Genomic DNA, 57,671 nt, shown 5'->3' on the forward strand with positions numbered 1-57,671 from the left:
AGCAATCTTCCGTTTCCAAGACATCTTATTTCATAAGCATAGTAAGGCTCAGCGCCGTATTAATTATTCTTTGCGGGATTGTTTATCCGCTGGCCTCTACTGCGCTTGCCCAGGTATTTATGCCTTCTCAGGCTAACGGCAGCCTGCTGAAGAACAGCAGGGGGGAGGTTGTCGGCTCCGAGCTGATCGGACAAAGCTTCACGGATCCGTCGTTATTCCAAGGCCGGGTATCGAGCATCAACTACAAGGCTGAAGCATCGGGCTCGAACAATTATGGCCCGTCCAATCCGGATATGCTGCAGCGCATTAGTGACAGCATCGCACAGTGGAAGAAGGATAACCCTGAGGTGCCAATTAGTCAATTGCCTGTTGATCTGATTACGAATTCCGGATCGGGTCTTGATCCTCATATCTCGCCTGCAGCTGCTAGGGTACAAATTCCAAGAATCAGTAACCTGACCGGCATTCCAGCGGATCAGCTTGAGGAACTGGTAGTGAAGACTACGGAAGGCCGTGACCTGGGCTTGTTTGGTGAGGAACGTGTAAATGTACTGAAGCTCAATTTGGCTCTATCAGAATTATCTAAGAAATAATCCGGCTCTTGCCCTGCCCGCGCGGTTTGCGGGCAGGGTACTTTCCGGTTATGGATGGAGGGTAGGTATGGCACCTTACAAACGTAAAAGCGCGGAAGAAATCCTGTATTCGATCTACAAGCTGCACCGGGGCAGATTAAAGATTATCATCGGTTCTGTCAGCGGCTCGGGTAAAACTTATCATATGCTGGAGGAAGGCAAGCTGCTGAAACAGCAGGGCATTGATGTGGTCATCAGTGCAGTTTCGACTATGGGGCGGTCTGAAACTGTCCAGCAGCTGGCGGATCTTGAACGGATACCCAGCATTCATTGGTGGCAGGGCAGCAAGGAGCAGAAGGATCTTCCATTAGACACCTTAATTGAACGCAATCCGGAAGTGGTTCTCGTGGATGGTCTGGCTCACCGCAACCGCGAGGGAGCCCGTTATCCGACAAGACTGGAAGATATAAGCTATTTAATGGACAACGGGATCAGCGTCATTACGACGATCAATGTTTATGAGCTGGGTGGAGTAGGCGAAACCATTTTTCAAATGACGGGTATCCGTGCAGAAGAGACGGTTCCGCTGAATACATTGGAGCTTGCGGATGAAGTGCGGCTGATCGATGTATCGCCAGAGACGATACTTAAGCGGATAGAGGAAGGCATACTGGGTGATCAGGCACATCCTGCTATGTCCCGTAGAGGAAATCTCGGCGTTCTCCGTGAATTGTCACTGCGTTTGGTGGCGGAAGGTGTAAATGAATCACTGGAAAAATACCGCGAAGCAGAGGGACTTACCGGCCCCTCCGGTGCTACGGAGCGGATTCTGGTTTCCAGCCAGTATCATTGGAACGGCTCGCTCTACGTGAGGAGAGGCCAGCAGATTGCCAAGCGACTAAACGGTGATCTGCGGGTTGTAACCTTTGTATTGCTGGGCCGCAAACTGACCAAGGAACAGCAGACCTTCAAGCGCTCGATCATGAAGCTGGTTGACCGGGTGGAAGGAAAATTCGAAGAGCTTCAGCTGGACCATATCCGCCAGCTACCCTCTGTCCTTGTACGGTATGCTACGCAAAATAACGTGACCCGGATTGTGATGGGGCATTCGAAAAAAAGCCGCTGGCAGGAAAAGTGGCAGGGCTCCATTGCGAATCAGGTGCTGCGGAAAACGCAGAACATCGACGTGTTTCTGATGGCAGACCGGGTGCAGCAGGACGGGGAACGGATTTTACCGGTCAAATCGCAATCCATTAGTTCAGAAGAGCCTTTTCATCGTCTGACCCGTCAAGAGCTGGAGCAGAAGATTGAAACGATTAGGCGAGGAACCTTTAAGGTCTATATCGGTGCGGCTCCCGGAGTAGGCAAAACCTATAAAATGCTGCAGGAGGGCAATCTTCTGCTAAACCGGGGGATCGACGTGGTGATCGGTCTGCTGGAAACCCACGGAAGAAAAGAAACCCAGGCGCAGATCGGCGGGTTACCAATGATTCCGCGGGCCAGGATTCCCTATCAGTCTACTCTGCTGGAAGAAATGGATACTGAAGCAATCATAATCCGCCACCCGGAGGTTGTACTGGTGGATGAGCTAGCCCATACCAATGTGCCCGGCAGTCAGAGCGGTAAGCGGTATGAGGATGTTATCCGTCTTTTGGAAAACGGTATTTCTGTCATCACTACGGTGAATGTTCAGCATCTCGAAAGCCTGAATGATGCTGTTGCCCAGTTAACGGGTGTGCGGGTTCGCGAGACCGTGCCGGATGCGATACTAAAAATGGCTGGCGAAGTCGAGTTGATCGACGTCACGCCGCAAATGCTGCAGGAGCGGATGCGGGAAGGGAAAATTTACGCCTCCGAGAAGGTGAATCAGGCGCTGGAATCCTTTTTTAAGCTCGGCAATCTAATAGCGCTGCGCGAACTGGCCCTTCGTGAAATCGCGGATGATGTAGATGAACGGCTGGAAGCATGGGATCGAGATACATCCCTGCGCGGTCCCTGGAGCAGACGTGAGGTTATCTTTGTGTGCGTGGATCTGGGGCCGCAGGCAGAGCGGTTGATCCGCCGCGGCTTCCGTATCGCCCACCGCTTAAAAGCAGAATGGTATGTGAATTATGTGCACTGCGGGGCGCCCCTCATGGATGATGGGCAGAAGCGGCTTGAGACACTGCGGCATTTGACGGAAAGGTTAGGCGGGATAATGGAAACTGCCGAGGCGGGCAGCGGCGGTAATTTTCATGAGCACCTGTTAAGCCGGATGAATGATGTGCATACGACCCAGCTGATTATCGGGCAATCTAGAAGAGCGCTATGGCGGTCTTTTTTCAAGGAAAGTCTTGTACATTTCCTGCTTCGGAATGCACGCCATATGGATATGCTGATTGTAGCGGATTTGAGGAAGTGTTGAAATCGAATAGCGGCAATGTTATGATACCAGTACCTAAATGACAGGAGTTGACAAGGATAATGTAGGATTTCTTGCGCTTATATAAAACAATAAAACAGTTCCTGCGAGTTCTATTTCGCATGTTTTATTCTTTATATGCAAGAAAGTTACTGCATCCTTTCACTCAGATATTAGCCTGTTCAGCCCCGACGGCGGGCTGGGTTTGCTGTATTTATTTGAGCTGCGAGAAGCTAACTTTCTTGCAGCTCATTTTTTTATACAGGAGGATTACTTCATGTCATTAATTAATGTGTCGAACTTAACGTTTGCCTATGACGGCAGCTACGATAACATCTTCGAGAATGTAAGCTTTCAGCTGGATACCGATTGGAAATTAGGATTTACCGGGAGAAACGGAAGAGGAAAAACGACCTTTCTGAATTTGCTGCTCGGCAAATATGAATACAGCGGAAGTATATCCGCGAAAGTCAGCTTTGAATATTTTCCTTTCCCGGTAGAGCATAAAGAATATCTGACTATAGACGTGATCGAGGAAATCTGCCCGGATGTCCAGCAGTGGCAATTCATGCGTGAGCTCACCTTGCTTCAGGTTTCTGATGATGTACTCTACCGTCCATTTGAATCGCTGTCGAACGGAGAGCAGACGAAGGTGCTGCTGGCAGCTTTATTCCTGATGGAGGACCGATTTCTGCTGATCGATGAACCGACCAATCATCTCGATATGGAGGGAAGACAACTTGTCAGTGATTATCTTAAAGGGAAAAGCGGCTATATCCTGGTGTCCCATGACAGGGCCTTCCTGGATAATTGTGTAGACCATATTCTCTCCATCAATAAGACTGGGATTGACATTCAAAAAGGCAATTTCTCCGAGTGGTGGGACAATAAAGAGCGGCAGGATGCTTTTGAGCTGGCGGAGAATGACAAGCTGCGTACAGACATCAAACGCCTGTCGGATGCCGCCAAACGCACTAGCAACTGGTCACATGAAGTAGAGAAGACAAAAAACGGCACACGGAATTCAGGCTCAAAGTTAGATAAAGGCTATGTCGGACATAAGGCCGCCAAAATGATGAAGCGCTCGAAATCCATCGAGCAAAGGCAGCAGACGGCCATCGACGAGAAATCCAAGCTGCTTCAGAACATAGAGAGCTCCAGCAGCCTTAAGATTACCCAGCTTGCCTATCATAAGAAACAGCTTGCTGAATTTGACCATGTCTCCATTCATTACGGGGAGCGTACAGTATGCACTGACGTTAGCTTTGTGATTGAACAGGGGGAGCGTATCGCCCTTTCCGGCAAGAATGGCTCCGGGAAATCCAGTCTGCTCAAACTGCTCACCGGTGACAAAATCAGCTATTCCGGGATTGTCCGAACAGGCAGCCAACTGAAAGTCTCCTACGTATCCCAAGATACTTCATTCCTTCAGGGCAGCTTATCGGACTATGCTCGGCAGCATGATCTTGATGAAAGCCTGTTTAAAGCAATCCTCAGAAAACTCGATTTTGCCAGAGTGCAATTTGAAAAGGATATGTCATCGTACAGCGGAGGCCAGAAAAAGAAAGTGCTGATCGCCCGCAGCCTTAGTGAGAAAGTTCATCTGCATATCTGGGATGAGCCGCTTAATTATATTGACATCATCTCCCGGATGCAAATCGAGGAGCTGCTGCTTGAATTCACGCCAACCTTGCTGTTTGTTGAGCATGACCGGGAGTTTTGCAAGAACATTGCCACTAAGGTCATTGAACTTTAATCGGTTATACGCTCCTCGATCTAAAGCACCCGCGCCAGCTGACCGGTTACAAAATCCTATCTTTTCTAAGCTATCCACCGAATATATTACCACCTAAGCCGCGGTCATCGCGGCTTTTTGGTATGACGCTTGTATCCGCGATTCCGCACCTCACTTAAAGCCTTGGCCCACCCGGTTCATGAAAATATTTAATACCTTGTGGCTGGTGTTCTCAGCCTTCCGGACCCCGTACAGATAATGCTTCTTGGCATCCGTGATAATTAGCGGAATCATGGTAATATCGGCCCCGGCTTTTATCCACGGATAGCCCTTAAGAGAGAAGTCGGTAGCTATCGTAACTGCGAGATTCTCTCTTACTGCCCTATGTATCGCTTCCACATGGTTGGTTCGGAATAGAACATCTGCTGAATCCCCGAGCCGGGCGACTATATTAGCAATATATTTGTCGTCATACAATACAAAACTGCAGTTCCGCAGATCATCCGGCGTCACACTCTGTTTGGCTGCGAGCGGTGACTGTTTGCTTACCCCGATAACGAGTCCGCCCTCAATGATCTCTTCAAAATATAAATCGGGATATTTCTCATTTATGCTGGACAGCAATATAAAAGCAAGATCAAGACTGCCATCCGATACTTCCCTTATCAAATCTACTGTTCCGCCCTCAATAATCTCAAGCTGCAGGCTGGGATAGTCCTTCTTGAGCTGTACCAGCACATCCACCAGCAGGCCCATCGGTCCGGGAATGGTGCCTATCCGGATTTTGGCATTATTAATCCCGTTGTAATTTTGCGCTTCAATACGCAGCTCTTGCACTTCCTTGAGAATATTCTTCGCCTTCTGGATAATCAGTTCACCTTCCGGCGTCTGAACAGCACCGCTGCGGGAGCGGATAAAAATCTTCATGTTCAGTTCCTGCTCCAGCAGGGAAATTGACCGGCTGACACCAGCGACAGTCATTAGCCGGTTCTGCGCGGCGCGGGTAAGTGATCCGCATCGGGCAACTTCCACGATACATTCCAGCTGTTCCAGATTCACCAGGTTCACACTCACTTTCCTTAACTAAAAGTTAACAAATATAAATATATTATTAATTTAATTAATTAAAAATATATGTTAGTATGTGCCAGAAGTCAATATAGGAGAACACAGAGAATAAGGAGAAATAATCATGCGTGGATTAAATGTTTTCGTCCAGGATTTGAAAAAGATGCTGCAAAACCGGACCAGCCTGATCACTATGGTCGTCGTCGCCTGTTTGCCGGTTCTGTATAGCGGAGTGATGATAAAAGGCTCATGGGACCCTTATGGACAGCTGGATCAGCTTCCGGTAGCCATTGTCAATCTTGACACAGGGGCTGAATTTGCCGGCAGCGAGCTGCATATCGGTAAAGATGTAGTGGAGGAGCTAAAGACAAACGGCAGCTTCAAATGGTCGTTTGTCAGTGAAGAGCAAGCCCAAGAAGGGATTACCGGCAATGAGTACTATATGACAGTAACGATACCGGCTGATTTCTCGCAAAAAGCAACTACATTGATGGATGATCAGCCTGAGCAGGCAGAAATCACCTATGAACCGAACTGGAATTACAATTATGTCGGCGGACAGATTGGCAGCAATGCTGTAAAAGAAATCAAATCCAGCATTTCAGCTCAAATTACCGAGTCATACGCCCGCAGCCTCTTCGATCATATTAAGGAAATCTCTGCAGGGCTGGGTCAGGCAGGCAGCGGAGCTGAACAGCTTAACAACGGTGCGGATAAGCTGGAGTCCGGTGCCAGGATGCTTAAAACCAATATCGGCAAGCTTGCTGAAGGGACACAGCAGGTGGAGAATGGGGTGAAGCCGCTGGAGCAGGGAGCTGAGAAGCTGCATAGCGGAGCGGCTTCGTTATTTGCCGGTGCAGGCAACTTGACGGATGGATTGAAGCAATTGTCCTCCGCCGAAGGTCAGCTGGAAGCAGGCGCTGAGAGTGCTAACGCTGGCGCAGGCCAGTTGACAGGAGGCCTGCAGACTTCTACGGCTGGCAGCAAAGCATTGGTTACCGGCCTTGAAGCTTCCGTAGAAGGGGCTGTCAGGCTTGTTTCAGGGCTGAATGCTTCCGCGACATCCAGCTCGAAGGTGGCCGACGGTGCCAAGCAGGTCGCCGAAGGGCTGGAACAGCTGGCCGGGGCCAATGCCCAGCTGGCCCAGAATCCGCTTATCCAGCAGCTGCTGGAAGCCAGCCGGAAGGTGGCGGAGGGCAGCCAAGCGCTAAGCGCTGTGCAGGCACAGCTGCTAACCGGCAGTGAGTCGCTGGCGGCAGGCCAGCAGCAGTTGCTGGCGGGCGGCCGCAAACTTGCGCAAGGGCAGCAGGAGCTGCTGCACGGAGCTGAACAGCTGGCCGCCGGGAACAGCCGGCTGGCAGGCGGAGTGAAGCAGTTCGGCAGCAGGCTGGACCTTGCAGCAGCAGGTAGCAAAGAGCTGGCTGCCGGTGCCGGCCGCCTGAGCACCGGAATTACGGAGCTCAGGCATGGATTAGCTCAGCTTAGCGGCGGTGCTGCTAAGCTGGCAAGTGGCTCGCAGCAGCTAAGCAGCGGAGCCGGGCAGCTGCAAAGCGGTGCAGGGCAATTAGCCGGCGGGCTGGATGAGCTTGCCGGGAAGCTGAATGATGCACAGGGGCAGACCTCATCTGTGAAGAATAATGATGTAACAGTCAGCATGTTTGCTGATCCGGTGAAGCTAACAGAGAACACAGACAGAAAGGTAGAGGTATACGGCCTGGGCATTGCTCCATATTTCCTGTCCATGGCTCTCTTTGTCGGAGGTCTTGTATTGACTGTGGTAATCCCGGCGCGCACCTCGACCGTTACAGGTTCACAGCCGTTTGGCCGCTTCCTGAGCCGGACGCTGACATTCATGATGATGAGTGTTGCCCAGTCACTGATTGCTGCCCTGATTCTGCTGTACGGGATTGGTATCAATGTCCAGAGTGTACCGCTATTTCTGCTGTTTACGTTCTTTACGAGTCTCACCTTTCTGATGATTATACAAACTATTGTCACCTGGCTTGATATGCCAGGCCGGTTCGTCGTGATTATTCTGCTGATTCTGCAGCTCACTTCGAGCGCAGGCACATTTCCCCGGGAACTGCTGCCGGAATGGATGCAGCGCTTGAATCCCTATCTGCCGATGACTCATAGTATCCGCGGGCTTAAGGCTGTCATTTCCAGCGGTGATTACAGCTTAATGTGGCATCAGGCCGGTATCCTTTTGTGTTATGCCGCAGGCTTCGTGCTCTTGACGCTGCTTTACTTCTTGCGCCAGAACGGCAACCCTATTGAAAAGGGGAAAGGGGCAGGAGCAGAATTTTGAATTAATCAATGAAAAAGGGTGAATGTATCTGTTCTAACTAAAGAACATGTACATTCACCCTTATTTGTTCAGCAAATAACTCTTTATGAACTCAGGAGGTATAATTTCTTCCAAGACCTAATTCAGTCAGCAGCTGTCTGTACGCGATAGAAGTGCGGTCAGCCGGAATATGGGCTTCGGCGGTCAGATCCAGCGGCAGATCTTCCGGTGTCTGCGCTTCGACCATCGCTCTGTCTTCCGAGAACACCTGGAGATTGAAGTTAATCGTATCTTCGATCGGCACACTCTTGTCAAAGTTACGTGAGATGGGGCAGAACAGCCGGGTATATCTTGCAGATACAGGAGAAGCGCAGTTCAGGATCATCAGCTTTCCATCCTCGGGAAAATGTACGGTAAGGGATGCGGCGAACGGTGCAAACACCCGGAATGCCCGCAGCCACATGAAGCCTTCCGGTGCCGGATTCTCCTGGCCTTTACCGTAGTTGCTGACGGTGCTCCAATAATCGGCAAACAGCTCATTCCCTTCACGTCTTACTTTGTACTGCGGAACCTCAGTGTTATCGGGGTCAGCGAACGAATTTGCATGTACATAAGCGAAATGTGAGACGTCCAGGAAGCCTTCCATCTGTCGGCCGGACGAACCGGCAATGTCGAAGCTTGGCGGCAGAATGTTAATGAAATCCGGATCATCCCAGCCGGAGAATTCCGGGATTTGCTCCTCAGTTCCTGCCAGCGAGGTCCAGATAAGACCGTATTTCTCCACAACAGGATACATGATCAGCTTCAGCTTCGGTGAGATCTTGGCGGTCGGATGCGCCGGAACTGAAGTGCAGGCCCCTTCACAGTTGTAGCGGAAGCCATGATAAGGGCAGACAATCTCTTCATTCTCGACCCAGCCCAGACTTAAGGGAGCACCCCGGTGGAAGCAAAGATCACGGGCAATTACAACCTTGCCATGACTGCGGTAACAGACCAGCTTAACATCCAGTAGTTTAACTGAAACCGGCTTATATTGAATTTCTTCAGCAATAGCCACCGGGTACCAGTACTGGGACAGAACCTGCCAGTCATTCGGGGTAAAGGTACAGTCACGGGGAAGCTGCATTTGGAATTCGGCAAGCGCACTAATCTTAGTCATAGTTGGTTCGCTCCTTTAGAAAATGTTGTAGTAATGCAATAAACCCCAGGCGGAAGAGGCGCCAAGTGAAGCAGTCCTTGTATTCTAGCAGTCAAAATACAAGCCTGATCCACTCATGCATCCTCTTGTAGCCTGGGGCAATTTACGGTTGCCTGGTCGAGACGCCCACTCCGATTAATGGGCTTATACAAGATTTCATATGTTATTTAATGTGACATTTATCATATAATTTATAATAAACACAGCTCATATTTTTGTCAATGTTATTTTTAATGACATATCATTCGTCTATTTCGGTTAGAGATAGTGTAGTGATTCATTTCTTTGTTAGTTTACATATCGGGATATCTCAAGGAGAAAAGTTAGCGAAATCATTCTTACCTTCGCATCTATTGCCTTGCAGTGAAAAGTACTGATGAAGTCGTCTGTTATAGTGTGGGATTTGAACGGAAAAATTCGTCAACAGGAAGTGAATAGATGCCTTGGATGATTGAGATGATTTCACAGTACGGATATTTAGCCATATTTGCTCTTCTGGCGCTCGGTATTATTGGGCTTCCCGTACCGGATGAGCTGTTGACGCTGTTTGTAGGTTACTTGTCCTCTGTAATGGTGCTGAATTTTACGATAACTGTCCTGGTTTGTTTCATAGGTTCAATTACCGGTATGCTGATCAGCTATACCATAGGTTTAAGGCTGGGACAGCCGGTGATCGATAAATTCGGGAAATGGGTAGGGCTTACACCCAAGCGGTTTGCCAGTGTGAAAAGGTGGTTTTCCCGCTTCGGAAACTGGACGATATTCTTTGCCTACTTTATTCCGGGAATTAGACATGTCACAAGCTATATCTCCGGCATCAGTGCCATGTCGTTCAGAAAGTTCCTGCTCGTAACATTAGCTGGCGCTTTCACATGGTCGCTTCTGTTTGTTTCTATCGGCTATTTTGCCGGGGCCAGGCTGCCTATCTTGAAATAGCTTTGGATGAACTTACTAGTATATACTAGAAAAGTAATATACAAGATTATCCATACCTTACCATGAAAAGTAAGGCGTACACAGTAATCAAAGGAGGTACTATATTAATGCTGCAAGCTGGAGAAGCCGTTATCGAAGAATATGAACCCCGCAAACACGCGAAGTCCATTGCGGAGATGTGGAACAGAAGTTTTGAAAGCTGGGGAGGAGATAATGCTTATCAGACGGAACAAAGTGTGATCGATGAGCATCGCAATAGCACTCACCTCAAGCTGTTTCTGGCTGTAGTCGCCGAAGAGGTCATCGGATACTGCAGCTTCTCTCATTACAAAGAAGATACGGGAGCATTATATATACCTTTGCTGAATGTCCGGCCTGATTACCACGGCCGCAAAATCGGCAAAATGCTAGTACGGCGTGCTCTTGAGGAAACTATTAAGCTTGGCTGGCCGCGACTGGACCTGTATACCTGGCCCGGCAACACCAAAGCGGTTCCGACCTATAAGAAAAGCGGATTTTTCTGGGAAAAACGCGATGACTCCACACACCTAATGAACTTTATCCCTTCTGTCCTGCAAACCGGAGCGGTCAAACATTACTTTGAAACGATAGACTGGTATAAAGACAGTACCCGTAAAATCTCGGTTCAGCCGGACGGGCGGAAGGAAAACGGTTTTGATTACTTTACATATACCTGGAGCAAGGATTCGCTTCAGCTGAAGATGGAGTATGAACGGTCCGGGCGGGGCCTGCGGCTGATTGAAACTGAGGATTATCTGATTCAGGCGACCATTCCGCGGCAGCATCAGCTTCCTTTTGGAAACAGTTATCCTATTGTCTATGAAGCGGTGAATAAAAGCGGACAACCCTTAACCCTACAGGTTAGAAGCATCAGCAATAAGCAAATCAATTTTGAGCTGAATGAATCCAGGGTTATTACGGCAACGGAGTCGATTGAAGGCAGCTTTTATATCCATCCGGTGGAAGAAGAACAAAATGCTTATCAGACACATCCGGTCGTGGAAGCCGAACTGCTTATTAACGGCTTACCCGCCGTTTTTAAACTTGGTGTGGAGCCGAAGTTTCCGGTTAAGCTCAAGCTGGAGCTGCCGAATCGGACCATTTTTGCCGGAGAAGAGATTGAGCTTGATTTGACTGTGGAGAATGAATACGACACCGAGACGGTTTTCGCTTTTGATTTGCCTAGTGATTCCATTCTAGCCTTTAATGAACCTTGCGTAAGGATCGCAGTTCCTTCTAAAGGCCGGAGAACGGTTCCGCTTGCGGCTAAAGTTCTGGCATATGGACTGTGGCATCATCGTGTAAATATTACCGCGAGTGAAGATAGCCGTGAGTCTTCGGCCGTTCAACAAGAGCTTAGTGTCGTGTTCTCCGGACTTCATACCGCTTTTGGCGGTCAAACGGATATGGGCTGGATGATCAGTAGCGGACCGTATTCGGCACATCTTGATAAATTCAGCAATGCTCTTACCTTTTATGAGGGCAGAAGTTTGGCGTTCAAGCTGCTCCATCCCAAATTCGGTCTGCCTTATACCAATGAATTCAAGAAAAACCCTGTTTTACAGATGCTCCATTACAGGGAAGAGGAGGCTATGGTGCTGGAAGCCCAGTACGGGCTGGACTCCTCAGCCGGGTTACTGTTTACTGTAGTAGTAAAGCTGTATAGCAACGGAATATTTACCCGTCATTACAAAATTCATAATACATCTTCTACAGACAGGAACGAGGAACTCTACCTGAAGGACAGCTTTAGCTTTGGTCTTGACGGAGGGGTGATTCCTTATCGGGGAGAGTATATAGACTTGCATCAAGGCGTTCATGCTTCCAGTCCGGATTATTGGGAAGTACAGGAGCTTACGGAGAATTGGCTGTTTGCAGATGACGGTACATCAACGCGGGGGATTACCTGGCCGGCAGAGTTGAAGCTAATCCGGGACCATTGGATGTATGCCGTAGAGCATCAGCTTAAGGAGGTACCTGCCGGCAGCGTCATTCAGACCAAGCCGCTCCGTGTTGCTCTGGGAACCTGGAGCAGCTGGCGTGATTTCCGTTCGTTCGCTTTGCTCCAGGGAGATTCGCAGGACAAGAACACTTCACCGCAGCTAAAAATCATCTTTAATGACGAGAATCCTTTTGTAAACGGATCACCGGTAGTGCGGCTTCAGGAGCACAAGAAAATCTTTTTAGACGGCCGGGTAGGCGTTTCTTCTGTATTAAACAGCATCGAGGAACACGGCTTTGAAGTGAATGTGGAGCAGAAACTCACCGAGGTTAACCTTCCGCTGCTCTCAAATAAGGGTGCAGAAGCTGATCTTGTAACCGTGCAGCTTGATTTGGATATTTACGAAATGGATAAGAGTTACCTTGTATTTCCGGGCTCCGGCAACCAAATGATCCAGGAGACCAGATATATAGAACAGGCTGAGGTGCTCATTGCGGATAATGGGGTGCTTAAGATTCAGGCCAGCAGCAGCTTTGCTCCGGCATTGTTTTCGCTACAGTACCACGGCGAGGAGTGGCTTGATTCCTCTTTCCCGCATCCGGCGCCGAAATCCTGGTGGAATCCTTGGATGGGCGGACTTTCAGCCGGCTTCGACGGGATCTCTCCGCTCAGCCTGATCGAAGAGCCGCGGGAAGCCGCTTTTGCTGAAATGCGTGATAATAAGGGGAACCGCTGGTCGGGCATCCGGATGAGTGTAACCATAACGAATAATCCGAAATTCAGGGGGCTTACCCTGCATCATTATTTTCTGCTCCTTCCCGGTGCACCTATTCTTGCTTCTACAGTAAGGATTGAGCAGCATACCGGATCGCCTCTGTATCCGCTTGAGCTTATCTCATCGGGCTACTACAAGACAGGCTGTGAGCTGATGGATAGCAGAGGGCGTGTAAAGAACGCTAGCGGTGAGAACATTATCTATAAAGCGGGCAGAGTACAATGTGAATTGAACAGTCCAAGCGGGATCATTCAATATAGCTCCAGAGAGCGGAAGCAGCAGTTGACCTTAATCGCTAATCCGGAGCTGGATGCTACCGAGCTGATGGTAAACACCCATGTGATAGCATCCTATACAACAGAGAAGCTATATTTGCGGGACGGGATCGGGCAGTTCAGCAAACCTCAGTTTCATCTCATCTCGGACCTGAAGATTCCGGAGCAAGCCTACGAAGATTTGTTAACGGTCAAGTTTATGAAGTAAACTGAAGAGAGGACTTTTCCATGAAAATCATAGATGCACATGTTCATTACTCCAATATTGAGGTCTTTCATGAGACGGCGCAGACATTAGCCAATATCGATTACTCCGAAAAAGGACTGCTTGAAGAGTTCCGGCGTGCCGGTGTGATTGCTGGTGTAGGGATGGGCGTTACTGAAACTATAGCCGGTGCGTTTCCTGATGCCGCGGCATTGAATCCGATGCTGCTGGATTTGGGCGGACAGCTTCCGGGCAATCTGTTTACCTGTGTCGGGATCAATCCGCTGACCCTGCATCTGGAGGGCCAGCTTGAAGCTCTGGAAGAATCGCTGCGCCAGGAGAAGACTGTCGGCATCAAACTGTACGCGGGCTATTATCATTTCAATGTCGGAGATGAGATCTATTCGCCAGTGTACAAGCTGGCTTCCAAATACCAGCTTCCTATTGTCATACATGGCGGGTTAACCTATTCGGACAGAGGGCTACTTAAATATTCGCATCCGCTGTCTATGGAAGAGACATTCTTGAAGCATCGTGACATTACCTTTATGCTCTGCCATCTGGGTGATCCGTGGGTTATGGACACGGCGGCGCTGCTGGAGAAGAATCCGAATCTGTACACAGATCTGTCCGGCTGGATCGTTGGTGATCCTGCAAAAGTTGACCGTCTTCTGACGGAGCAGACCTATACGGACCATTTCCGCCGCGCCATCGTATTTGCCGAGAAATATGACCGGCTTGTCTTTGGCACCGACTGGCCGCTGGTTCCGCTGGAGGCGTATATTAAGTTTGTTAAACATCTCATCCCGGAAGCTTACTGGGACGAAGTCTTCTATAAGAACGCACTGCGTGTGTTCCCTAAGCTGGAACAGCTGATCAGTGAATTATTATCGAAAGAATAGTAGAAGAAAGCATGTTTGTCCAGGAGAGGAATGTCATCATGAAGAAAGTCATCGTCATCGGAGCGGGGATTCTCGGCGCTTCAACCGCATATCAGCTGGCAAAATCGGGAGCAGAAGTGCTGATTATAGACCGTAAGGATCAAGGGCAGGCGACGGATGCCGCTGCCGGTATCATTTGTCCCTGGCTGTCGCAGCGGCGTAATCAGGCGTGGTACAGACTGGCAAAAGCAGGTGCACGGTTTTACCCCGGGTTAATTGCGGAACTCCAAAGCGAAGGTGAGACAGATACAGGGTATGCGAACGTAGGCGCTTTAAGTATTCATCACGATGTAGAGAAAATCAGCAGGATGCATGAGCGGGCACAAACGAGGCAGGCGGATGCGCCTGAGATCGGCGGGATTACGGTACTTAATGAAGAAGAAACTCAGAGCCGGTTTCCGTTATTAGCCGGAGGCTACCATTCCGTGCAGATCAGCGGTGCTTCGCGTATAGACGGGCGTGCGCTGCGTGACGCACTGCTGCGTTCAGCCCAAAGAAACGGGGCCGTCCTGATGTACGGGGACGCAGCACTGCTATTTGACAATAATCGTGTCACCGGAGCAGTTGCCGGAGGCAAAAGCTTCACTGCAGACACCGTTATTGTCTGTGCAGGCGCTTGGGCAAATCCTTTGCTGCTGCCCTTGGGCATCCGCTTCAAGGTTCATTTCCAAAAAGCGCAGATCATGCATGTACAGGTTGCTGACCAACAAGATACCGGTGCCTGGCCGGTAATCATACCACCTACGGATCAATATCTCCTCTCTTTCGAGGACCGGAAAATCGTCATAGGGGCGACTCACGAAAATGATATCGAAGGCTATGATACAAGGGTCACAGCAGGCGGGATGCAGGAGATTCTGGATAAAGGCCTGGAGCTTGCACCCGGTTTAGCTGACAGTACTTTTCAGGAGGTCAGAGTGGGATTCCGCCCGTTTACCCCGGGTTTTCTTCCGGTGATCGGCGCTTTTCCCGGCTGGGAGGGACTTATCACGGCTAACGGACTAGGGGCATCCGGCTTAACGATGGGGCCATTTATTGGCAGTCAGCTGGCGAAACTCGCACTTGGGTTGGAATTAGATATCGAACTTCATGATTACGATGTTCAAAAAGCAGTCGAGTAGGCTATACAAGAGAGGAAGGTGCCTCAAGCAATGACAATCATTGACCTAATCAAAACGCGGAGAACCATTAAACAATTCAAGCCTGATGCCATTAGTGAAGAGGCCGTGCTCTCCTGGCTGGAAGCTGCAAGCTACGCCCCGAATCACCGGATGACCGAGCCTTGGGAGATTCTATTCCTTGGAGCAGAGACTCGAGCCAAGCTGAATCACAAAACAAACTTTGGCGGTGCTCCAGTCGTTCTTGCCTTATTGTCTAAACCCGCGGCTACTCCGTTTGAACGGGACGAGAATGTAATGGCTGCCGCCTGTTTTGCACAAAATTTCTTGTTGGCTGCCCATGAAGCTGGCGTTGGTGCGTACTGGGCATCCTTAGGGGCTTTGCCCCACAATCGTGCCACTCTGGGTGTGCCGGAAGATTACGATGTAATCGGTATATTCGGGATCGGCTATCCGGAGGAAGTTCCGGCGCTCAAGCCGAGAAGTCCGCTAGCCTCCAAAATTACTTATTTAACATAATGGTATGTATGCAAGGGTAGGGGGACAGGCCATGAACAAAGAAGAACAACTCACCACCGGTTTCAGGGACTTATATAACAAGATGGTTTCACTTAATAAAGATAAGATGGAAGATGCGCTTAGAGGTTATAAAGCTTCTGAAGTACACTGCGTAGAATACATTGGGAAAAATGCAGATTCCAACGTGACAAAGCTTGCGGAATCCTTTTATATGACTAGAGGTGCCATAAGTAAAATAACAAAAAAGCTCATCGAAAAAGGCCTAATCGAAAGCTTCCAGAAGCCGGACAATAAGAAAGAAATCTATTTTAGGCTTACTGCGCAAGGTGAAGTAATATATAACATCCACGAGGGACTGCACCAAGAATTTCAAGAGCGGGATAAGGCCGTTTTTGAACAAGTCACTGAGGAGCAAATAAACAGTATGCTTAGCTTTGTAGAGAAGTATAATTCGCATTTGGATGCAGAAATAAAGAAAAAAGGTATGAATATTAAGCCGGAATAAAATAGAATCATGAAATCAAACCTCAGGCAGCCAGGCTCTTAAAAGAGCAGGCTGCTTTTTTTAATTATATTTTTGTTGACTAGGAAACAATAATAAGATACGATGTTTTTGTTTCCCAGGAAATTAAATATAGGTTTTGAAAGGAGAATTCATGTTTAGATCCAGATCAAAACATAAACCAGACGCGGAACAAACCGTAGATAAACACGCTTTAATATTCGGTCTTATCTCTGTGTTTCTGTGCGGATTAGGTTTCAGTATCATAGCACCTGTCGTCCCGTTCATAGTACAGCCCTATATAACTCATCCGGGAGATCAGGCGATTGCAGTTACGCTGTTGACCTCTGTTTATGCAGTCTGTGTGTTTTTTGCGGCTCCCGTCCTTGGGGCTTTAAGCGACAAATATGGCCGTCGTCCACTGCTCCTGATTTGTCTGCTGGGTTCTGCAGCCGGGTACTTCGTTTTTGGCCTGGGTGGAGCGCTATGGGTCCTATTTGCCGGGCGTATTGTTGAAGGTATAACAGGCGGGAGCATAAGCACCATCTTCGCGTATTTTGCAGACATTATTCCTCCGCACCAGAGAACCAAATATTTTGGCTGGGTAAGTGCGGTTGTAGGTGCCGGCACGGTGATTGGCCCGACAATAGGCGGATTCCTAGCCAGGTTTGGTTATTCTGTACCCCTGTATTTTGGAGCTTTAGTCACTTTATTGAATGTGGTGTATGGATTGTTTTTTATGCCTGAGAGCCTTGAAAAGAAGAATAGACTGAAAGAGATTACCTTGATAAGACTGAACCCTTTTACACAGCTTGCAAACCTGCTTTCCATGAAAAATTTAAGAAGACTGCTGATCTCAGCGTTCCTTCTTTGGATACCAAACGGATCTTTACAGGCCGTCTTTTCACAATTTACATTGGATACCTTCAGCTGGAAGCCTGCACTTATCGGACTTATGTTTTCAATTATGGGTTTCCAGGATATCTTTTCCCAGGCTTTCATAATGCCCAAGCTTTTGAAGAAACTTAGTGATCAGCAGATAGCAATTACCGGAATGGTGTCAGAAATTATTGGCTATAGTCTTATTGCGCTATCCGCTTTATTCTCCTTCTATCCGCTTATGATCGCAGGCATGTTTATTTTTGGTTTTGGTGATTCGATCTTTGGGCCTTCATTCAATGGAATGCTCTCCAAGTCTGTAGATTCCAGTGAACAAGGAAGGATTCAAGGAGGCAGCCAGTCTATTCAGGCTTTGGCAAGAGTGATCGGTCCCCTCATCGGAGGTCAGATCTATGTTTCGCTTGGGTCTGCCTCACCCGCTTTTATGGGGATGATCCTTATCGCAGCAGCAATACCTGTTTTGTACAAAAGAACGTATGTAAAGGTGTAGCGATTTAAATGATGGCACGAAACTCTTGGTTGTAGATTCAATGATACGGTTAATAATTGGCAAACAGGACTCTGTAGAGGAGGGACTTGCCAATGGAAGATCAGCGCAAGCATCAAATTCATACGACCCCAAGTGAAGATGGCGGTTGGGATAATCAGGAGGGCGGCGGCAAGAAGCTCAGCCATCACCGCACCAAGGAACAGGCAGAAAAGGCCGGGAAAAGGGAAGCGATAAAAGCCCAAACGGAGCTGAAAATTCATAACAGGGACGGTAAAATATCCGATTCAATCAGCTACGGAAACGATCCATATCCGCCCAAAGGATAGAAACCCCGGTCATTCTTCCGGATACCCGCATTGTGGAGGCTAGTTGTCCATATGCGGGTTTTTGCTGCGGATTGAGAATTAATTTTTTCATGAATTTAGGCTAAAAGGGGATTCTAAATAATGAGAGAACTCTCAAATCCTAAATGTGATGAGGACGGAATTCATGAACCAAGCTTCAGATAAGGCCCAGGAGGGCAAAAAATTAAAATGGTGGCAGCTAAGTTTATTAGGAGTAGCCGGAACCATAGGTACAGGGTACTTTCTTGGCTCGGGCCTCGCGATCACGATTGGCGGACCCGCAGTACTGCTAGTCTACACTTTAGCGGCAATTGGAACCTATATGGTATTTGATGCATTGGCCCGAATGACGGCACAACATCCCGAGCAGGGCTCCTTCCGGTCCTATGCCAAAAAGGCTTTCGGCAGCTGGGCCGGATTCGGGAGCGGCTGGGTATACTGGTTCTCAGAACTATTGATTATGGGGAGTCAGCTCACGGCCTTGTCCATCTTCTCCCGTTTCTGGTTCCCGGCTGTGCCGATGTGGATCTTTGCTGCTGGTTTTGCCGTCTTGGGCCTGTGCATTGTTTTCTTTGGCAATAAAGGGTTTGACCGGGTTGAAAATGTGCTGGCTGTCATTAAAGTGGCTGCTATTCTGATGTTCCTGGTTATTGCAGTAGCTCTACTGGCCGGATGGATTGGCGGCGGCAAGTATACACCAAAACTTCCGTTAAGTATGCCTGAACTGTTGCCGTCAGGGACGATTGGATTATGGTCAGCCTTTATTTTTGCTTATTATGCCTACGGCGGCATAGAAGTGCTCGGTATTATGTCCTACAGGCTTCAGAAACCTGAGGAGGCCCCCAAAGCGGGCAAGGTAATGCTGCTGGTCCTGGCTGTGTTATATGTCCTGTCCATCGGACTGGCTGTGACGATGGTACCTCTAAAGGCCTTCAATCCGAAGGAAAGTCCGTTTGTGCTTGCCCTGCGGAGTGACCACTTGGCTTTTGTGCCGCATGTATTTAACGGTGTGTTAATTGTTGCCGGATTCTCTACAATGACCGCATCGCTCTATGCTATAACTTCCATGATGCTCACGCTTGCCCAGGAAGGAGATGCCCCAAAGGTTTTCTCGAAGAAACTGAAGGATAAATATCCGCTATACGCCCTTTGCCTGATTGCTTTCGGTTTGCTGGGTGCAATCATGATGTCGCTGTGGTTACCGGGTAAGGTATATGAATACATTACTACAGCCGCCGGACTTATGATTTTGTATAACTGGTCCTTTATCCTGCTCTCATCAGCAAGACTGCTTAAGCCGGATAAATTAAGCGGAATTAAACGCTGGATCGGATTATTGCTGATTGGTGCAGCGGTTGCGGGCACGCTTTTTCATGCAATCAGCCGTCCGGGATTCTACATTAGTCTGTTGATTGTTGCTGTAATTGCTTTAAGTGACTTCATTGTTCAGAGGGTGCGGAAAAAGCATTCTGCCGGTACTTCAGACCAGGAAGCTAACCCTGATATAATGACGGGTGCACACCATAGCCTGCCTGGCGGGCCTGAGTTCCGGATTAAAGGCATCCGGCTGCGTAAGAATAAGGTTTAGCTGAAAAAGAGCAGCCGGGCAGCCTGTACGCCAAAGTAAAAGCCAAATACAATCAAGGATAGGCCTGATAAGACAGAGATCCCCCGCAATACCCGTACGGTCAGCATTTTGCGGAAAATACTGGAGGCAGCAGCCATGGTTACATCCCAAAGCAGAATGCCGAGTACAATCGCTCCGCTGTATAGTAATAATTGCTGCATCGGATACTCACTGGCGGCCTTGGCCAGAATCGAGCCGTAAATGCCCAGCCAAAACAGGATGGAGAGGGGATTGAACAGCGACATCAGGAATCCAGACAGATAGGATCTGAAGAGAGAAGCCTCACTTCCTCTCATTTCCATTGCGGTAATTTCTCCAGTGTTTCTGATGCTGTCCACACCGGTATAGACCAGGACAAAGAAACCAAACAACCATAAGAAGGCTTTCACAAACGGCGCGTCAAGCAGATGAATCATACCGAAATAAACGAGCAGCATGTAAATGATATCGGCGCTTATCGCCCCCAGGCCGACAGCCCAGGCATGCCAAAACCCGCCGCGCAGACCCTTGTCCAGCTGCGCTGCATTAATAGGGCCCAGAGGCGCCGAAAGGGATAACCCCAGAAAAATGTACCCGATAAAAATATTAATGGTGTCGTCCTCCTTTTTTAGATAGTCTATTCTGCAAAAGGACGATGTAGGACAACCAAAACAAAGGCCCGCGAAAGATCGCGGGCCTTCTTTACTTCCAAATATGGCAGGAAAAGCTCAATACTTAAGCATTAACAGGTTCTGGTCTTTTTACTTGAAGCGGTGGTGGAATGAGCCAGCCCTTTTTCTTGGACAGATGAAGGACCTTAAGGCCGATGCCGGCTTTGGTCAGATGATATTTGCCAAACAAAGCCCCGATATCTTCACGGATCGATTGGCCCATCATTTGGCTGCAGGCCACAAGACCGGCTGCATTATCAGCTGCAAGTTTGGCTGCGATTTCGGGATCTGTAAACCGCGCACCAACAGGAATATCCTCCAGCTTAGCTTCTGGCCGGTTCGGATATACCGGAGCCGAAGCCAGCCCTTGCTCTGCCAGCAACGCATCACATTCACTGATTTCCAGTTCCGCCTGATCAATCATCGAATTTAGTACTTTTTTGAGATCATTGTCACCTGCATGATACAAAAAAGCCCGGTAACAAGAAAGTGCACCCTTAGCCACCATAGAGGCTTGCCATACCCCGTAGACTTCACCATAATGCATCGGTTCTTCTTTTGGATTGCCGCCTAAAATTCCTGTCATAATCAAGCTCCTTTGACGTTAAATTTGAACCATAGTTAGCATACCCATTAAGGCGGATCATCTTGCGTAATTTTCACTAATGAATAAGGTATGGATCTACACTTCAATAATGATTGGGAGTATCATTGGCCGCCGTTTCGTCCGCTCATACAGAAATTTGCCTAAGATTTCTTTGATGGTCTGCTTCATAATGCTCCATTGGCCAAGATCGGCCTTATTCATTTTCTCCAGTGTTGCTGCGACCAATTGATTGATCTCTTCCATCAGCGTGTCTGAATTGCGTACGTAAATGAAGCCGCGGGAAATGGTATCTGGTTCATTCAGCAGCCGGCCATCGGCTTGGCTTAATGTGATTACTGTAATCAGGACACCGTCTGCAGACAATTGGCGCCGGTCGCGCAGGACCACATTCCCGATGTCGCCAATTCCAAGCCCGTCGACAAAAATTTGCCCAGCAGGCACCCGGCCTGATTGGCGGACAACACCGCCAGATGACTCCACAAGCTCACCATTCTTAAGCAGGAAGATTTTATCCCCATCGACACCGACAGCTTCTGCCAACAGGCGGTGATGGTGCAGCATGCGGTATTCCCCGTGAATCGGAATAAAGTATTCCGGCTTCATTAGCGTCAACATCAGCTTTAACTCCTCCTGGCTGCCATGCCCGGAGACGTGAAGTTCACTTCGGGAGCCATAAATGACTTTAGCACCGAGTATATAGAGGTTGTCGACAATCCGGGACACATTGCGTTCATTTCCGGGAATCGGATTAGCGGCGAGCAACACGGTATCTCCGGCACTGATACTCATCTGCCTGTTACTCGAATTCGCCAGACGGGACAAAGCTGCCATCGGTTCGCCTTGGCTACCTGTACACATCACGGCCACCTCATGCGGCGGCAACTTGGCTGCTTCTGCGGGTTCAACGAGCATACCTTCCGGAATGTTCAGATAGCCCAGTTCCTGGGATACGGCTACAACATTGACCATGCTTCGGCCAAGCAAGGCAAGCTTGCGTCCGGTCAATACCGCGGCATCCACAATTTGCTGCAGCCGGTGGACGTTGGAAGCGAAGGTAGAGACAAAAATTCTGCGGTCCGCTTTTTGGAAGGCTTCTTCCATATGGGCGCCTACGAGCTTCTCGGATGGAGTAAATCCGGGACGTTCAGCATTTGTGCTCTCCGAGAGCAGAAACCGGACACCTTTTTTGCCGATGTCAGCCATTTTATGTATATCCGGGTACTGCCGGTTGACGGGGGTCATATCAAATTTGAAATCGCCTGTATGCACTACCGTCCCTTCCGGTGTATCAAAGACCACGCCCAGGCAATCCGGAATACTGTGATTCGTGTTAAAGAAGGACACTGAAATGGAACCAAAGGTGAGAACGGAATCCGAATCAATGCGATTCAGGCTGGTCTGGCGGAGCAGTCCATGCTCCTTGAGTTTATTCTCAATGAGTCCCAGTGTCAGACGTGAAGCGTAGAGCGGCAGGTTTAATTGCTTGAGAAGATATGGAATGCCGCCAATATGATCCTCATGCCCATGTGTCACAATCAGGGCTCTTAACTTGTCGAGATTATTCAATAAATAAGCAACATCGGGTATGATCAGATCAATGCCAAGCAGACTCTCATCCGGGAATTTAGAGCCGCAGTCAATCACAATAATGTCATCTCCGTATTGCAGGAAATACATATTCTTGCCAATCTCATGAACCCCTCCTAATGCTGCGATCCACAACCGTTCCTCAGCCATATCATTATCCCTCCTTATATAGTTATCCGTAGTATGGGTAGAGCAATGGATAAGTATCCATTTTTCTCTTACAGCGGATTATGGCTTTAGGATGTATAAGATGGATTGACTTTTCTGTCTTTTAAATATATTGTAGACACATTAAGTCTGTAATTGATGAGGGATTCTCTGCCTCCTGCAGCTCCTATATACTGCTTGGAGGGAACCAGAGGGATTTCATTGTTAAATTACAGTCTTAATATATCCTTAATATACTTTATAGAGAAAGAGTCAGGTGGATATGGAATGAAAAACAGACCTGGTGTGATTGTGTCTTCGCTGGTAATTGCGAATTTCCTCGGACAGCTCATGCAAACGATGCTGAATACAGCATTGCCAAGAATAATGGAGGATCTGGGCATTCAAGAGAATCGAGCACAATGGCTGATTACGATTTATTATCTTGTTGCAGGGATAACTGTACCTGTGGCGGGATTTTTGGTGGGAAGATTTACAACGCGGGCTTTATTCTTCACATCAGTAGGTGCATTTGCAGTAGGTACACTGGTTACAGGTTTTTCCGTTAATTTTGCATTCATTCTTACAGGCCGCATTATTCAAGCAGCCGGTGCAGGGCTGCTGATGCCGCTATTCCAGACTACGATCCTAAGGGTCTTCCCCAAAGATAAAATAGGTTCAGCCATGGGACTGGTAGGGCTGGTGATGGGGTTAGCACCGGCACTTGGCCCGACACTGTCAGGATTCGTTGTACAGGAGCATTCCTGGCGCCTTCTCTTTTATGGAATATTCCCGGTCATTATGGCCAATTTGCTGCTGGCTGCCTTTAGTTTGCGAAATGTGGGGGAGACGCATCAAGAAAAGCTGGATCTAAGATCAATTCTCTATTCAACCATAGGGTTTGCTGGTCTGTTATATGGAATTAATCAGGCTGCAGATCAAGGAATAATAGCCGGAGCCTATACACTCGGCGGTATTCTGTTCATAGTGGTATTTATCAAGCGCCAATTGAAGCTGAGCGTTCCCTTGCTTGATTTTAACTTATTCCGCAACCGAAAGTTTACCCTGGCCTCTATTATTGGGGTACTGATATTTATAGTGGCGTTGGGGGTTGAGCTGCTGCTACCCCTCTATGTGCAGAATATACGCGGATTAACACCAAGAGAGTCAGGGCTTATGCTGCTACCGGGTGCGCTGTTAATGGGAGTAAGCAGTGTAATCTCCGGAAGACTGTATGACCGTTATGGAATTCGTCTCGTACTACGCGGAGGATTTATCATCATTGCTGCAGGTACCCTTCTGCTGACACTCCTGGTGCCTATGCATACATCAATTCCGCTGCTGGCTGCCGTCTATACTTTGCTTATGAGCGGAGTTGGTTTCATAATGACTCCTATTACGGCCTATGCGATGGGAACTGTCTCTGTTACGATGATTGTACATGCTTCTCCGATGACGATCACTATCCGTTCATTAGCCAGTTCAATGGGAGGAGTCATGCTGATTGCTGTAATGACGGTGTCGCAGGGGATTATAGCTTCCTTTTGGATGTTGACCGCAGTAGCCGCAGCCGGATTATTCTTGGCTTTATTTTCCCAGAAATGAGGTGCTGGTATGAAAACTAGTATTATCGCATATTGCCTGAAAAAACAAGGTGCTATGAAGGAATATCCCTTCGGTCCGGAGATTTTGGTGCTAAAAGTCGGAGGGAAGATATTCGCGCTTATTTTTGAAGAAGCAGAAGACGAATTTCGCTTAAACCTGAAATGTGATCCGGTAATTGCGGAGAATTTGCGGGAACAACATGAAGCTGTACGGCCAGGGTACCACATGAATAAGAAGCATTGGAATACCGTGATGGTTGATGGTTCACTGCCACTGACAGATATCTTTGACATGATCAATCACTCTTACGATTTGGTTGTGGGCAAGCTTCCCAAAAGTGTGCGTGAGTCTTTACTAGAAATGAAGTAACAACTAACTCCGGCAGCCAGGGAAGGAGCCGTTTAAAGCCTTGGTTTCCTGATCACTCCAATTTGCTAATTATGTTTGGGTTATATCAAAATGTAATCTTCCGTCTTCTTCACTTATGTATGGTTGGCGTTCTTTTATGTGTGCATATTCTGGATATCTGCTCATTAGGTTACGAAGCATACAAATAAGCACAGGATGAATCATCTTATCGTGTTCGCTGTTCATGATAGCACTCTTAGTTGTCAACCATGGCATAAATTCACCTTTATATTTATTTATCTCTGATTCCGCAATTTCTAATGGCAGTTCAGATAGGCATAGCCAGAAATACCATTTAGCAAACCATGGGCGTTTTCTATCTCCAGCATGGCAATTATAATTATCAATTCTGCCTTTTATCCAACCTATATCATTAGGGACGACCAATGCAAGAAAACGTAATACAACAAGTGATGTATCAAAGCATTCTCCCAATCCGTCATCAGAGTTACCAAAGCATGTGGTTCTCAGCCGTATAAGAGTTTTATCTACTATTTCTTTTACAATAGGGTTATTTGGTGCAAAAAGGTAAAGTAAACGGATAATTTCAAGTTCATACATATTAGCGGAGAAAATATGAGTCTTCGGTGTTTGATTAAAAATGGTTTTGAGCTTTACTCCATCATTGTATGGTGGAATAAAGAAAACCGGATACATCTGCCGACCATGGCTGTCAATGTTATTAGGAAACTTGACACTCTGATAAAACCTTTTCGCCTGTTCTGGTTTGGTTTGTGCGGAAAAGAACTGCCAGACAATATTATCTTTTTGTGAGTCAGTTAAGCTCCCGTTTTTAATTAAGTAGTGATTTGTTTGGATCATAAGGTTATAAGCATTCATCTGTTCACCCCCAAGAAATGATTATATGCATGCGATATACCTCGGGCTGCTTTTTTGCTTAGATGCTGTGACAGCATAATGGTGCTATACATCCTCCAGCATATCAGTGATGAAGGCGTTTTTCTGTGACTTGGCAGTGAACTCCTTATTTTCATAAGATAGCTTATAGATACAGGAGTAGATCACATTAAGGGCATATTCAAAAGCAATCTGTGATGAAAAGGTTCCTATTTTGGCATGTTTAACTTCATCATCAGGTACATGGATACATAGCGTACTCAGCTGTGCCAATTCACTTTGACTGGCGGCTGTGATCGTGATGAACGGAATGTTCTCCTGTCTGAAGTGACGGGCTGCCCTTAAATAAATCGGTGATTTTCCATGATAGGTCAAAAAAATGGCACAGTCATCTTCCGTCAGATTAACGGTATGATACGCCCATTCATATAACTCCGTGGCAATCACAACATACTTATTGATTTTTATCAGCTTATTCTGGAAGCTTTTGGCCCGGATTTGGGAATCTCCTAAGGCATAGATAAAGATCCGTTTGGCTTGAACCAGCAACCCGGCTGTTTGTACCAGCAGGTCATTATCCAGATAGGCATGAGTTTTGGCAATCGTTTCCTTCATTAATTCTGCGATATCCATGGCTACTTCAAGCGGCGTCTCCTCAAGACTAAACGGATAGTTGGGATCAACATTGGAAACATTTTGGGTATCCTGCTGGAATTCGCGGGCAAGCTTAATGATGAACTCCTTAAATCCGGACAGCCCAAGCTTATGGGTTAAGCGGTTGATCGCCGAGTGGGAAGTATAGGTTGCTTTTGCAAGTTCCTGAACATTGAAGTGGAGCATCCCTTCCTTGTGCAGCAGGATATAAGCGGCGATACTTTTTTCGTTAGGTGTAAAGTTATGCATGTCCGATAATTGCATCAGTAGTTTCAACAGATTCACCTCAATAAACATTTTGTTCAGTCATAGACGGTCACGGCTGCGAAAAATTGGTTGAATGTACCGTTTTGCCTGCGAATCCTTCACGGCCGGCATTGTTCTTCTATAATAGATGAAAAAGACCTGAGGGGGAATTCACATGTTAACTATCGGCTATAATCAGTCCGTTATGGAGATCCTGGAGCGGGGAATCGAGGGGTGCAGCTAATATGAAATTGGGAATTGCAGGCGCCGGCAACATAGTAATGGATTTATTAAGCTTTGTTCATGAGATTCCGGGCATAACCTTACAAGCCATTAGTTCTAAGCCGGCCCATCGGGAAAAATTGCTGTCTCTGCAAAACCAGTTCGGAATCTCGCGGATATATGATAATTATACCGAGATGCTGTTAAATGATGAAGTCGATACTGTCTACATCGGGCTGCCGAATCATCTTCATTATTCTTATACGAAGGAAGCTTTAATACGCGGCAAGCATGTCATTTGTGAAAAACCGTTCACCTCCAATTTGCGGGAATTCATGGAGCTTAAACAGCTGGCGCTTCAAAGCGGACTCGTATTAATAGAAGCGATTACGAATCAATATCTGAACAATTACTTATTAATGAAGGAATATCTCTCTAAGCTCGGGCCAGTCAGAATCGTGGAATGCAACTATTCACAGTATTCGTCCAGATACGATGCTTTCCGGGCTGGTCAAGTACTGCCTGCCTTCAATCCGGAAATGTCCGGAGGTACGCTGATGGATATCAATATTTATAACATTCATATGGTTGTCGGATTCTTTGGCAGCCCCGTGAAGGTGGAGTATCTGGCAAATATGGAGCGCGGAATAGATACCTCGGGCATCCTTTTGCTCGATTATGGAGATTTCAAATGTGTTTGTATTGGTGCCAAAGACAGTACGGCTCCGAATGCGATGAACATTCAGGGGGTTCATGGATATTTGCGCATGCACGGCTCAGCGAATATCATCGATAGTTTTGATTATGTTGCCAATAAGGAGAAGCCCGTCCAAGTGGATCATAAACATCATCCCCACCGGATGTATGATGAATTTATTGCTTTTGAACAGATCATCCGTGAGAAGGACATGGACTGGGTATTGCGGATGCTTGAACATAGTGAGCGTGTTATGCGTGTAATAGAGCAGGCCAAGCAATCCGCCGGCCTTGTATTTGGTCCGGATAAGCCAGGATATTGAGATTAATCTGTTGTTGAACCATTGTCACAAGCCGTGCGGATAACCGCATGGCTTGTGTTGTTATTTATGTTATCGTTGTTATTGTATTAATTGATAACGGATACATGAGAGGATATAATGATAAACGAAGCTATGATGGGTTTAGAGAGATTACTAATTGGGAGTGATATATTTGCAGACAATGATCAATCTTGAAGGCGAGTGGAAGTTACAGTTGGATGAAGGGAAACAGGGGCTGGTTCTGCCATTTTCAGATCATATCATTTTGCCGGGTACAACATCGCATGCCCGCAAGGGACCGAAGAATGAAGAGGTTGTAATCAGCGCATTGACAGATGAATATCTGTTCGAAGGATCGGCGTGGTATTCGAAGGATATCGTGATTCCCGAAGAGCTTGCCGGGAAGAGATGCCTGCTGTATCTGGAACGGACTCGCCTGACGACACTGTGGCTGAACGGCCAGGAAATTGGCAGCCGCAACAGCCTGAATACTGCTCATGTTTATGAATTAACCGGCCTGCTGAAGGCTGGCACCCAGACAATAACAATCCGGGTCGATAATACCGGTTATCCGACTAAGGGCGGACATTTAACCTCACCGGACACCCAAACCAACTGGAACGGGATCACCGGCCGCATGGAGCTCCAGTTTTACGGTAAATCCTATTTAAGCGGAATCCGCCTCGACACGGATGTATCTTCACGCTCGGTCCGGATTTCAGCCACATTGGAAGGCACAACGGGCACCACCTTGGCAGTATCGGCTTTAAGCTTCAACAGCGAGCTGGAACATTCGGCTGCAGTTAAGGAATATGCTCTCACACCGGGAGAGTTCAGCATCGAATACAACTTGGGTCCGGATGCGCTGCTATGGAGTGAAACCGCACCCAATCTTTATAACCTTACGCTTTCCCTGACACAAGGGGAAGGAGAGCCAACCGACCAAGCCGTACTGGTCCTGGGATTACGTGAATTCAAGGCAGAAGGCGATAAGTTTACGATTAATGGACAGAAGACCTTTCTGCGCGGCAAGCATGACGGGCTGATCTTTCCTTTGACCGGTTACGCGCCTACTGACGTTGAGGAATGGGTGAGGATTCTTGGAATTTCCAAATCCTACGGCATCAACCATTACCGTTTCCACACCTGCTGTCCGCCGGAAGCAGCCTTTACCGCAGCGGACCTGCTCGGTATCTACATGGAGCCGGAGCTTCCTTTCTGGGGAACGATCACAGAGCCAACTGATGAAGGCCATAATCAGGCTGAGCAGGACTATCTGGTTAGCGAGGGATACGAGATTCTGAAGGCGTTCGGCAACCATCCATCCTTCGTAATGATGTCGCTCGGCAACGAGCTGTGGGGGAGCAGAACCAAGATCGATTCCATCCTAAAGGAATATAAGGCATTTGACAGCCGCCCCTTGTATACCCAGGGCTCCAATAACCACCAATGGGTACCGGAAATTCTGGAGCATGAGGATTTCTTCTGCGGCGTGCGCTTCTCCAAAGAGCGGTTATTCCGGGGCTCATATGCCATGTGCGATGCACCGCTGGGTCATGTTCAGACCGGCCTGCCGGGTACGATGAAGGATTACGACGACCAGTTCGTCCCTGCGGCCGGAGCATCTTCGGAAGCGGAAGGTGGAGGAACCATCCAGATTCAATACGGTACGGAAGCGAAAACCGTCCAGGCGGATGATGCATCCGGGGAATGGATTCCGCATATTCCGGTAATCTCGCATGAGATTGGACAGTACGCAACCTATCCCAATTATGATGAGATCGCAAAATACAGTGGCTCGCTCAAGGCGAAGAATTTCGAAGTCTTCCGTCAACGGCTGGAAGAAAACGGCCTGGGCCATCTCGCGGCTAAATACTTCACTGCCTCGGGGCAGCTTGCGGTTGCCTGTTACAAAGAAGAGCTGGAAGCAGCCTTCCGCACCAAGAAGCTTGCCGGCTTCCAGCTGCTGGATCTGCAGGATTTCAGCGGACAGGGCACAGCCTTAGTCGGCATCCTTGATGCCTTCATGGATTCCAAGGGAATGATCACTCCTGAAGAATGGCGTACCTTCTGCAGCGACGCTGTTCTGCTCGCAAGATTTCCGAAATATAACTATGACTCTGGTGAACGCTTTAGCGCGGACATCGAACTGAGCTGGTTCCGGAGCGGATCACCGAGCACCCTTATGCTAGACTGGGAACTGACGGATGGCGATGAAATACTGGCTAAAGGTACACACGAAACAGAAGTTCCGGCGGAGGCGAATTATATCGATATCTGCCGGCTGACAATCGATCTTCCAGCCGTAACGGCCATGACCTCAGCGATACTTAATCTCCGAATTGCGGGAACCGATATCCGCAAAAGCTACGATCTGTGGATCTATCCGGAACAGAGCGGTACCGGGCTTGACGGGATCCGTATATTCCATGTGCTTGGTGATGAAGTGCTGGCGCTGCTGGAACAAGGTGAAAATGTGCTGCTGATGCCGAAGCCGGAGTCACTGAATAATGCTATCGAAGGCTACTATTGTACGGATTTCTGGTGCTATCCGATGTTCCGTTCGATTTCTGAAAGCATGAACAGGCCGATTCCTGTCGGTACCATGGGTCTGCTGATCGACAACAGCCATCCTGTGTTCCGTGACTTCCCGTGCGAGGAGCATTCCACTTATCCTTGGTGGAATATTATTGAGAACTCAAAGTCGTTTATCATGGACGGAACGGATTCAGCATGGAGTCCTATGGTGCAGACGATTGACAACTTTGAACGCAATCATAAGCTGGGCTTCCTGTTTGAGTGCCGGGTTGGAGCCGGTAATCTGCTGGTTTGCGCTCTGGACGCTGACAAGGCAGGGGCAACGCCGGAAGGCAGACAGTTCCTGTCCAGTCTGGCCGGTTACATGACCTCCGAGGAATTTAAGCCGCAATACACAGCAACCAAGGAAGAGCTTCAGCGGATTATTCAATAAACCAAGCCAAGTAGGTAATCATAAGTTCAATCCATATCGTTAAATAAGCCAAGCAGCCATTAAATGAATGGCCAGCTTGGCCTGTTTGTTTTTAGCTGGTTACTGAAGGCATTATCTCTGCTTATACGCAACGGATGCACCTGCGGAAGTATATTCCAGTCAACTTTACACAAAAATATTGGTAAGGTAGAGAGTAGTAACTGATAAGAGGTGACAAATAAATATGATGAAGAAACACTGTTTGTTCTGTGACGAGATTGTTCCCATTGAACAGGAAGGCGATTACGATAGCTATATCGGCTGTTCCTGTTCACCGAATGGGCAATATCATCTGCGGCGGGACAGCTACGAGTCCATTAATGCGCTCCCGCATCCTAAGAAACGAGACCTGCTGCATATCATATCTGCTTATATCCGGGAGAAGACAGACTGTGATGATAAAGTCTATCTTAAGGCAGATGATCTGGAATCCATCGCCAATTCCCCGAATATACCTGTAACCATTGAAGATAAAGGTAACCGCCTGCTGCAATATTTGTACAGGCATTCTGAAGGCCCTGGGGAACCGGTTGCCATTCACCCGCTCTCCAATAATTATAACCTGACCTATTCTCCCAACCTGCAAGAACTGGTATATATCATAGACAAGCTTGGAAACGAGCAATTCCTCATTCGGGAAGGCATGAACTTTAAGCTGACGGAAAAAGGGTGGAATGAAGCAGCAGCCAGCACCGGAGGGAAGAAGTTAAAAGCCTGTTCCATTCTCATCCATGGCGGTAAGGAATTACGCGCAGAATGGCAGGAAAAGCTGCTGCCCAAAATTGGGCAGTTCGGTTATCAGCCAACTTTGCTGACGCACACCCAGTTACCAGAGAATGAACAATATGATCTGGGGCTAATTGCTGACAGTAAACTGATTATTGCAGATGTCACCGGTCAGGCGCCCGGGGTATATTTCGCGGCAGGCTATGCGCTGGGTATGGGTATCCCTGTAATTTGGACCGTGAATAGCAGTGATGCTGACAAGCTTACTGTACAGTTACAGGATATCCGTCCAATAGTGTGGGATACCGCTGAAGAACTGGCTGTACTGATTCAGCAAAAGCTAAGTTAACAGAGGAGTATCCGTAGGCTATTCTATCTGTATCGTCTCCGGCCTGTGACAGGAGTTGTTGCTGTTACAGGCTATTTATATAAAAAGAGCAGAGATCTTCCCGGAATAGGGATCATCTCTGCTCTTTTGTCATGACTGTTACTCCGGGATAGCTATTCATTTCCTTCCCATTCATGCAGCACCATGATGGCTGCGCCAGTAGCTACGGCCTCATCCGTAAGCATTCCATGTGAGAAGACCGGGCTGTATTCAGGGTAATGATAGATGTTTGTCTTCGCAGTCTCCAGTGCAATATTGAACATCAGGGGATCAGCGCTCACGAGCGGGCCGCCCAGAATTACATATTCAGGATGGAATGTATTGATCAGATTGGCTAGTCCAATCCCAAGATAGCTGGCCGTTTCAGCAAATTGCTCTTTAACGAGAAGATCTCCCTGTGAAAGGGCATCAATCAGAGTTGCAAAATTGACACGGTCAGATGAAAAGGAGGACAGTAGGCTGCTGCGCCCGGTCTTAAGCTGGGCACGAACACGCTCCACCAGGGATGGCACGGACACAAAAGCTTCCAGCGCACCTTTATTCCCTTGGCCCCGGAGCCTTGGCCCGTCCTTTTGGATGATCATCTGGCCGACCGCCCCTTCCGTATCCACCGCACCCCGGATAAGCTTACCGCCAGACATCATAGCAGAACGGATATTGATCCCTGCATGGACATAAAGAGCATGCTCAATATCATCATTTCGGAGCGCCCAATGTTCACCGATGAGTGCAGTATTTGCACCGTTATCAAGTTTGGCCGGAATGCCCAGCCTTGCCGTAAGCATGTCGCAGATCGGAACGTTCTTCCAGTGAGGTGAGGGGAAAAACTCCGGTTCAAGAATGATCCCTTGCTTGCGGTCCAGAGGACCAACCGCACCTATCCCTATACCGAGGACTTGATCGGCGGAGATTCCTTCCTTCGCAAGAAAGTCAGCGGCAGCACCTTCAACATAATCAGCCAGATGCTCAGGTGTCATCTGTGCGTCCATTTCCCAGCGGATCACAGATAATGTATTAAGATGCAGATCATAGAGGCCAAGCTTTGAATAAATGCGTGATATTTCTAGTCCCAGCAGGTAGCGGTATTTCGGGCGCGTCTGGAATAACACTGGTTTCCTTCCCCCGGTAGAGCTGCCGAGTCCGGAAGCAATAATCAGGCCTTGAGAAGTCATCTCTTCAAGTAAGCGTGTCATGCTGCTGCTGGCCAATGCAAAATGTTGCAGCAGATCAGCTTTGGAAACAGTCCCGAGATAGGAAATCCGGTCATATACCTGTTTTTTTATCGAAGGAGTGGAATGAGTAATCATATGTATTTTCTCCATTTCCAAGTTAAAGAGTCGGGTTATTTTAAGTATACCGGGACACTCCCGTTATTTCCAGTTTAATATCATATGGATCTTCAGGACGGGATGAACAATCAAACAGGTCCCTGCAATAGTCTCTAGCCTGAAAATTTTGACAAATGAATAAAGGAATTTGCGATAAATTGTCGAATTTTTCCGGGAGAGGGACATTAGTCATTGATTTATGGACACAACTCCCTACTTCAACAAACGCAATTGCCGTGCGCGAAAGGGAAGGCTTCTATGATTGCTTTTATCCGTAAAAGACTTATTGCCCGTATTCTCTGTGTGATGACAGCAGTCATTCTGTGCATCGCAGCCGGAAACATCGCCATTCAATGGGTGAATACCGGTGCTGCAGTCAAAGGAACCATCAGCAGCTACAACATGAACATTGCCAGTCATTATGTCTCTCAGATCGATGTCGGTCGCTACAGCGAATTTCTGGCTGATCCGCAGGAGACTGACCTGTACTGGTCACTCCGGAAGGAACTGGACCAGTTCCGTGAATCTATCGGTGCCCGTTTTGTATACTTTGTCCGGATTGATGAAGCAGGTCAGCCGCTGCTGATGATCGACGGCAGACCGCAAGGAGATCCTTTAGCCTCACCGATCAATGAGAGTACGGATATGCCCGCTGATGCAGTTAAGGCCGTATTGGCAGGTGAGAATGCCAGCTCCCCGCTGATCAAGAATCCTGAATACGGGGATTACATCTCGGCATTTGTCCCGATGAAGGATGCACAAGGCACGATGGTCGGGGTATTGGGAATTGATACAGATGTCGCTGTCCTCAGTACCTTAACCCGGGAAGTGCTGCTCCAAAGCCTTCCGCTCTACGGGATAATTCTTACTGTCTCTATAGCTGCACTGGCAATCATGGGCTGGTTTGTCACACGGTCCCTGCGACCGTTGCGGACCATTACAGAAAGTGCAGGAGCTATGGCTGAAGGTGATCTGGCACAGGCTGCCCGGATTCTGAATGCCTCCCCGGTCAAGTCCCGGGATGAAATCGGAACGGCTTACCAGGCCATGATCACCATGTCGGGTGACTTGAATGCAAGAGTGAAGGGCATGGTGTCCCATGTGTCCACGGCTTCGGATTATCTTTATAGTACCTCAGAGACATTCACCAGGAATGCCGAAGATGTGCTGCAAATAAGCGAGACAGTCAATGGCAAAATTGCAGATATCTACGCCGGTGCGAGAACGCAGACGGAAGGAGCTCAGAGTAGCGCCATAGCTATGGAAGAGATGGCACAGGGCATTTCACGGATTTCGGCCTCCTCCGCTTTTGTCTCGGAATCCTCGGTTAATGCACTGGATTTAGTGAACACCTCACAAGCAGCCATGACTGAAATGAACAGGCAGATGAAATCCATCGCCGAATCTACAGGTCAGACCCTGGATATTGCCGTGCTGCTGCAAGGTTATGCGGCTGAAATCGAAGGGGCTCTGGCTGCGATCAGGCAATTTGCAGATCAGACCAAGCTTCTGGCATTGAATGCATCCATTGAAGCTGCACGGGCGGGTGAACACGGACGGGGATTTACTGTTGTTGCCGGTGAGGTGCGCAAGCTGGCGGAAGGTTCGGCTGCTTCGGTGGAGCGCGTCGCGGATCTGCTTATACATATAGGCACAGCCTCGTCAAATATCGGGTCGCAGATGTCAGACGCCTCCAGGGAAGTGGCAGAAGGTGTGCGGATGTCCTCTGCGGCGGAGGATGCTCTGCTTCATGTCTCTAATGCTTTCCGTGAGGTGGCTGAACAGATCATGGAAGTATCCGCAACAGCAGAACAGCTGTCAGCAGGGTCGGAAGAAGTAGCGGCAACGGTGGGCAGCATGGCTAATATTGCCGGAGAAGTATCGGAACAGACGCACCAGATCCGTGAATTGACCGATCTTCAACTGGAGAAAGTCAAAGAGGTCTATGAGGCTTCAATGGTCATCAGTGCGAATACGGGCGATATGCGGGAAGCCATTCGGCAGGTGAAAGTATAGTCGACCGGCTTCGCCGGAAATTCAGACAACAATCTTATCAAACGGCTGCAGACCCTTTAATAGGGACGTGCAGCCGTTTTTGCTTATCTCAAGGATAGGGTTCAAGTAGACATTTGTCAGCTTTTGTGATAAAAATGCAGTACAATCGAACCGTCGTACGTACGCTGCAGCATTTGCATGCATACTATTATGATGAAAAAAGAAGGGTGCTCCTGAATGACAAAAGGTATCAAGAATCCTAAAGTTGAGTTTTTTTTCAGCAAAGCTGATAAGTGGAGTGAAGAATTTGCGAAGTTGAGAATGATTATGCTTGATTGTCAGCTGACCGAAGAACTGAAGTGGGGTGTACCTTGCTATACGTTTCAGAATGGAAACATTCTGTTAATTCATGGATTCAAGGAATATTGCGCGGTTCTATTTGTAAAAGGGGCTTTGCTGCGCGATGTCCACGGGATTCTAACTCAGCAAACGAAGAATGTACAGGCATCTCGTCAGATCCGGTTCACGAGAGTTCAAGAAATAACGGAGCTGGAGCCCCTGTTGAAAGACTATATATATGAAGCGATAGAAGTAGAAACAGCCGGTCTGAAAGTGGAGTTTAAGAGTACAGAATCAGACATCCCGGAAGAACTTCAGACTAAGTTTACTGAACTTCCTGGTTTGCAGGCTGCTTTTGAAGCATTAACACCCGGCCGGCAACGGGCATATATTCTTTATTTTACTGCTCCTAAGCAATCCAAAACGCGGGCAGCACGAGTCGAAAAATATTCACCGCATATTCTGGACGGCAAAGGTTTAAACGATTAAATCATCTTGGGGGGATTCAGTTGGTTTCTCGCATGATTTACCGGGGAATTTGGAACGAAGGGCAGCAGGCCGAAGGTCTGAGAACCTTAAAAGAAGAGACCGGAGTTAGGCGGCTAGTTCAGGAAGGTGTCCTGATGACGGCTGCAGCATTTTCCTGGAAGGATAATGTCTTTCTTTATTATGAATGCGTAGGTGAACAGATCGCACCTGAGACGTTAACCGGAGCTGCTAAAGAGTATCTCAGCGACTGGAAAGGGGAGAGCGACTCCCGCAAATGGATACCGATGGTGGATGTTTTCCACTTCAATGAACCGGCTGGCTATGAGCATTGGCTGCGTAAGTCACCGGTGGAGCGGCGTGTCGGCAGGGTTGCCCATTTAAAGCGGGAGATGATGGCAAGCTACATCTATTATCATTACCAGCTGCAGGAGGAACGGGCTTTCTCAGGAAATAAGTATGAAATGATTGCTATGCACGAAAATTTGCTGTTTGGATATCAGGAGTTCCCTCTCGTTATGGAAGACCCTGTCATTCCTGGACGGCTCAGTACAAACGGAACCCCTGTACCCTGGGAGGATTCACGAATGGATCTCCATTTTCAGCCCTGGGAGGACGACGGGTACTTGTACTTTAAGCCGGTCGAGATCATTTACGCCTATTACACAGGCAGCATGGATGAAACCTGACAGCACCACTTAGAGACTATTTAAACTGTACATAATTGTAAACGCTTCAATTACAGCTGCGAAAGGGAGTCTGCACAGATGAAGGACAAATTGAGCCAGTCGAGAGTCAACGGTTTTTTGCGGGCAGTGGACAGATCCATTGTGAACGGAGAGGGCGAAGAAATTATTTTGTCCGGTTGGGGACTCGGCAACTGGCTGCTTCCGGAAGGATACATGTGGATGACAGACGGGAACAGCAGATTTGACAGACCCCAGAGAATCGAGGCTGTGATCCGCGAATTAACCGGTACGAAATATTCCGAGCAATTTTGGAGCGCATTCAGAAATAACTATATCACCAGAGAAGATATCAGGATGATGGCTGAGCAGGGATATAACTCGGTCCGGATTCCGTTCAACTGGCGAATTTTAATGGAGAATGAGCCTGGAATTACTTGGAAGGAAGAGGGTTTTCAACTCATTGACCGCTGCTTGGACTGGTGTGAAGAATTTAAGCTCTATGCCTTTTTGGACTTGCATGGTGCGCCGGGCGGGCAGACAGGTCAGAACATCGATGACTCTATTGATGATGTGCCGAGGCTGTTTATAGATGAAGACAGCTGGAATAAGGGGATCGCACTGTGGAAGCAGCTTGCAGACCGGTACAAGGACCGCTGGATTGTCGGCGGATACGACCTGCTCAACGAACCGATCAAAACACCTGCACCAGGGAAAGACTTTGACTATTTAGTCCCTAAGCTTGTGCAGTTTTATGAAGAAGCCATTGCAGCGATCCGGACCGTGGATACGAAGCATATGTTGTCGATTGAAGGGCATCACTGGGCTACAGACACCAGCATTTTCTTCAAAAAATATGACGACAACATGGTTGTGCATTTTCACAGATATGCCTGCTACCCGGAGATCAGCTCCCTTTATGAATTCCTGGAAGTATCCGAAAGGCTGAATGCACCCCTGTGGTTAGGGGAAACGGGTGAGAATCTCAATGAATGGTACACAGCGCTCTATCCGCTCGCCGCAGAATTGAATATCGGTTATAATCTTTGGCCGTGGAAAAAAATGGACAATACCAATTCGCCTTATTCGGTTAACTTGCCTGAGGACTGGGACCAAATCATGGCTTATACCAGAGGGGGAGTCCACCCTGGTTACGAACAGGCCAGCCGCATCTTCGATCAATATCTGGAGAACATGAAGATCGAAAACTGCAGGTATAATGCTGAAGTTACAAGTGCTGTGTTTCGAATTCCGGGATGTACCGTCCGGGCGACAGACTTCGATGAGCTTCCGGGGAAAGGCGTGGCCTATAGCGGATTGCGTACGGAAGGAAATCATTATAATTACCGGTCCCGGACAGGGATGCGTATTGTTGAGGACAGCAAATTAGAAGATCTCCAGAAACGTTTCTTCTTCGATATTTTGTGGGACCGGTTTGTCCTTGAGCTGCAAGGCGGTGAATTCGCTGTATATACGATAAATGATACGACAGAGGACAGCAGTCTTTCATTTGTATATAGTGCTGATCAGCCCGTCTCTGTAACGGTTCTCCAGTATGAGCGGGCGTTAGTTACACTGAACTTGCAAGCCAGTGGTGACAAACAAACTATCGCTCCGGTTTCCTTGTCAGGCGCCAGTACATCGAAGATCAAAATTAAGGTCAATGCTGGCCGTATGCTTGTAGAAAAAATTATTTTCCGGTAAGGTTCCGGTTAGAATGGTCTCCCGATAATGAGCAAAGCTAAGTGGTGTCTTACAGCTGCTTAGCTTTTTTTGTTAATCTACTTTCTATTGACACAAAAGTGTCTTTCTTCTCTATCGACGAAACTAACACGATATGTTATTATGATAAACTGATAACGTGTTACCGAACTAAAGCGCGAGACATCATTTGTAATTTTACTAGGGGGATTAGAGAGATGAAGAGACGGGGATTATGGGTACTACTCGCGGCAGCGGCAATTTCAGTGGTCGCAGGCTGCTCCAATTCAGGGGGTAATGACGGCAAGCTGGTGATCGGTATAGATGATAAGTTTGCTCCAATGGGCTTCCGGGATGACAACAATGAAATTGTCGGTTTCGATATTGATTATGCGAAAGCGGCTGCGGAGAAGATGGGTAAAGAGGTAACCTTCCAGCCGATTGACTGGTCAGCCAAGGAATCCGAACTGAACAGCGGACGTATTGATATGATTTGGAACGGATATACAATCACTGATGAACGCAAAGAGAAGGTTCTATTCACCAAGCCGTATCTGGAGAACAGCCAGGTAGTAGTCGTGCTTGCGGATTCAGAGCTTGCGAAGCTGGATGATCTGGCCGGAAAAGAAATCGGACTGCAAAGTCTTTCGTCGGCTGCAGATGCGCTGGAAGCCAGCCCACTCAAAGCCAAGCTTGCCGGTGTATCCGAATTCCCGGACAATGTGCTTGCGCTGACAGACCTGAAATCCAAACGCCTGGACGGCGTCGTGATTGACGAAGTGGTGGCGAAGTATTACATGTCCAAAGAGCAGGATACGTACAAACTGCTGGATGAATCCCTGGCCCCTGAGCAATACGGCATCGGAATTAAAAAAGGCAATGAGGCATTACTGACGGAGCTGCAGAAAGCACTTGATGAACTAAGCAGTGACGGAACGGCGGCTGAAATTTCCACAAAGTGGTTTGGCGAGAACAAAGTACTGAACTAGATTGTTACCCTTAGGAGTCGGTTGAAGAAATGAATATCGATTATATTATCAAGATAGCCGGGCCGATGCTGGAGGGTGCGCGGACAACGGCCTTGCTATTCCTGATTGTCATTGTATTATCTATCCCGCTTGGGATGCTGGTAACGCTGCTGGCCAAAAGCCGGGTTAAGCCGCTGGCCTGGATTGCGCATACCTATGTTTACGTCATGCGCGGAACGCCGCTTTTGCTGCAGCTGCTGTTCTTCTGTTTCGGCTTGCCGCAGATTCCGGTGATCGGACAGTATCTGGTTATGGACCGCTTCGCTGCAGCCTGTCTCGGCTTTATCCTCAATTATGGTGCTTATTTTGCTGAAATTTTCCGCGGCGGGCTGCTTTCGATTGATAAAGGGCAGCATGAAGCGGCTAAGGTGCTAGGACTCAGCAAATGGCAGACTCTCCGTAAGGTCATTCTTGCCCAGATGTTCCGGGTCGCGCTGCCTGCCGTAGCCAATGAATCCATTACACTGGTCAAAGATACTGCATTACTCTATGCTGTAGCCGTACCGGAGCTGCTGAATTATGCCAAGACTGCGGTGAACCGTGACTTTACGGTAACCCCGTTTGTTGTTGCCGGCGTGATCTATTTGCTGATGACCCTGGTGCTTACCTTGTTCTTCAAAGCACTGGAAAAACGTTTCAAATTTGAGTAGAAGGACTGTCCAACTATGAGTAGTATGATTGATGTCAAACAATTACAGAAATCGTTCGGCAGCCTTGATGTGCTGAAGCAGATTACCTTTGAGGTGAACCCAGGTGAAGTCGTAGCGGTGATCGGGCCTTCCGGCTCTGGTAAGAGCACCATGCTGCGCAGTCTGGTGCATCTGGAGGAAGTGACCGGCGGCAGCATCTTCATTCACGGCAAGCCGCTGGTAGAGAACGGTAAATATGCCGGGCATACGGCGATCAGAGAGATTACCGCAAGCATGGGGATGGTGTTTCAGCATTTCAATCTGTTCCCTCACCTTACTGTGCGTGGCAATCTCGAGCTTGCTCCAAGAACGCTCAAACGGGAGAACCCGCAGGCTATTACAGCCAGAAGCAGCGAGCTGCTCTCCAAGGTAGGCCTTGCCGATAAGGCGGATGTATATCCGTCCATGCTGTCCGGCGGACAGAAGCAGCGGGTAGCGATCGCCAGAGCGCTCATGCTGAATCCGGACATTCTGCTCTTTGACGAGCCGACCTCGGCACTGGATCCCGAGCTGACCGGCGAGGTACTCCGTGTAATCCGCCAGCTGGCAGAGGAGAACATGACGATGATCATTGTTACCCATGAGATGAACTTTGCCCGCGATGTGGCGGACAGAGTATTCTTTATGGACAACGGGGAGATTGCCGAATCGGGCACGCCGGAGCAGATCTTTGGCAGTCCAAAGCTGGAGCGTACCCGGTTGTTTTTGAATCAGGATTAAGGAAATAGGCCATTTCGTAAGGTGCATAGCGGCTGCTATGCACCTTTTTTACATTAATAAACATGAATGGGCATGCATGGTTTTGACAGTGGACACAAGGAATGAGAAAATAACATTTCGAGGTAGTTAGCGCATTGAACGAATATTAATGATGTTTCAGAGCAGATTTCGTACATTTGGAGGTATACAATGAATCAGCGTTTTCGGATTACACGAACTATGCAGGACAATCTTCCGGAGCAAGCGATCACTTTGGAAGAATGCAAGCAGTACTTTGCTTCCCAACCTGACTTTACGTATTCACAGGTTTTTACCGTTAAAGGACCGGAGAGCATCATGACCATTGAGGGAGATTTTTTCATGTGGAGGCTTGAGGACAGCGAGATCCCTTTCCGGCTATATGGGGGAGATCTATATGTAGCTCTTTCAGCAGAAGAAATCGTTCCCAAAATGCTTGAAATTGCAACTGATCTGCGTGCAGATGTGGTTGAAGGATAGATTATCAGACAACAAGGAGGCTACTATGCAGCTGATAAACCCGCAAGACATCCAGAACCGGATCGACCAGCTTACCGGTCAGGAACTGTTCATTCATCTTGAACTCACGACAGGTGCCTATGCCAATCACTTGGACAGTACTAGACATCCGGCGTCAGCATTCATCAGTAATGCAGGCATCCGTTATACCAATGGTTCGATCTCAGGCACAGGCCCATACCGGGTCGGCTTAAAGACGGAGCAGGGCTGGGTATATGCCGAAGGACTTACCCATGTAGATGAGACTGAAACAGAACGGCTTATTTTGGCCGGGCACGACAGTCAGGGTAAGCTGGTCGTCGCCCTGCAGCTGAGCCGGGACAAGTTCGAATGAAAGCAGAGGTGCATACAACTATGAATACTAAACAAGCGGGACATCAGCGCATCTTAGTGGTGTTGCCCCATCCCGATGATGAATCATTCGTTGCCTCAGGAACGCTGGCCAAGTACATAGAAGGTGGAGCGATAGTCACTTTTGCCTGTCTGACACTTGGAGAGATGGGCCGTAACATGGGCATTCCTCCCTTCGCGAACCGGGTCACCTTACCTGCTATCCGCAAACTGGAACTTGAAGCATCCTGTAAGGCAATTGGGATTCAGGATTTAAGAATGCTTGGCTTCCATGACAAAATGATCGAGTTTGAAGACAAGGAACTGCTGGATTCACAGATTATGGCACTGGTAAAGGAGCTGAACCCGTCGCTGGTCATCACTTTCTACCCGGGATACAGTGTGCATCCGGATCATGATGCGACTGGTGCCGCGGTTATACGGACGATTGGCAAAATTCCTTCAGCAGAGCGGCCTCTAATGTACTGCAGCGCGTTCGCCAGCAACCACGAGCAGATGATAGGGAAAGCGGATGTGACCGTAGACGTAACCGCGTTTCTTGACAAAAAAATGGCGTCGATTCAGGCGCACCGTTCGCAATTCCAAGCAGCGGAGCTCGTTGGCAACCGGGAGCTGTCTGATGAAGAAATTCGTATGCGGTTCGGTACGGAGCAGTTCTGGACTTACCGGTTCGATGAATCTCACGAATAGGGAACATAATCAAACAAGGGAGTGGTGGACCTCTCCCTTGTTTTTTTTTATTTTTAGGGAAGCTGTGAATTCTGCAATTTCTCTGACTCCTGGCGGCGCCAGCTCATGAACACCAAAGACAATGCGATAACCGTGAGGATCATACCAAGCACCTGCAACCCTCCGCTGCTGAACTTATCTCCCATAACAATGCTTATCAGCAATGAGGAGAGTATCGTTCCCAGGTACCTGGATGTATTAAAGACTCCGGAGGCTACACCAATGATCTCTTTAGGAGAGCTTTTGAACAAGGCAGCCTGTAAGCCAACACCGTTCAGACCGTTGCTGATGCCGAATGCAGCCAGTGCAATACATACGCTGCTAACCGGTGAATTTCCGTCCAATGTCACGAGCCACACAGAGCCGAAGGTCATAAGTATTGCGGATACCATTAAAGCAGGCACTGGACCAGATTTATCAATCCATCGTCCAGCAAACGGAGCAGTCACAAGGGAGCATAAGCCTAAGCTCAGCATGAGAATTCCCGTATGGAACTCACTGACCCCCCGCACCATTTGCAAATAGGATGGCAGACCGAAAAAGAGGGCATAAAACAGCACATTAACAAGCAGGTACTCCACATTAACCCGCATCATTTCAGGATATTTGGCGAAGGTACGTAACGGAATGAAGGGTGACGCCGCTTTTAGCTCATGTCTGACAAAAGCCGTTAGAAATGCTAGACCAACCACCCCTAAAATAACTTGTAAGAATGTAATTTCTCCAGTTGATTTAGCTGATAATAATCCAATGAGCAAGGATACAAGGCCTACGGTAAAAAGCAGAATCCCCGGTAGATCAATCCATACAAACCACTTATGAACGGACATATCCTTAGCGGTGGTTACTGGCGGTTTGTCCTTTGGTATTGTTCTCCAGGCAAGCACGAAGCTAGCCACCACAAACGGAATATTTACGAAAAAGATAGCCTTCCAATCCCACCAATGAATTAAAGTCCCGCCAATAAAGGGGCCAATTGCGGCTGCTCCTGACAGAAATATCGACATCACGGACAGCGCGGTTGCCTGTTTCTCCGTGATATGAATCCTGATGATAGCCATTCCAACAGCAACCATCATACTTGTTCCGACGGATTGTACAATACGGAATACAATGAGCCAGACGAAGCTTGGTGATAGCGGAGCCAGTAGTGAGGCTGCGAATGCTACAACAAGACCGGCAAGAAAGATTGTTCTGCGTCCAAAAATATCACTGGCCTTTCCCATCACCGGCTGTGCAACAGCACTGGCAATGTAAAATGAAAAAATAACCCAGGACACGTTAGTATAGTTAAGCTTGTATACATCCTGAAGTCTGGCAATTGCAACGGAAATCATTGAAGAATTTAACGGATTTAAGAGTACTCCTAATCCCACGGAAATCAATAACCACCTGCTGCGGGCATTCATCATTGTTGCCCTCCCTCTAAATTGTGTTAAAGTAAGCGTACTTGAATTCCTTTATTTATTCCAACGCATTTCATGGTATGATTTCATAGACTCAAAGGAATGAATGGAGGATACGTAATGGAACTTCTTCAGCTGCAATATTTTCTTACGGTTGCCCGGTTAGAGCATATGACCGAAGCTGCACGCAGTCTGCATGTTACTCAATCTTCGCTCAGCAAAACGATCGGGCGTCTGGAAGAGGATCTGGGAGTGCCTTTATTTGACCGGAACGGCAGGAGTCTGCGGTTAAATGAATTCGGCATCAGCTTCCTCCGCCGCGCAGAAAGAGCTTTGTTTGAACTCGAGCAGGGGAAGCAGGAGCTCAGAGATCTGTCCAGCCCGGAACAGAGCACACTCGAATTAGCGGTGACTGCGGCAAGTACATTGCCAAATATCCTGAGAGCTTTCCGTAAAAAGCAGCCTAACATCCACTTTCATGTGCAGATGCTAACTACGCAGGAAATGGTCGACCGGTTACTTAGAGGAGAAGTGGACTTCTGTTTGTCCTCACCGTCTATAGAAGACGAAGACATTGAGAGCATCATTGTGTTCAACGATCCGATTCTTGTTGCTGTACCAATAGGACATCGTCTGGCAGACCGGACTAGCGTGACCTTGGCAGAATTAAAAGATGAATGGTTTGTTGGTGTAAAGAGAGGGTACGGTACCCGTGATCTGACGGACGCTGTATGCAAGTCATCAGGTTTTATCCTAAACTATGTGTATGAAGGGGATGAACCCTCGAGATTAGTCTCACTGGTGGAAGCGGAGGTTGGTATTGCCTTCATTCCCGGTACAGCAAGGGATTCACGGGCATCTCTCAGATATCTGGAAATAGAGGATCCGGGAATGGTGCGGGAGATCGCATTATTGTGGCATAAAAGCCGGTATATTTCCCGGGCTGCCCACGATTTCCACGAGGTCGTTTTGGACTATTTTACGGGATTATCCGAACCTATAAAATGAACAGATGCGGAGATGATGATATTGATAGAACAGCGAGTATATGTCCGGTTCCCGGAGGAAAAGGATGCCAGAGAATTGACAGCTCTGTACAAGCGTAACCGGGAGTTTTTTGAACAATTCTCGCCAAGCGTCCAGGAGGAATTTTATACGGAGCAGCACCAGCTGCAGGCGATAATAAAGGGCAGGGCGGATAGGGAAGACGACCGGAGATATGATTTTGTGATTTGCCTTAAAGAGAATGACCGGATTATTGGTAATGTCGGGCTGTCCTTTGTAGTGCGGAGTTCGCTCCAGAGCTGCATGATCGGTTATAGCCTGGATCAGGATTATAACGGGAAGGGCTATATGACGGAAGCCGTGAAACAGGTCGTGCGTTATGCTTTCGAGGAGCTGAAATTCCACCGGATTAGCGGAGAAGCATCGCCCCAGAATCCCGGTTCTATCCGTGTGCTTGAGAACGCGGGGTTCCACAAAGAAGGCATTGCCCGAAGCAATGTGAAGATCAACGGAGTCTGGAAGGATCATCAGGTTCTTGCTATTATTAATCCCTCGGATACAGAATTATAATTTTCAGTTGGCCATTTTAAAAGCGCGTATCATGAAGCTTCCAATCGTAACAATAGACACTTTTACTGCTGCCATTCTACACGGCATTAGATTAAAGAGAGGAAGATCAAGATGGCATTCCATCATCCATCTGAACGTATAAAGATCCCGCCAGGATTCTGGGCAGGATTAAGCTCCATTGGGCTATCGTTGCACGAAGTCGCTTCGCAAGCAGGATTGCCGCTAACTGCAATTAAGGATTCAAACGGGGTTACCACCGCCCAATATTTTGCAATCTGGCTGGCATATTCCGTTCTCGTCGGAGACATCTCACAGAGTATTATCAGGTTATCCAGCGCGTTTGAAACAGCACAGTACCCGCCTTCAGTCTTGGCGACATACCACGCCCGCAACTATCGCGATGCGTTATACCGGATGGCCCGGTATAAACAAATGTGTCCGCCTGAGAACTTACATATCAATGAAGATAAAGATAGCTGTACGATTGATCTGAACTGGCAGTCAGGTGTGCAGACCGGTCCGCCGGTACTAGCCGGGATCACCCTGGCTACTCTGCTGGAGCTCGGCCGGCGGGGCACCGGACAACATGTGAATGCCAAACTCGTTGAATTCACGTATCCTATGGAAGACGTACGGGCGCTGGAGACGTATTTTGGCGCCCGGATTCAGACCGGGGCGAAACATAACCGGTTGACACTCCACCGGATAAATCTTGACCTCCCGTTCATCTCCTATAACGAAGAGCTGCTGCAGATATTGACACCCGTGCTGGATCATACCTTGGATGAACGGTTAAGCATCCACTCTTTGACCGGGACTGTCAAATGGATCATGAAACGCAGCTTCACAGCAGGGCGCCAGGATATTCAGGCTGTCGCCAGTGAACTCGGGATGAGCGACCGAACCCTGCAGCGCAGACTTACTGAAGAAGGGACCAGCTTCAAGCAGCTGTTGACTGAGGCAAGGCATGAGCAGGCACTGGAATATCTGGCCGACCCTTCGCTTGATATTAAAGAAGTAGCCTTCCTTATCGGATATGAGGATCAGAACTCATTCTACCGTGCCTTCCGTTTGTGGGAAGGAGATACTCCAGCCCGTTGGCGTTCCGAACATCTAAGTCCTGCTGTGACGACGGTCTAGTAAATTGGCGTGTCCAACAAGTAAAATGGCGGGACAGGCTAGTTACCAGAAGTGCCGGACAAGGTATCATAATCTCTATCCAGTGCAGTAAGAACACAAGGAGAGATGAACGATGGATATGGGATTAACGAATACAACGGCTCTAGTAACGGGATCGACAAAAGGGATTGGGAAAGCAATCGCTATGGAGCTCGCCCGGGAAGGTGTACATGTGCTGATCAATGGCCGAAGTGAGGAAGAAGCCGAACGCGTTGTAGAGGAAATCCGACAGCAATTTCCGTCCACCAATCCCCGGAATGCAACCGCTGATATTACAGATGCTCAGCAGAGGGAAGCCTTATTTGCGAAGTTCAACAACATTGATATTCTAGTCAACAATACAGGCATCTACGAAATGATGCAGTATGAGGACGTTGATGATGAAGTGTGGGAGCGATACTTCCGGACGAATGTACTGGCAGCGAACAGTTTGGCTAGATTCTATCTCCCCAGGATGCTTAAGAACGGTTACGGACGCATTATCTTCATCGCAAGTGAAGAAGCAGTGATGCCATCCGGGCAAATGCCGCAGTATTGTATGACCAAATCGATGCTGCTGTCCTTGTCCAAAAGCTTATCCAAACTAACTATCGGGACCGAAGTTACCATAAACACGATCATGCCTGGGCCAACGTTGTCTGAAAATGTGCAGCAGATCATCGAAGGCATCTACGCCAATGATGAGAGGTCTTTTGCTGAGAAAGAGCGAACCTTCATGAGTACCAATCTTCCCCAATCCGAAATCCAGCGTTTCATCAGGCCTTACGAGATTGGCAGATTGGCTGCGTTCGTATGCAGTCCATTTGCTTCAGCCTTCAAAGGTTCTCCGATCCGCATGGACGGGGGAATGGTGCCAACGATTTTCTAAGATAACACTACGCATAAAAGACGCAATAACTTACTCCTATGGAGTAGTTCTTGCGTCTTTTCCTATTATCTAAAATTTGTAAAGATATATCGACTGGTTCTGTATTGACACAATCCTAAGAGATTGCCTATGATTGAATACTAATATCAATATGAACCGGAAGGATGTCAGGCATGAGCGAAATGAATCAGGAGTATATCGTAATCTCAGGAGCAAGAGAAAATAATCTCAAAAATGTGTCCCTGCGTATTCCCAAACGGAAGATCACGATCTTCACCGGTGTATCCGGCTCCGGCAAGTCATCGATCGTCTTCGATACGATTGCTGCAGAATCCACGCGATTGTTGAATGAGAACTTCAGCATGTTTGTGCGCACCTTCCTGCCGAAATATCCGCAGCCCGATACAGACTCTATTGAGAACCTGAGCATGGCCGTTATTGTAGACCAGAAGCGGCTGGGCGGCGGATCCCATTCCACGATGGGTACGATTACGGATATATCTCCTATTCTGCGACTGCTTTTCTCCAGGGCGGGTCAGCCCTATGTCGGACAAGCGAATATGTTCTCATTCAATGATCCTGCGGGGATGTGTCCCGAGTGTGGCGGTATCGGCCGTAGGCTGGCTGTGGATATGAGCAAGGCGCTGGATATGTCGAAGTCTTTGAATGAAGGAGCCATCCAACTTCCCGACTATTCGGTGAACGGCTGGGATTGGAATATGATCGTGCAGTCCGGAGACTTCGATCTGGATAAGAAGCTGAGCGATTATTCGGAAGAGGAACTGGAGCAACTGCTGTACGCCAAGGCAAGGAAAGTGCAGATGGATTTCGCCGGTAAAGCAACGAATATTACAGTAGAAGGTGTAATTGAGAAATTCACTAACAAATACATCAAGCAGGATGTGAAACTGAAGTCTGAGCGTACCCAAAAAGCTGTTGCGCCGTATATCACCGAGGGACCCTGCTCCAGCTGCCATGGGGCTAGACTCAGCCAAGCTGCACTCAGATGCAGAATCAACGGGCACAACATTGCGGACCTGTCCTCTATGGAGGTAGGACAGCTCATCCGTGTCATCCGTGAGATTGATGATCCTGCCGCTGCGCCGGTCGTCAAATCGCTGGCGGAGCGGCTCCAGCATCTGGTCGATATCGGTCTTGACTATTTGACGCTGGACCGTGAGACGGATACCTTGTCTGGCGGTGAATCTCAGCGCGTCAAGATGGTGAAGCACTTGAGCGGCAGTCTGGTGGATGTCACTTACATCTTCGATGAGCCAAGCGTTGGCCTGCACCCGCGTGATGTACACAGGTTAAATGAACTGCTGCGGAAGCTGCGCGACAAGGGGAATACAGTGATCGTCGTTGAGCATGATCCGGATGTAATCAAGCTTGCAGATCATATCGTCGACGTTGGTCCTCACGCCGGCAGCCGCGGAGGGAATATCGTATATGAGGGAAGCTTCCAAGGACTGCTGGAGGCAGGTACACTTACAGGCAGTTATATGAAACGACCGCTTCATTTGAAGCATGACTGCAGGCAGCCGTCCGGATATTTGCCCATCAAGGAGGCCTCACTACACAACCTGCAGAACATTAGTGTTGATATCCCAGCCGGAGTGCTGACAGTAGTTACGGGTGTCGCCGGTTCAGGCAAAAGCACACTGATTAACGATGTCTTCCTCAGCCAGCATCCAGATGCGATCGTCATCGACCAATCTTCTGTAGGCGTGTCAACACGATCGAATCCTGCAACATACACAGGCATTATGGACGATGTGCGCAAAGCGTTTGCGTCCGCGAATAAGGTGAGCCCGGGTTTGTTCAGCTTCAATTCCAAGGGGGCCTGCGAGAACTGCCAAGGGCTCGGAGTTGTCTATACAGATCTTGGTTTCCTTGATAGTATAAAGCTGCCATGTGAGGTATGCGGAGGTAACCGGTTTAAGGAAGAGGTGCTGGCATATCATCTGAATGGCAAGTCCATTGCCGATGTGCTGGAGATGAATGTGGAGCAGGCTCTGGATTTTTTCCAGTTAAAAGAGGTTGTCCGCAAGCTCCAGGCAATGAGTAATGTGGGGCTGAATTATATTACACTCGGCCAGCCGCTCAGTACACTCTCGGGTGGGGAATGCCAGCGAATTAAACTAGCGAGTGAGTTGTATAAGAAGGGCAGCATCTATGTGATGGATGAACCGACAACGGGCCTGCACATGTCAGATATCGGACATCTTCTCGAGATCATGAACCGCCTCGTGGATGCCGGCAATACCGTGATTGTCATTGAGCACAACCTAGATGTGATCAGCCAAGCTGACTGGATCATCGATATGGGACCGGATGGAGGGAGCCGGGGAGGCCAGGTGGTGTTTGAAGGCCCGCCTCAGCAGATCGTTCAAGCAGAGCTATCCATCACGGGAAAATACTTGAAGTAAGCGATCCGCTTCTATCTTCCACAACTCCCCAGGAAGCTGCTGCTTCGAGTAGGGGGATGTTTGGTTATTAAATAGTTACTGTACAAACTATACGCAGCAAATGCATCTGAAAGGGGCTGGCACGATTTGGAATGGGGGAGCCTCTTCACACTTAGTCTATCTCTTGTAACCATACTCAATATTATTTTGGCTGCAGTTGTTGTCTTCATTGAGCGTAGAGATATCGGGTCCACATGGGCCTGGCTGATGGTCTTGTTTTTTATCCCTGTGGTCGGATTTCTGTTTTACATTTTCTTCGGCAGACAGCTTAAGCAGAGAAATTTCTACAACCTAACCGCTGAAGAGCGGATGTACCTTCAATCGGCTATCGATGAACAGATGATGAATGTAGATTATCAGGGGGGACTTACAGCCAAGTATGCCGATCTGCTCAAAATGAACCTGCTTTCCTCCAACGCAATTATCTCCTCCGACAACGAAATTGAGATATTTAATGACGGGCGGGAGAAATTTAATTCGCTGTTCGAGGATATCCGCAATGCAACCCAAGAAATCAACGTGCAGTATTATATCATTCAGCCCGATGAATTAGGGACAAGGCTAAGGGATGAGCTGACACTGAAGGCGAAGGAAGGCGTCCAGGTACGCGTTCTTTATGATGAAATCGGCTCCAAGCGGATATCACGTTCCTTCTTCAAGGAGTTAATCGAATATGGAGGAACGGTAGAAGTATTCTTCCCGTCACTGTTCCGGCTGATTAATTTCCGGATTAATAACCGCAACCACAGAAAGCTGTGCATTATTGACGGAGAGATTGCCTATATCGGCGGATTTAATGTCGGGGATGAGTACCTCGGTCTCGACAAGAAAATGGGCTATTGGCGGGACACTCATTTCCGGATCAAGGGAGGAGCTGTCGATCAGATTCAAGGCCGGTTTTTCCTGGACTGGAACAAGGCTGCGAATCGCAGTGAAAAGCACCCGGAGCAGTTACCCTTCCGTACGGAAAGGCATACTGGTGAAAGTGTGGTCCAGATCATCTCCAGCGGCCCGAATTCCCAGACAGAGCATCTGAAGAATATGTATCTGAAATTAATCGCTTCCGCCAAAAAGAGCATCTACATTCAAACGCCTTATTTTGTCCCGGATGCCAGCTTTATGGATGCCTGCAAAATCGCGCTGTTATCCGGAGTTGATGTACGAATTATGATACCCAATAAGCCGGACCATATGTTTGTCTATTCGGCAACCCTGGCGCATGCCGGTGAACTGCTGCCCTATGGCGTCAAAATCCTGCAATACGAAAAAGGATTCATGCATGCGAAGACGATTGTAGTGGATCAGGAAATCGCATCTGTCGGTACAGCGAATATTGATACCCGCAGCTTCCGGCTAAACTTTGAGGTGAATGCACTGGTCTGTGACGAAGTCATTGCCAGTCAGCTGCATGACTTATTCTTAGAAGATAGTACTGAGTGCTCGGAGTTAACACTCGAGAGATACGAGGTACGGCCGAAGCTGGCCAAATTCAAAGAAGCTGTAGCAAGGTTGTTGTCACCTATTTTGTAAAAAACTACGATCACTACTCCGAATTGCATAAAACCCCTTGCTTATCGGTATCCTATAGAGGCAAATTATGCCTTGAAGGAGTGATCCTTACCTATGGATAAACAGTCAAAACAAACAACGGATCCCAAAGCTATGCCAGCTAAAAAAGTGAATCCTGCGATCTCCTCCGGTAAAAATGAACCCGAGTTTGCGGATGAGCTTACCCGCAGTGATATTGAGTCCGCATTTAAAAATCCGATTACCGGTGAGGAACGAATGTATTAAAAGTCAAAACAGCTGCAGCCCAGGACGTCTAAACAAGTCCTGGACAGCAGCTGTTTGTTTTTAAAACTGGAAATCTTCATCCTTCAGTGGCTCCACATTCAGTGCACGGATATATCCGTTGCCTTTCTTCGAGAAAAAGTCATGCTGCTTCGTGTGGGTACTGATGCCGTTCTGGACAATCGGATTGATCTCTTCCTCATCGAACAGCGGATCATGGCCGAGATTCATCATGGCTTTGTTGGCATTGTAGCGCAGGAAGGTCTTAACCTCGTCCACCAGTCCGATCGGAGCATACACCTGTTCCGTATAACGTTCTTCATTCTCATGCAGCAGACGGAGCAGGCCTACAAGTGTCTGATGCAGGTCACGCTGCTCCTCTTCCTCAAGTCCGTCAAAAATCTCCTGCGCCAGTACACCGACGTACACCCCATGAATGCTCTCATCGCGCAGAATCAGATCGATAATCTCACCGCTGCAGGTCATTTTGCCCTGGCCGGCCAGATACAGCGGGTAGAAGAATCCACTGTAGAACAAGTAGCTCTCCAGCAACACGGAGGCTGCCATAGCGAGGTACAAGTCTTTAGGGGAGTCAATGTTTTTATAATACTGAGAGATAGTCTCCGCCTTGAACTGCAGATGCGGATTCTCTTCCACCCAGCGGAATACCCCGTCAATTTCTTCCGTAGAAGCGAGGGTGGTAAAAATACTGCTGTACGACTTGGCGTGAATCTGTTCCATCATGCCCATGAAGCCCAGCACAGCCTTGCGCTGCAGGCCATCGACATGCTCCATAATCTGCGGCATGCCGACTCCGCCCTGAATCGTATCGAGCAGCGTCAGGCCGCCCAGCACCTTCATATAGGAGTCCTTTTCATGCTCACTGAGCGTGAGCCAGGACATTTTATCATCGGATAGGGGGATTTCATCATCTGTCCAGAATTGCATAATGTTCTGGTTCCAGAACATCAAAGAGAAATCGTCGTCAGGACGGTTCCAGTTAACGGCTTGGATAGCGCTCATAATCTTGCAATCTCCTTTTCTGCGGCCAGAGCCTTCCTAGTTAGATCGAGCAGGTGAGGCATTCCTCAACGGATAGCTTCTTGGTCCGGGTGTAATACAGCGACTTCAGGCCTTTATGTGCAGCGTACAGGTATGAGCGGGCCAGCTCCCGTGTAGATACATCGCTGTTAACATGCAGAACCGTCGAGATGCCCTGATCGATGTGAGGCTGAATCTCTGCGATCAGGTCAATCACCTTGAACTGGTCCATCTGGTAAGCCGATTTATAGAAGAATACATTATCCGGCCGCAGGTAGGGCATCGGATAGTACGTAGTTGAATTGGCATAAGTCCGTGTTTCGATCTGCTCCACAATCGGCATCACGCTTGAAGTGGCATTCTGAATGTAGGAAATGCTCGCTGTCGGTGCAATCGCTAACCGGTAAGCATGGTAGAGGCCGTTTGCCTTTACCTTATCCCGCAGTTGTTCCCAATCAGCAGGCGAAGGGATATACATATCCCCGAACAACTCCTGCACTCTAGGTGTAACCGGACGGTAATCCGTGGTCAGATAACGTTCGAAATAAACGCCTGTAGCATAGTCGGATGCTTCAAAGCCATGGAACGAACGGCCAGTTGCGGCAGCAATTTCCATGCTCTTTTCAAGAGAGTGGAAGTTCATGGTCATGAAGAAGGTCCGGGCAAAATCACGGGCCTGTTCGCTTTCATAGGCGATATTGTTCTTGGCTAGATAACCGTGAAGATTCATGACGCCAAGGCCGACAGAGTGCATTTCCTTGTTTGCTTTGGCTACGCCCGGGGCGTTGGAGACACTGGTCATATCGCTGACGGCGGTGAGGGCGATCATGCCTTCATGCACAGATTCACGGATTTTGCCATGCTCCATAACGTTAACAATATTAAGGGAAGCCAGATTACAGCTTACATCACGGCGGATGGTATCCTCCTGTCCGTAATCGTTAATCTCCGAGGTTTCCTGCAGCTGGAAGATTTCCGTACAGAGGTTGGACATCTTGATCTGGCCGACATTTTTAAGGGCATGCGCTTCATTGGCGTTGCTCTTGTTCATAATATACGGATAGCCGGATTCCAGCTGGATCATTGCGATTTTGGTCAGCATATCCCGTGCATTCATTGCCTTTTTCTTTTTCACACGCGGATCAGCCAGTAGCTTATCGTACATGTCATCCAGATCCATATCATCCAGGTGTGTTCCATAAGCCTTGTACACCGTGTATGGGGCAAAGACATGCAGCGGTTCATTATCCTTAGCCAGCTGGTAGAAGCGGTTCGGTATGATCAGGCCGATGGAGAGGGTTTTAAGTCTTGTTTTCTCGTCGGCGTTAATTTTCTTGCTGTCGAGGAATTCCAGGACATCCCAGCCAAAAATATTGTAGTAGGCTGCTCCGGAGCCTTTACGCTGACCCATCTGATCGGCATATGAGAAGCCGTCCTCCATCAGCTTGAGCACCGGCATAATACCCTTAGCCGCGTCCTCGACACCCTTGATCGTCTCCCCGCGCGAGCGGAGCTTGGACAGGTTAACGGCTACACCGCCGCCGATTTTGGACAGCTGCATGCAGGTATTCAGTACATAGTTAATGGAATTAAGTGAATCATCCATCTCGATCAGGAAGCAGGAGACGAGCTCGCCGCGCCGGCTTTTACCGGCATTCAGGAAGGTGGGCGTTGCCGGCTGCAGACGCTGTTCCATCATCGAGCGGGCGAGTGTACCGGCGGTCTCAGCGTTGCCGCGTCCCAGGTGAAGTGCGACTGCCGCCACACGGTCCGGATAATGCTCCAGATATTGCTTGCGGTCATTGCTTTTTACAGCATAGTCCGTATAGAACTTCGAGGCTGCCATGTAAGAGGGGAAGGTGAAGTTGTAGCTGTGGGTAATCCCGTAGACTTCCTCAATATCAGCCAAGCTGTACTGCGCGTAAAAATTCTCGTAGAAATCCTGTTCAATCATATAATCAACCTTGGCTTTGGTATCTGCAAACACCAGGCTCCGCCGCTCAACGTCCCGCATGAATTCGGCTACCGCCTCAAGGTCTTTAGTCAATTGAAAGAAGCCGCTCTCGTCCCGCTTCATCAACATGTTGTTCAGTTCAATATGCCGCAACCCGGCTCACCTCCTGTTTAATCCGCTCCACATCGCCAAATGTGCCGGACAATTCAAATTTCCCAATGACTGGCACATTGTACCGGTCTGCAATCAAATCCGCGCTATGGGCGAACAGCTCGCCCCAGTTCTTATTGCCGCTGGCAGCGATGCCTTTCAGATTGCTGTAATTGTTTCTCAAAAAAGCAGACACCTTCTCTGGAATCTGTCCAAAGCCGGTGGTGTATGTAATTAGTACATAAGGCTCGTCTATAGTCATATGCTCCTCGATCTGCACAGCCGGCAGCTTAAGCTTGCTGATGAACCGTTTGACGTTTCCCGTTTTTGAATCGTATGCGACCAGCATAGTGTCAGTCCTCCTGTAAATATTGCTGCAAATTTTAATAGGATAGAAACCTGGAACCATTGCTAGATGTACTGAAAATGATTATCACACTATATTTAGTGTGCGTTTCTTATTTTAATCACTATATGTTGGAAAGTCAATATAAGTGCTGCAGGATTTTCCCTTTTGAAATTGTCTGATGAAGGTGTGGGTAGAGCTGACTACTATGAATAAAGAGGATTAGATGCACGCCAAACAGAGATCGGATTTTGTAACTTTGGTTAATAATAGGTAGACGATTGGATAACCTATTCCCATAACTCAGAAGAAATGAGGCGGTAAGCATGTCAACGATGAACAATAATCATCAGGAAGCGGTTGAGACGGTAAGAGAACTTATTAAAGGAATCGATACGGCTATGTTCACTACGATTTCGCCAGAAGGTCTGGTATCCCGTCCAATGAAGACTCAGGAGGTTGAATTCGACGGAGACTTATGGTTCCTGACGAAAAAAGATACCAGCAAGTTCGGAGAAGTTCTTCATGATCCGAGAGTGAATGTCGTATACGCCGGTAAATCCTATGTATCCATCCGCGGAACAGCCAGAATCGTGCAGGATCTGGAGAAGAAAAAAGAATTCTGGAATGCGGGCTATGATGCTTTTTTGAAGACCAGCTATGATGATCCGAATGTAATTCTGATCCAGGTACACGCCGAAGCGGCTGAATACTGGAAGAGTGGAAACCTGGCAGAAAAGGCCTCTTACCTGTTCAAACGGTTAACGAATCAGGATACGGAAGAGTCCAATCTGAACCAGACCATCGAATTAAAGTAGGCGTACACACCCGTATCAGGAAGCAATCTGATGCTTGATTCTTAACTATATCCACACACAAAGATGCCCCCCGCACTGCGGCAGAGGGCATCTTTTGGTTGAGAATCTGTTATTCCTTTTCCATTCGGGTCCTAAAGGGTCTGTAGAATGCACGAATGTCCTCAGCCATGAGCTCAGGTTCTTCCATGGCGGTAAAATGCCCGCCCCGGGGCAATGAGGTCCAGCGGGTGATATTCAGGTTGCGCATAGCCCAAACTTTGGGTGGTGTTAAGACATCGGCCGGTAAAATGGCAATACCTGTCGGTACCTCAATGCGGCCGAGTGGAGGCAAAGAATGCGTATTCTCATAATATATATGGGCTGTAGACCCAAACGTATTGGTAACCCAATAAATCATGATATTAGTGAGCAGTTCATCTTCGCTGAAGCTGTTCCGGAGGTCCCCCTTACAGTCGCTCCACGCATGGAATTTTTCAATAATCCAGCCGGCGAGTCCTACAGGTGAGTCGGAAAGTCCGTACGCAAGGGTCTGAGGTTTGGTCGATTGAAGGGTCATATAGCCGCCCTCCCGGGATATCCATTCCTGGGCACTTCGTTTATAGTGCAATTCTTCCTCGGAAAGCTCTGCCTGATCATTTGGATTCATAAGGCTTTTAATAATACCGATATCGGTGAGATGGATGCCAAATAGAAGCTCCGGATGGTTCGATGCCAAGTATCGGGTAACTCCTGAACCGATATCGCCTCCTGCAGCAGCGAATTTTCTGTACCCGAGCTCCTCGGTCATTAGTTTAGCCCATACCTCAGAAACACGGGAATTGTTGATTCCGCGATAGTCCGGGCAGCTGGAGAAGCCAAATCCGGGTAATGAGGGGACTATTACATCGAAAGCGTCCTCAGGATCACCGCCGTAACGGGCTGGATCTGTAAGCAGAGGGATTATCTTCTGGTACCGCAAATAACTGTCTGGCCATCCGTGCGTTAGGATAATCGGCATTGGGCTTGGTCCTTTTCCGCGCTCATGAATGAAATGCACATCTACCCCATCGACATTACTGCGAAACTGTGAAAAGCGGTTGAGCTTGGCTTCTTGTTCCCGCCAGTCATATTGCTCCTGCCAATAGGTAACGAGCGATTGCAGATAGCTTAGATCAGTACCATGTTCCCATCCGGTTGATCCCAGCGGCTCCGGCCAGCGGACATGATTCAGCCTATACTTCAGATCATCAAGCACTTCATCAGGTACCCGGATTTGAAAACTTTCAACAGTCATCATGGATCCTCCTTAACCCTATCCTTTTTGGGAGCTGTCAAAGCTGATTAGGCAGCTCCATACTTAACAGCCAATTTAGATCAGCGCTAAAGGCGCGACCCTTTTTATTATAGGAAATATTATGCATTTCGCCAAGATCATGCTCTACGGGTAAGCTCGATGAACTTGCTGGCTGCGGTCGTCAGCGGCATATACCGCATGGTCATCATCCCCACCTGGGCAGGAGGAAG

The 57,671-nt window shown here is 48.3% G+C and carries 50 protein-coding genes and 1 riboswitch (2 of these 51 only partly in view); of the genes, 36 read left to right on the forward strand and 14 right to left on the reverse strand.

What is annotated here, in order from left to right; translation table 11 throughout:
* The 3 genes from kdpC to L6H70_RS03680 all read left to right on the forward strand — a co-directional run.
* Nucleotides 1-593, forward strand: the 3' portion of a protein-coding gene (gene kdpC / locus L6H70_RS03670; RefSeq protein WP_236329873.1) for a potassium-transporting ATPase subunit KdpC. It extends 22 nt beyond the left edge of the window; the window shows 593 of its 615 coding nt (coding positions 23-615); its start codon lies off the left edge, out of view; the stop codon is at nucleotides 591-593.
* A 67-nt stretch (nucleotides 594-660) separates the two neighbouring features.
* Nucleotides 661-2,976 carry a histidine kinase gene (locus L6H70_RS03675; protein WP_236329875.1) on the forward strand — a complete coding sequence of 772 codons (2,316 nt, stop codon included), beginning with the start codon at nucleotides 661-663 and terminating at the stop codon, nucleotides 2,974-2,976.
* A 274-nt stretch (nucleotides 2,977-3,250) separates the two neighbouring features.
* Nucleotides 3,251-4,729, forward strand: a complete 1,479-nt coding sequence (locus L6H70_RS03680) for an Lsa family ABC-F type ribosomal protection protein (RefSeq protein ID WP_236329877.1) — start codon at nucleotides 3,251-3,253, stop codon at nucleotides 4,727-4,729.
* Nucleotides 4,730-4,879: 150 nt separating this feature from the next.
* Here L6H70_RS03680 and L6H70_RS03685 read toward each other — a convergent pair whose 3' ends face one another.
* Nucleotides 4,880-5,776 (reverse strand): LysR family transcriptional regulator, encoded by an 897-nt coding sequence (locus L6H70_RS03685; protein ID WP_236329879.1) that lies wholly within the window; start codon nucleotides 5,774-5,776, stop codon nucleotides 4,880-4,882.
* A gap of 124 nt (nucleotides 5,777-5,900) precedes the next feature.
* Between L6H70_RS03685 and L6H70_RS03690 the strand changes: the two genes are divergently transcribed.
* Complete coding sequence (locus tag L6H70_RS03690) at nucleotides 5,901-8,084, forward strand: YhgE/Pip domain-containing protein (protein WP_236329881.1); 2,184 nt, start codon at nucleotides 5,901-5,903, stop codon at nucleotides 8,082-8,084.
* Between the two features lie 91 nt (nucleotides 8,085-8,175).
* On the opposite strand, the gene L6H70_RS03695 is transcribed toward L6H70_RS03690, so the two are convergent.
* Nucleotides 8,176-9,222, reverse strand: coding sequence for an aromatic ring-hydroxylating oxygenase subunit alpha (locus L6H70_RS03695; protein WP_236329883.1), 1,047 nt, complete (start codon nucleotides 9,220-9,222; stop codon nucleotides 8,176-8,178).
* A 108-nt stretch (nucleotides 9,223-9,330) separates the two neighbouring features.
* Nucleotides 9,331-9,433, reverse strand: a riboswitch (purine riboswitch).
* A gap of 266 nt (nucleotides 9,434-9,699) precedes the next feature.
* Here L6H70_RS03695 and L6H70_RS03700 point away from each other — a divergent pair.
* The 9 genes from L6H70_RS03700 to L6H70_RS03740 all read left to right on the forward strand — a co-directional run bounded on the left by L6H70_RS03700 (nucleotide 9,700) and on the right by L6H70_RS03740 (nucleotide 19,817).
* On the forward strand, nucleotides 9,700-10,197 hold the full coding sequence (locus L6H70_RS03700; RefSeq protein ID WP_236329884.1) for a DedA family protein: 498 nt from the start codon (nucleotides 9,700-9,702) through the stop codon (nucleotides 10,195-10,197).
* A 107-nt stretch (nucleotides 10,198-10,304) separates the two neighbouring features.
* Nucleotides 10,305-13,418, forward strand: coding sequence for a GNAT family N-acetyltransferase (locus tag L6H70_RS03705; protein WP_236329885.1), 3,114 nt, complete (start codon nucleotides 10,305-10,307; stop codon nucleotides 13,416-13,418).
* Nucleotides 13,419-13,438: 20 nt separating this feature from the next.
* On the forward strand, nucleotides 13,439-14,317 hold the full coding sequence (locus L6H70_RS03710) for an amidohydrolase family protein (protein ID WP_236329888.1): 879 nt from the start codon (nucleotides 13,439-13,441) through the stop codon (nucleotides 14,315-14,317).
* A 38-nt stretch (nucleotides 14,318-14,355) separates the two neighbouring features.
* Entirely contained in the window at nucleotides 14,356-15,477 is a 1,122-nt protein-coding gene (locus tag L6H70_RS03715) for an NAD(P)/FAD-dependent oxidoreductase (RefSeq protein WP_236329889.1), read from the forward strand.
* Nucleotides 15,478-15,507: 30 nt separating this feature from the next.
* Entirely contained in the window at nucleotides 15,508-15,993 is a 486-nt protein-coding gene (locus L6H70_RS03720) for a nitroreductase family protein (RefSeq protein ID WP_236329891.1), read from the forward strand.
* A gap of 31 nt (nucleotides 15,994-16,024) precedes the next feature.
* Complete coding sequence (locus tag L6H70_RS03725) at nucleotides 16,025-16,498, forward strand: MarR family transcriptional regulator (RefSeq protein WP_236329893.1); 474 nt, start codon at nucleotides 16,025-16,027, stop codon at nucleotides 16,496-16,498.
* 151 nt (nucleotides 16,499-16,649) lie between these two features.
* The gene (locus L6H70_RS03730) at nucleotides 16,650-17,885 is read left to right on the forward strand and encodes an MFS transporter (protein ID WP_236329895.1); all 1,236 of its coding nucleotides are present in this window, start codon (nucleotides 16,650-16,652) and stop codon (nucleotides 17,883-17,885) included.
* A gap of 92 nt (nucleotides 17,886-17,977) precedes the next feature.
* Nucleotides 17,978-18,211, forward strand: coding sequence for a DUF2188 domain-containing protein (locus tag L6H70_RS03735; protein ID WP_236329897.1), 234 nt, complete (start codon nucleotides 17,978-17,980; stop codon nucleotides 18,209-18,211).
* 163 nt (nucleotides 18,212-18,374) lie between these two features.
* Entirely contained in the window at nucleotides 18,375-19,817 is a 1,443-nt protein-coding gene (locus tag L6H70_RS03740) for an amino acid permease (protein WP_236329899.1), read from the forward strand.
* On the opposite strand, the gene L6H70_RS03745 is transcribed toward L6H70_RS03740, so the two are convergent.
* The 3 genes from L6H70_RS03745 to L6H70_RS03755 form a co-directional block, all read right to left on the reverse strand.
* Complete coding sequence (locus L6H70_RS03745) at nucleotides 19,814-20,446, reverse strand: LysE family transporter (protein ID WP_236333102.1); 633 nt, start codon at nucleotides 20,444-20,446, stop codon at nucleotides 19,814-19,816. The genes L6H70_RS03740 and L6H70_RS03745 overlap by 4 nt on opposite strands.
* A 124-nt stretch (nucleotides 20,447-20,570) precedes the next feature.
* Complete coding sequence (locus L6H70_RS03750; protein ID WP_236329901.1) at nucleotides 20,571-21,092, reverse strand: DUF3231 family protein; 522 nt, start codon at nucleotides 21,090-21,092, stop codon at nucleotides 20,571-20,573.
* Between the two features lie 96 nt (nucleotides 21,093-21,188).
* Complete coding sequence (locus L6H70_RS03755; RefSeq protein ID WP_236329903.1) at nucleotides 21,189-22,850, reverse strand: ribonuclease J; 1,662 nt, start codon at nucleotides 22,848-22,850, stop codon at nucleotides 21,189-21,191.
* Between the two features lie 285 nt (nucleotides 22,851-23,135).
* Between L6H70_RS03755 and L6H70_RS03760 the strand changes: the two genes are divergently transcribed.
* Together L6H70_RS03760 and L6H70_RS03765 are read left to right on the forward strand one after the other, a co-directional pair.
* Nucleotides 23,136-24,452 (forward strand): DHA2 family efflux MFS transporter permease subunit, encoded by a 1,317-nt coding sequence (locus L6H70_RS03760; RefSeq protein ID WP_236329906.1) that lies wholly within the window; start codon nucleotides 23,136-23,138, stop codon nucleotides 24,450-24,452.
* A 9-nt stretch (nucleotides 24,453-24,461) separates the two neighbouring features.
* Nucleotides 24,462-24,821, forward strand: coding sequence for an MmcQ/YjbR family DNA-binding protein (locus L6H70_RS03765; RefSeq protein ID WP_236329908.1), 360 nt, complete (start codon nucleotides 24,462-24,464; stop codon nucleotides 24,819-24,821).
* Between the two features lie 69 nt (nucleotides 24,822-24,890).
* Here L6H70_RS03765 and L6H70_RS03770 read toward each other — a convergent pair whose 3' ends face one another.
* The gene (locus L6H70_RS03770) at nucleotides 24,891-25,700 is read right to left on the reverse strand and encodes a hypothetical protein (RefSeq protein WP_236329910.1); all 810 of its coding nucleotides are present in this window, start codon (nucleotides 25,698-25,700) and stop codon (nucleotides 24,891-24,893) included.
* Nucleotides 25,701-25,784: 84 nt separating this feature from the next.
* On the reverse strand, nucleotides 25,785-26,648 hold the full coding sequence (locus L6H70_RS03775; RefSeq protein WP_236329912.1) for a MurR/RpiR family transcriptional regulator: 864 nt from the start codon (nucleotides 26,646-26,648) through the stop codon (nucleotides 25,785-25,787).
* A 215-nt stretch (nucleotides 26,649-26,863) separates the two neighbouring features.
* Between L6H70_RS03775 and L6H70_RS03780 the strand changes: the two genes are divergently transcribed.
* The 3 genes from L6H70_RS03780 to L6H70_RS03790 all read left to right on the forward strand — a co-directional run bounded on the left by L6H70_RS03780 (nucleotide 26,864) and on the right by L6H70_RS03790 (nucleotide 31,944).
* Complete coding sequence (locus L6H70_RS03780) at nucleotides 26,864-27,859, forward strand: Gfo/Idh/MocA family protein (RefSeq protein ID WP_236329914.1); 996 nt, start codon at nucleotides 26,864-26,866, stop codon at nucleotides 27,857-27,859.
* 181 nt (nucleotides 27,860-28,040) lie between these two features.
* Nucleotides 28,041-30,830 (forward strand): glycoside hydrolase family 2 TIM barrel-domain containing protein, encoded by a 2,790-nt coding sequence (locus L6H70_RS03785; protein WP_236333104.1) that lies wholly within the window; start codon nucleotides 28,041-28,043, stop codon nucleotides 30,828-30,830.
* 223 nt (nucleotides 30,831-31,053) lie between these two features.
* Nucleotides 31,054-31,944: a hypothetical protein gene (locus L6H70_RS03790; RefSeq protein WP_236329916.1), complete on the forward strand. Its 891-nt coding sequence runs from the start codon at nucleotides 31,054-31,056 to the stop codon at nucleotides 31,942-31,944.
* A 152-nt stretch (nucleotides 31,945-32,096) separates the two neighbouring features.
* Here L6H70_RS03790 and L6H70_RS03795 read toward each other — a convergent pair whose 3' ends face one another.
* Nucleotides 32,097-33,290: an ROK family protein gene (locus tag L6H70_RS03795; protein ID WP_236329917.1), complete on the reverse strand. Its 1,194-nt coding sequence runs from the start codon at nucleotides 33,288-33,290 to the stop codon at nucleotides 32,097-32,099.
* Between the two features lie 279 nt (nucleotides 33,291-33,569).
* Between L6H70_RS03795 and L6H70_RS03800 the strand changes: the two genes are divergently transcribed.
* From L6H70_RS03800 to bshB2, 10 genes are all read left to right on the forward strand, one after another.
* Nucleotides 33,570-35,327 carry a methyl-accepting chemotaxis protein gene (locus tag L6H70_RS03800; protein WP_236329919.1) on the forward strand — a complete coding sequence of 586 codons (1,758 nt, stop codon included), beginning with the start codon at nucleotides 33,570-33,572 and terminating at the stop codon, nucleotides 35,325-35,327.
* A 216-nt stretch (nucleotides 35,328-35,543) separates the two neighbouring features.
* Nucleotides 35,544-36,134: a YdeI/OmpD-associated family protein gene (locus tag L6H70_RS03805; protein ID WP_236329921.1), complete on the forward strand. Its 591-nt coding sequence runs from the start codon at nucleotides 35,544-35,546 to the stop codon at nucleotides 36,132-36,134.
* A 32-nt stretch (nucleotides 36,135-36,166) separates the two neighbouring features.
* Nucleotides 36,167-36,820: a hypothetical protein gene (locus L6H70_RS03810; protein ID WP_236329923.1), complete on the forward strand. Its 654-nt coding sequence runs from the start codon at nucleotides 36,167-36,169 to the stop codon at nucleotides 36,818-36,820.
* A 78-nt stretch (nucleotides 36,821-36,898) separates the two neighbouring features.
* Nucleotides 36,899-38,521, forward strand: a complete 1,623-nt coding sequence (locus L6H70_RS03815) for a cellulase family glycosylhydrolase (RefSeq protein WP_236329925.1) — start codon at nucleotides 36,899-36,901, stop codon at nucleotides 38,519-38,521.
* A gap of 215 nt (nucleotides 38,522-38,736) precedes the next feature.
* Complete coding sequence (locus L6H70_RS03820) at nucleotides 38,737-39,507, forward strand: amino acid ABC transporter substrate-binding protein (protein ID WP_236329927.1); 771 nt, start codon at nucleotides 38,737-38,739, stop codon at nucleotides 39,505-39,507.
* 29 nt (nucleotides 39,508-39,536) lie between these two features.
* Nucleotides 39,537-40,196 (forward strand): amino acid ABC transporter permease, encoded by a 660-nt coding sequence (locus L6H70_RS03825; RefSeq protein ID WP_236329929.1) that lies wholly within the window; start codon nucleotides 39,537-39,539, stop codon nucleotides 40,194-40,196.
* A 15-nt stretch (nucleotides 40,197-40,211) separates the two neighbouring features.
* A complete protein-coding gene (locus L6H70_RS03830) occupies nucleotides 40,212-40,955 on the forward strand; it encodes an amino acid ABC transporter ATP-binding protein (RefSeq protein WP_279306724.1) in 744 nt (247 codons plus the stop codon).
* A 189-nt stretch (nucleotides 40,956-41,144) separates the two neighbouring features.
* The gene (locus L6H70_RS03835; protein WP_236329931.1) at nucleotides 41,145-41,453 is read left to right on the forward strand and encodes a hypothetical protein; all 309 of its coding nucleotides are present in this window, start codon (nucleotides 41,145-41,147) and stop codon (nucleotides 41,451-41,453) included.
* A gap of 25 nt (nucleotides 41,454-41,478) precedes the next feature.
* The gene (locus tag L6H70_RS03840) at nucleotides 41,479-41,826 is read left to right on the forward strand and encodes a YojF family protein (RefSeq protein ID WP_236329933.1); all 348 of its coding nucleotides are present in this window, start codon (nucleotides 41,479-41,481) and stop codon (nucleotides 41,824-41,826) included.
* Between the two features lie 20 nt (nucleotides 41,827-41,846).
* Entirely contained in the window at nucleotides 41,847-42,533 is a 687-nt protein-coding gene (gene bshB2 / locus L6H70_RS03845; protein ID WP_236329935.1) for a bacillithiol biosynthesis deacetylase BshB2, read from the forward strand.
* Nucleotides 42,534-42,586: 53 nt separating this feature from the next.
* On the opposite strand, the gene L6H70_RS03850 is transcribed toward bshB2, so the two are convergent.
* On the reverse strand, nucleotides 42,587-43,981 hold the full coding sequence (locus L6H70_RS03850) for an MFS transporter (RefSeq protein ID WP_236333108.1): 1,395 nt from the start codon (nucleotides 43,979-43,981) through the stop codon (nucleotides 42,587-42,589).
* 117 nt (nucleotides 43,982-44,098) lie between these two features.
* Here L6H70_RS03850 and L6H70_RS03855 point away from each other — a divergent pair, with 117 nt between their 5' ends.
* The 7 genes from L6H70_RS03855 (at nucleotide 44,099) to L6H70_RS03885 (ending at nucleotide 51,862) form a co-directional block, all read left to right on the forward strand.
* Entirely contained in the window at nucleotides 44,099-44,986 is an 888-nt protein-coding gene (locus L6H70_RS03855; protein ID WP_236329937.1) for a LysR family transcriptional regulator, read from the forward strand.
* A 12-nt stretch (nucleotides 44,987-44,998) separates the two neighbouring features.
* Nucleotides 44,999-45,553, forward strand: coding sequence for a GNAT family N-acetyltransferase (locus tag L6H70_RS03860; protein ID WP_423802767.1), 555 nt, complete (start codon nucleotides 44,999-45,001; stop codon nucleotides 45,551-45,553).
* Nucleotides 45,554-45,664: 111 nt separating this feature from the next.
* A complete protein-coding gene (locus tag L6H70_RS03865) occupies nucleotides 45,665-46,693 on the forward strand; it encodes an AraC family transcriptional regulator (protein WP_236329939.1) in 1,029 nt (342 codons plus the stop codon).
* Between the two features lie 112 nt (nucleotides 46,694-46,805).
* The gene (locus L6H70_RS03870; protein WP_236329941.1) at nucleotides 46,806-47,600 is read left to right on the forward strand and encodes an SDR family NAD(P)-dependent oxidoreductase; all 795 of its coding nucleotides are present in this window, start codon (nucleotides 46,806-46,808) and stop codon (nucleotides 47,598-47,600) included.
* Nucleotides 47,601-47,773: 173 nt separating this feature from the next.
* Complete coding sequence (locus tag L6H70_RS03875) at nucleotides 47,774-50,029, forward strand: ATP-binding cassette domain-containing protein (protein ID WP_236329944.1); 2,256 nt, start codon at nucleotides 47,774-47,776, stop codon at nucleotides 50,027-50,029.
* A 126-nt stretch (nucleotides 50,030-50,155) separates the two neighbouring features.
* A complete protein-coding gene (gene cls, locus L6H70_RS03880) occupies nucleotides 50,156-51,598 on the forward strand; it encodes a cardiolipin synthase (protein ID WP_236329946.1) in 1,443 nt (480 codons plus the stop codon).
* A gap of 93 nt (nucleotides 51,599-51,691) precedes the next feature.
* The gene (locus L6H70_RS03885) at nucleotides 51,692-51,862 is read left to right on the forward strand and encodes a hypothetical protein (RefSeq protein WP_236329948.1); all 171 of its coding nucleotides are present in this window, start codon (nucleotides 51,692-51,694) and stop codon (nucleotides 51,860-51,862) included.
* Between the two features lie 60 nt (nucleotides 51,863-51,922).
* Here the strand turns inward: L6H70_RS03885 and nrdF are convergent, their stop codons facing one another.
* From nrdF to nrdI, 3 genes are read right to left on the reverse strand one after another with little or no spacing between them, the layout of a single operon-like run.
* Nucleotides 51,923-52,882, reverse strand: a complete 960-nt coding sequence (gene nrdF, locus L6H70_RS03890; RefSeq protein WP_236329950.1) for a class 1b ribonucleoside-diphosphate reductase subunit beta — start codon at nucleotides 52,880-52,882, stop codon at nucleotides 51,923-51,925.
* A 40-nt stretch (nucleotides 52,883-52,922) separates the two neighbouring features.
* Complete coding sequence (gene nrdE, locus L6H70_RS03895; protein WP_236329952.1) at nucleotides 52,923-55,007, reverse strand: class 1b ribonucleoside-diphosphate reductase subunit alpha; 2,085 nt, start codon at nucleotides 55,005-55,007, stop codon at nucleotides 52,923-52,925.
* Nucleotides 54,994-55,353 (reverse strand): class Ib ribonucleoside-diphosphate reductase assembly flavoprotein NrdI, encoded by a 360-nt coding sequence (gene nrdI / locus L6H70_RS03900; protein ID WP_236329954.1) that lies wholly within the window; start codon nucleotides 55,351-55,353, stop codon nucleotides 54,994-54,996. Before nrdI ends, nrdE begins: the two co-directional genes overlap by 14 nt.
* Nucleotides 55,354-55,676: 323 nt before the next feature.
* Between nrdI and L6H70_RS03905 the strand changes: the two genes are divergently transcribed.
* The gene (locus L6H70_RS03905) at nucleotides 55,677-56,168 is read left to right on the forward strand and encodes a pyridoxamine 5'-phosphate oxidase family protein (RefSeq protein ID WP_370656191.1); all 492 of its coding nucleotides are present in this window, start codon (nucleotides 55,677-55,679) and stop codon (nucleotides 56,166-56,168) included.
* A gap of 109 nt (nucleotides 56,169-56,277) precedes the next feature.
* Here L6H70_RS03905 and L6H70_RS03910 read toward each other — a convergent pair whose 3' ends face one another.
* Together L6H70_RS03910 and L6H70_RS03915 are read right to left on the reverse strand one after the other, a co-directional pair.
* Nucleotides 56,278-57,441 (reverse strand): epoxide hydrolase family protein, encoded by a 1,164-nt coding sequence (locus tag L6H70_RS03910; protein ID WP_236329956.1) that lies wholly within the window; start codon nucleotides 57,439-57,441, stop codon nucleotides 56,278-56,280.
* Between the two features lie 137 nt (nucleotides 57,442-57,578).
* A protein-coding gene (locus L6H70_RS03915; RefSeq protein ID WP_236329958.1) for a LysR family transcriptional regulator crosses the window boundary here: on the reverse strand, nucleotides 57,579-57,671 show its final stretch. Its footprint extends 795 nt past the window's final position; only the last 93 of its 888 coding nucleotides appear in the window; its start codon lies beyond the right edge, outside the window; it ends in the stop codon at nucleotides 57,579-57,581.

This window comes from Paenibacillus auburnensis, from assembly GCF_927798115.1.
Taxonomy (GTDB): Bacteria; Bacillota; Bacilli; order Paenibacillales; family Paenibacillaceae; genus Paenibacillus_AQ; species Paenibacillus_AQ auburnensis.

What these genes read in the sequence shown, in the direction of transcription:
- L6H70_RS03675 (WP_236329875.1), top strand. Translation starts at nt 661, where the DNA reads ATGGCACCTTACAAACGTAAAAGCGCGGAAGAAATCCTGTATTCGATC.
- L6H70_RS03680 (WP_236329877.1), top strand. Translation starts at nt 3,251, where the DNA reads ATGTCATTAATTAATGTGTCGAACTTAACGTTTGCCTATGACGGCAGC.
- L6H70_RS03690 (WP_236329881.1), top strand. Translation starts at nt 5,901, where the DNA reads ATGCGTGGATTAAATGTTTTCGTCCAGGATTTGAAAAAGATGCTGCAA.
- L6H70_RS03695 (WP_236329883.1), bottom strand. Translation starts at nt 9,222, where the DNA reads ATGACTAAGATTAGTGCGCTTGCCGAATTCCAAATGCAGCTTCCCCGT.
- L6H70_RS03700 (WP_236329884.1), top strand. Translation starts at nt 9,700, where the DNA reads ATGCCTTGGATGATTGAGATGATTTCACAGTACGGATATTTAGCCATA.
- L6H70_RS03705 (WP_236329885.1), top strand. Translation starts at nt 10,305, where the DNA reads ATGCTGCAAGCTGGAGAAGCCGTTATCGAAGAATATGAACCCCGCAAA.
- L6H70_RS03710 (WP_236329888.1), top strand. Translation starts at nt 13,439, where the DNA reads ATGAAAATCATAGATGCACATGTTCATTACTCCAATATTGAGGTCTTT.
- L6H70_RS03715 (WP_236329889.1), top strand. Translation starts at nt 14,356, where the DNA reads ATGAAGAAAGTCATCGTCATCGGAGCGGGGATTCTCGGCGCTTCAACC.
- L6H70_RS03720 (WP_236329891.1), top strand. Translation starts at nt 15,508, where the DNA reads ATGACAATCATTGACCTAATCAAAACGCGGAGAACCATTAAACAATTC.
- L6H70_RS03725 (WP_236329893.1), top strand. Translation starts at nt 16,025, where the DNA reads ATGAACAAAGAAGAACAACTCACCACCGGTTTCAGGGACTTATATAAC.
- L6H70_RS03730 (WP_236329895.1), top strand. Translation starts at nt 16,650, where the DNA reads ATGTTTAGATCCAGATCAAAACATAAACCAGACGCGGAACAAACCGTA.
- L6H70_RS03735 (WP_236329897.1), top strand. Translation starts at nt 17,978, where the DNA reads ATGGAAGATCAGCGCAAGCATCAAATTCATACGACCCCAAGTGAAGAT.
- L6H70_RS03740 (WP_236329899.1), top strand. Translation starts at nt 18,375, where the DNA reads ATGAACCAAGCTTCAGATAAGGCCCAGGAGGGCAAAAAATTAAAATGG.
- L6H70_RS03750 (WP_236329901.1), bottom strand. Translation starts at nt 21,092, where the DNA reads ATGACAGGAATTTTAGGCGGCAATCCAAAAGAAGAACCGATGCATTAT.
- L6H70_RS03755 (WP_236329903.1), bottom strand. Translation starts at nt 22,850, where the DNA reads ATGGCTGAGGAACGGTTGTGGATCGCAGCATTAGGAGGGGTTCATGAG.
- L6H70_RS03760 (WP_236329906.1), top strand. Translation starts at nt 23,136, where the DNA reads ATGAAAAACAGACCTGGTGTGATTGTGTCTTCGCTGGTAATTGCGAAT.
- L6H70_RS03765 (WP_236329908.1), top strand. Translation starts at nt 24,462, where the DNA reads ATGAAAACTAGTATTATCGCATATTGCCTGAAAAAACAAGGTGCTATG.
- L6H70_RS03770 (WP_236329910.1), bottom strand. Translation starts at nt 25,700, where the DNA reads ATGAATGCTTATAACCTTATGATCCAAACAAATCACTACTTAATTAAA.
- L6H70_RS03780 (WP_236329914.1), top strand. Translation starts at nt 26,864, where the DNA reads ATGAAATTGGGAATTGCAGGCGCCGGCAACATAGTAATGGATTTATTA.
- L6H70_RS03785 (WP_236333104.1), top strand. Translation starts at nt 28,041, where the DNA reads ATGATCAATCTTGAAGGCGAGTGGAAGTTACAGTTGGATGAAGGGAAA.
- L6H70_RS03790 (WP_236329916.1), top strand. Translation starts at nt 31,054, where the DNA reads ATGATGAAGAAACACTGTTTGTTCTGTGACGAGATTGTTCCCATTGAA.
- L6H70_RS03795 (WP_236329917.1), bottom strand. Translation starts at nt 33,290, where the DNA reads ATGATTACTCATTCCACTCCTTCGATAAAAAAACAGGTATATGACCGG.
- L6H70_RS03800 (WP_236329919.1), top strand. Translation starts at nt 33,570, where the DNA reads ATGATTGCTTTTATCCGTAAAAGACTTATTGCCCGTATTCTCTGTGTG.
- L6H70_RS03805 (WP_236329921.1), top strand. Translation starts at nt 35,544, where the DNA reads ATGACAAAAGGTATCAAGAATCCTAAAGTTGAGTTTTTTTTCAGCAAA.
- L6H70_RS03810 (WP_236329923.1), top strand. Translation starts at nt 36,167, where the DNA reads ATGATTTACCGGGGAATTTGGAACGAAGGGCAGCAGGCCGAAGGTCTG.
- L6H70_RS03815 (WP_236329925.1), top strand. Translation starts at nt 36,899, where the DNA reads ATGAAGGACAAATTGAGCCAGTCGAGAGTCAACGGTTTTTTGCGGGCA.
- L6H70_RS03820 (WP_236329927.1), top strand. Translation starts at nt 38,737, where the DNA reads ATGAAGAGACGGGGATTATGGGTACTACTCGCGGCAGCGGCAATTTCA.
- L6H70_RS03825 (WP_236329929.1), top strand. Translation starts at nt 39,537, where the DNA reads ATGAATATCGATTATATTATCAAGATAGCCGGGCCGATGCTGGAGGGT.
- L6H70_RS03830 (WP_279306724.1), top strand. Translation starts at nt 40,212, where the DNA reads ATGAGTAGTATGATTGATGTCAAACAATTACAGAAATCGTTCGGCAGC.
- L6H70_RS03835 (WP_236329931.1), top strand. Translation starts at nt 41,145, where the DNA reads ATGAATCAGCGTTTTCGGATTACACGAACTATGCAGGACAATCTTCCG.
- L6H70_RS03840 (WP_236329933.1), top strand. Translation starts at nt 41,479, where the DNA reads ATGCAGCTGATAAACCCGCAAGACATCCAGAACCGGATCGACCAGCTT.
- bshB2 (WP_236329935.1), top strand. Translation starts at nt 41,847, where the DNA reads ATGAATACTAAACAAGCGGGACATCAGCGCATCTTAGTGGTGTTGCCC.
- L6H70_RS03850 (WP_236333108.1), bottom strand. Translation starts at nt 43,981, where the DNA reads ATGAATGCCCGCAGCAGGTGGTTATTGATTTCCGTGGGATTAGGAGTA.
- L6H70_RS03855 (WP_236329937.1), top strand. Translation starts at nt 44,099, where the DNA reads ATGGAACTTCTTCAGCTGCAATATTTTCTTACGGTTGCCCGGTTAGAG.
- L6H70_RS03860 (WP_423802767.1), top strand. Translation starts at nt 44,999, where the DNA reads ATGATGATATTGATAGAACAGCGAGTATATGTCCGGTTCCCGGAGGAA.
- L6H70_RS03865 (WP_236329939.1), top strand. Translation starts at nt 45,665, where the DNA reads ATGGCATTCCATCATCCATCTGAACGTATAAAGATCCCGCCAGGATTC.
- L6H70_RS03870 (WP_236329941.1), top strand. Translation starts at nt 46,806, where the DNA reads ATGGATATGGGATTAACGAATACAACGGCTCTAGTAACGGGATCGACA.
- L6H70_RS03875 (WP_236329944.1), top strand. Translation starts at nt 47,774, where the DNA reads ATGAGCGAAATGAATCAGGAGTATATCGTAATCTCAGGAGCAAGAGAA.
- L6H70_RS03885 (WP_236329948.1), top strand. Translation starts at nt 51,692, where the DNA reads ATGGATAAACAGTCAAAACAAACAACGGATCCCAAAGCTATGCCAGCT.
- nrdF (WP_236329950.1), bottom strand. Translation starts at nt 52,882, where the DNA reads ATGAGCGCTATCCAAGCCGTTAACTGGAACCGTCCTGACGACGATTTC.
- nrdI (WP_236329954.1), bottom strand. Translation starts at nt 55,353, where the DNA reads ATGCTGGTCGCATACGATTCAAAAACGGGAAACGTCAAACGGTTCATC.
- L6H70_RS03905 (WP_370656191.1), top strand. Translation starts at nt 55,677, where the DNA reads ATGTCAACGATGAACAATAATCATCAGGAAGCGGTTGAGACGGTAAGA.
- L6H70_RS03910 (WP_236329956.1), bottom strand. Translation starts at nt 57,441, where the DNA reads ATGACTGTTGAAAGTTTTCAAATCCGGGTACCTGATGAAGTGCTTGAT.